This window comes from Pseudomonas sp. HMSC08G10 (genome assembly GCF_001808425.1).
In the GTDB taxonomy this organism is placed as follows: domain Bacteria; phylum Pseudomonadota; class Gammaproteobacteria; order Pseudomonadales; family Pseudomonadaceae; genus Aquipseudomonas; species Aquipseudomonas guariconensis.
On record NZ_KV793283.1, the window covers coordinates 1 to 55444 of the forward strand.

The window sequence follows — 55444 nt, forward strand, 5'->3', positions numbered from 1 at the left end:
AGCAGGGCCTGGACCTGCCGATGATCACGGGCTGATCGACGTTCCTTTGGTAATTGCCGAACAACGTTGATACTAAAAACAAGAAGGGGCCTGCGGGCCCCATGCGAATTGGAGTAGCGAAGTGACCGAACTGACTCTCAAGCCCGGCACCCTGACCCTGGCCCAACTACGGGCCATCCACGCAGCACCCGTGCGCTTGCAACTGGATGCCAGCGCCGACCAGGCCATCGACGCCAGCGTTGCCTGCGTCGAGCAGATCATTGCCGAAGACCGCACCGCCTACGGCATCAACACCGGTTTCGGCCTGCTGGCTTCGACCCGCATCGCCAGCCATGACCTGGAAAACCTGCAGCGCTCGCTGGTGCTGTCCCACGCCGCCGGTATCGGCGCGCCGTTGGACGACGACCTGGTGCGTCTGATCATGGTCCTGAAGATCAACAGCCTCAGTCGCGGCTTCTCCGGCATCCGTCGCAAGGTCATCAACGCGCTGATCGCCTTGGTCAACGCCGAAGTCTATCCACACATCCCGCTCAAGGGCTCGGTCGGCGCCTCTGGCGACCTGGCACCGCTGGCGCACATGTCGCTGGTCCTGCTGGGTGAGGGCAAGGCCCGTTACAAAGGTCAGTGGTTGCCTGCCACCGAGGCTCTGGCCGTCGCCGGCCTGGAGCCGCTGACCCTGGCTGCCAAAGAGGGCCTGGCCCTGCTCAACGGCACTCAGGCGTCCACCGCCTATGCCCTGCGCGGCCTGTTCCATGCCGAAGACCTGTACGCCGCTGCCATCGCCTGTGGCAGCCTGACCGTCGAAGCAGCCCTGGGCTCGCGTTCGCCGTTCGACGCACGTATTCACGAAGTCCGTGGCCAGCGCGGCCAGATCGACACCGCGGCCTGCTTCCGTGACCTGCTGGGCGACTCCAGCGAAGTGTCCCGCTCCCACGAAAACTGCGGCAAGGTCCAGGATCCGTACTCCCTGCGTTGCCAGCCGCAAGTCATGGGCGCCTGCCTGACCCAACTGCGCCAGGCCGCCGAAGTGCTGGCGATCGAGTCCAACGCTGTGTCGGACAACCCGCTGGTCTTCGCTGCCCAGGGTGACGTCATTTCCGGTGGCAACTTCCACGCAGAACCTGTGGCCATGGCCGCCGACAACATCGCCCTGGCCATTGCGGAGATCGGCTCGCTGAGTGAACGCCGCATCTCGCTGATGATGGACAAGCACATGTCCCAGCTGCCGCCGTTCCTGGTGGAAAACGGCGGCGTCAACTCCGGCTTCATGATCGCTCAGGTCACCGCGGCCGCCCTGGCCAGCGAGAACAAGGCCCTGTCGCACCCGCACAGCGTCGACAGCCTGCCGACCTCCGCCAACCAGGAAGACCATGTGTCCATGGCGCCGGCCGCCGGCAAGCGTCTGTGGGAAATGGCCGAAAACACCCGTGGCGTCCTCGCCATCGAGTGGCTGGGCGCCTGCCAGGGCCTGGACCTGCGTGAAGGCCTGAAGACCTCCGCCAAGCTGGAGCAGGCCCGTCTGGCCCTGCGCCGTGAAGTCCCGCACTACGACCGTGACCGCTTCTTCGCGCCGGACATCGAAGCCGCTGCCGAGCTGCTGGCCAAGGGTTGCCTGACCGGCCTGCTGCCAGCTGGCGTACTGCCCAGCCTGTAATACCCTCGGGGCCGCTCGCGGCCCATCGCAGGCTTCGCCAGCGCCCGCAGAATCGCAACTGCCTGGAGGCGCTGGCGAAGCCTGCGATGGGAGGCGAAGCGGCCCTTGTAGCCATCACCGGCAGAACAATAATAAGGGTGCGAAATGCAAGAAGGTCTCAAGCGCGGGCTAACGGCTCGGCACATTCGTTTCATGGCGCTCGGTTCCGCGATCGGTACCGGGCTGTTCTACGGTTCGGCATCGGCCATCCAGATGGCCGGCCCGGCAGTGCTGCTGGCCTACTTGATCGGTGGCGCGGCGGTCTTCATGGTCATGCGGGCCCTCGGCGAGATGGCCGTGCACAATCCGGTGGCCGGCTCCTTCGGTCACTACGCCAGTACCTACCTCGGCCCCATGGCGGGCTTCATCCTCGGCTGGACCTACGCCTTCGAGATGGTCATCGTCGCCATCGCCGATGTCACCGCGTTCGGGATCTACATGGGCTTCTGGTTCCCGGAAGTGGCCCGCTGGATCTGGGTGCTGGGCATCGTCTTCATCATCGGCGGCCTTAACCTGTGCAACGTCAAGGTTTTCGGTGAGATGGAGTTCTGGCTATCGCTGCTCAAGGTCGGCGCCATCGTGGCGATGATCCTGGCAGGTTTCGGCATCATGATCTTCGGCATGGGCCAGGCCAGCACTGGTGCCACTGTCGGTGTGAGCAACCTGTTCAGCCACGGCGGCTTCATGCCCAACGGCATCAGTGGTCTGATCGCCTGTTTCGCGGTGGTGATGTTCGCCTTTGGCGGCATCGAGATCATCGGTGTCACCGCCGGTGAGGCGAAAGATCCTCAACGCGTCATTCCCAAGGCGATCAACGCTGTACCGCTGCGTATCCTGCTCTTCTACGTGCTGACCCTGTTCGTACTGATGTGCCTATACCCGTGGCCGCAGATCGGTAGCCAAGGCAGCCCGTTCGTGCAGATCTTCAGCAACCTGGGCATCGGCTCGGCGGCCGCAGTGCTGAACATCGTGGTGATTTCGGCGGCCGTCTCGGCCATCAACAGCGACATCTTCGGCGCAGGCCGCATGATGTACGGCCTGGCCCAGCAAGGCCATGCACCTCGCAGCTTCGGCAAGCTGTCCAAGCACGGCGTGCCATGGATGACCGTGCTGGTGATGGGCGCTGCATTGCTGATCGGCGTGGTGCTCAACTACGTGATCCCAGAGAACGTGTTCCTGCTGATCGCCTCGATCGCCACCTTCGCCACCGTGTGGGTATGGCTGATGATCCTGATGAGTCAGGTGGCCATGCGCCGCAGCATGACACGCGAGCAGATCGCCGAGCTGAAATTCCCGGTACCGTTCTGGCCTTATGGGCCGGCAATGGCCATTGCCTTCATGTTGTTCATCTTTGGTGTGCTCGGCTACTTCCCGGACACTCAGGCCGCGTTGATCGTCGGCGTGATCTGGGTGGTGTTCCTGGTGGCCTCTTACCTGCTGTGGTGCAAGCCACGGGCAGGGCAGGGCCAACGGGTTCGCGAGCCGGCCGAGCTGCACCGCTAGTCACGGAGAACGCTTATGAGAACCCTCTGGCAGCACTGCCACGTGGCGACCATGGCCCAGGGCCTGTACTCGATCATCGAGGATGCCGCGATCGTCACCAACGCCGGGTTGATCGAATGGATCGGCCCGCGTGGCGAGGTGCCCGTGGTCGATGCCGAGCGCACGGTGGACCTGGGCGGCGCCTGGGTCACCCCGGGCCTGATCGACTGCCATACCCATGCGGTGTTCGGCGGCAATCGCAGCGGTGAGTTCGAGCAGCGCCTGCAGGGCGTCAGCTATGCCGAGATCGCGGCCAACGGTGGCGGTATCGCCAGCACCGTACGGGCGACCCGCGCGGCCAGCGAAGACGAGCTGCTGGCCAGTGCTCGTCAGCGGGTCAAGGCGCTGATGCGCGATGGCGTGACCACCTTGGAGATCAAGTCCGGCTACGGCCTGGACCTGGCCAACGAGCGCAAGATGCTCAGGGTCGCCCGGCGCCTGGGTGAGGAGCTGCCACTGACCGTGCGCAGCACCTGCCTTGCCGCCCACGCCCTGCCGCCGGAATACGCCGGCAGGGCGGATGACTACATTGCGCATATCTGCGACGAAATGCTCCCGGCCCTGGCTGAAGAGGGCCTGGTGGACGCCGTCGATGCCTTCTGCGAACACCTGGCGTTCTCGCCGGCCCAGGTCGAAAAAGTCTTCATCAAGGCGCGTGAACTGGGCCTGCCGGTCAAGCTGCATGCCGAGCAGTTGTCGTCGCTGCACGGCTCGAGCCTGGCGGCACGCTACCAGGCGCTGTCGGCCGACCACCTGGAGTTCATGACCGAGGAAGACGCCGTCGCCATGGCCGAGGCCGGCACCGTCGCCGTGCTGCTGCCGGGCGCGTTCTACTTCCTGCGTGAAACCCAGCTGCCGCCGATGGATGCCCTGCGCCGTCATGGCGTGAAGATCGCCCTGGCCAGCGACCTCAACCCGGGCACCTCGCCCGGGCTGTCGTTGCGCCTGATGCTGAACATGGGTTGCACCTGCTTCCGCATGACGCCTGAAGAGGCCCTGGCGGGCGTGACCGTGCATGCGGCTACGGCCTTGGGCCTGGGCGAAAGCCACGGTTCGCTGGAGGTGGGCAAGGTCGCGGACTTCATCGCCTGGCAGATCGAGCGCCCGGCGGATCTGAGCTACTGGCTCGGCGGCGACCTGCCCAAGCGGGTGGTGCGCCTGGGCCATGAGATATCCAACTGAGTGAGGGCACATGGACAAGGTATTGAGTTTTCACCAGGGCCAGCTGCCGCTGCTGATCAGCATGCCTCACGCAGGCCTTAGCCTGACCGACGCCGTGCGTGACGGCTTGGTCGAGCAGGCGCGCAGCCTGCCAGACACCGACTGGCACATCCCACGTCTGTACGATTTCGCCAGGGACCTGGGTGCCAGCGTGGTGGCCGCCCAGTATTCGCGGTTCGTCATCGACCTGAACCGCCCGGATGACGACAAACCGTTGTATGCCGGCGCCACCACAGGTCTGTACCCGGCGACGCTGTTCGAGGGTGAGCCGTTGTTCAAGGCGGGCCAGGAACCCTCAGCTGACGAGCGCAAAGGCTACCTGGAGCACATCTGGCGTCCCTACCACGATACGATCCGCCAGGAGCTCGCGCGCCTGCGTGAGATTCACGGCTATGCCCTGTTGTGGGATGCCCACTCGATCCGCTCGGTCATCCCACACCTGTTCGACGGCAAGCTGCCGGACTTCAACCTGGGGACCTTCAGCGGCGCCAGCTGTGACCCGGTCCTGGCCGAGCGTCTGCTGGGTGTCTGCGCGCAGGCCCAGGGCTATACCTCCGTGCTCAACGGGCGCTTCAAGGGTGGGCACATCACCCGTCATTACGGCGATCCGGCGAACCACATCCATGCGGTGCAACTGGAGCTGGCGCAGAGCACCTATATGGAAGAGGTCGAGCCGTTCAAGTACCGCGAGGACCTGGCCCAGCCGACCCAAGTGGTGCTCAAGCAGTTGCTCGAGGCCGTCCTGGCCTGGGGCAGGGAGCGCTACGGGCGGTAAGTCCGCTGTCCTGTTCGCCGGTCTACTCGCTCCCACAGGTTCATCGCCAGAGCTGTGGAAGCGGGGATTCCCGCGAACAGCCCCGCACACATCCACCTGTTTCACCGTGACACATGCTCAAAGCGCAATTCAGGTTTATGATGCCAGGCGGCAGATTAAATCCTCACACGGAGTGCGCAATGCAGACCCTGTACCCGCAGATCAAACCCTACGCCCGGCACGATCTGGCCGTGGAAGCACCGCATGTGCTGTATGTAGACGAAAGCGGATCGCCAGAAGGTCTGCCGGTGGTATTCATCCACGGTGGCCCCGGCGCGGGCTGCGATGCCCAGAGCCGTTGCTACTTCGACCCTACCCTCTACCGCATCATCACCTTCGACCAGCGCGGCTGTGGCCGATCGACTCCGCATGCGAGCCTGGAAAACAACACCACCTGGCACTTGGTCGAGGACCTGGAGCGCATCCGTGAGCACCTGGGCATCGACAAGTGGGTGCTGTTCGGCGGCTCCTGGGGCTCCACCCTGGCCCTGGCCTATGCCCAGACCCATCCCGAGCGGGTCCATGGCCTGATCCTGCGCGGCATCTTCCTGTGCCGCCCGCAGGAGATCCAATGGTTCTACCAGGAAGGCGCCAGCCGCCTGTTCCCCGATTATTGGCAGGACTACATCGCGCCGATTCCGCCGGAGGAGCGGGGCGACTTGGTCAAGGCCTTCCACAAGCGCCTGACCGGCAACGACCAGATTGCCCAGATGCACGCGGCCAAGGCCTGGTCGACCTGGGAAGGCCGGACCGCGACCCTGCGTCCCAACCCTCTGGTGGTCGATCGCTTCTCCGAGCCGCAGCGCGCGCTGTCTATCGCGCGCATCGAATGCCACTACTTCATGAACAACGCCTTCCTCGAGCCGGACCAGTTGATCCGCGACCTGCCGAAGATCGCCCACCTGCCGGCGGTGATCGTGCATGGCCGCTACGATGTGATCTGTCCGCTGGAAAACGCCTGGGCGCTGCACCAGGCCTGGCCCAACAGCGAGCTGAAGGTAATCCGCGACGCAGGCCACGCCGCCTCCGAGCCGGGTATCACCGACGCCTTGGTGCGCGCTGCCGACCAGATGGCCCGGCGCCTGCTCGACCTGCCTCTGGAAGAAGCATGAAAGGGCTGTTGCAGCGCGTACGCGGTGCGCGCGTCGAAGTAGAGGGCCAGATCGTCGGCTCGATCGACCAGGGCCTGCTGGTCCTGGTGGCTGTCGAGCCGGGAGATACCCGCGAGCATGCCGACAAGCTTCTGCACAAATTGCTCAACTACCGGGTATTCAGCGACCCCCAGGGCAAGATGAACCTGTCCCTTAAGGACATCGGCGGCGGCCTGCTGCTGGTGTCCCAGTTCACCCTGGCCGCCGACACTCGCAATGGCATGCGTCCCAGCTTCTCCACCGCCGCGCCGCCAGCGCTCGGCGCCGAGATATTCGACTATCTTCTTGAGCGGGCCCGCGCCGCCCATGGCGATGTCGCCAGCGGCCGATTCGGGGCGGACATGCAGGTGCATTTGGTCAATGATGGCCCCGTAACATTTATGTTACAAATATGAGGTTAAAAAACCCCTTGTTTGAAGGAAAACAAGTGGGTTTGTACGATAAATAGTTGTTTCAGCCTGATGCGTTGTAACGCGCCCTGCTGGATAATCGCGCGCTGCGTGAGCCTACGTTCGTAGGCTCGTTTCACTCTGACTCGAGCACTGTCTGGAACCGTTTGGGGAATCATTAGGCCCTTACGGGGTCCGAACAGTGCTCGCCAACCCGGCATTGGTCGCTGGCCGTTGGTTTCATGATCTGTTTTCGGCGAGGGTTGCTCGTGATTGTTAGTCCCTGTATTGCACAAAGAATCCCCGGAAATCGGCTTCGCAAGGCCCTGGCGGCAGGCGTCGCGCTGGTTGGCCTGATGAGCGCTGGCCAGCTTTGGGCATTCAATCTTGACGATGTTGCAGCCAAGGCAAAGGATCTCGCCGGTCAGAAGTACGAAGCACCGAAGAGCAACCTGCCAGCGGTCTTCCGTGACATGAAGTTCGGGGACTACCAGAAAATCCGTTTCATCCAGGAAAAGGCCGAGTGGGCCAAGGACAAGACGCCATTCAAGCTGTCCTTCTACCACCAGGGCATGCACTTCGACACGCCGGTGAAGATCAACCAGGTCACCGCCACCAAGGTCGAGGAAATCAAGTACGACCCGAGCCGCTTCGAGTTCGGTGACGTCCCACACGACCCCAAGACCGTCGAAAACCTCGGCTATGCCGGTTTCCGCGTGCTCTACCCGATCAACAAGGCTGACAAGCAGGACGAGATCATGACCCTGCTTGGCGCCAGCTATTTCCGCGTCGTCGGCAAGGGCCACGTGTATGGCCTGTCGGCCCGTGGCCTGGCCATCGACACCGCGCTGCCGTCGGGCGAGGAATTCCCGCGCTTCACCGAGTTCTGGGTCGAAAAGCCAAAGCCGACCGACAAGCACCTGGTGATCTACGCCCTGCTGGATTCGCCACGCTCCACCGGCGCCTACAAGCTGACCCTGCGTCCAGGCAGCGATACCCTGCTGGACGTCAAGTCCAAGGTCTTCCTGCGTGACCATGTCAGCCGCCTGGGTGTTGCTCCGCTGACCAGCATGTTCCTGTTCGGCGCCAACCAGCCGTCCAAGGTCCTCAATTACCGCCCGGCCCTGCACGACTCCGAGGGCCTGTCGATCCACGCGGGCAACGGCGAATGGCTGTGGCGCCCGCTTAACAACCCCAAGCATTTGGCCGTGAGCAGCTTCAGCGTTGAGAACCCCCGTGGTTTCGGCCTGCTGCAGCGCCAGCGTGAGTTCAGCGCCTACGAAGATCTCGACGACAACTACCAGAAGCGTCCAAGCGCCTGGGTCGAGCCGCGTGGCGATTGGGGCAAGGGCACCGTCGACCTGGTCGAGATCCCGACCGCCGACGAGACCAACGACAACATCGTGGCCTTCTGGAGCCCAGAGAAGCTGCCTGAGCCCGGCAAGCCGATGGAGTTCGAGTACCGCCTGCGCTGGACCATCAACGAGTCCCAACTGCACTCGCCAGAGCTGGGCTGGGTGAAGAAGACCATGCGCTCCACTGGTGATGTGAAGCAGTCCAACCTGATCCGCGAAGCCGATGGCAGCGTGGCCTTCCTGGTCGACTTCGAGGGCCCGGCCCTGGCCGCCCTGCCGGAAGACACCGCCCTGCGCAGCCAGGTCAGCGTCGGCGACAACGCCGAGGTGGTCGAGAACAACCTGCGCTATAACCCTGAAACCAAGGGCTGGCGCCTGACCCTGCGACTGAAGGTCAAGGATCCGAGCAAGTCCACCGAGATGCGCGCCGCACTGGTGCGTGACGTTCCGGTGGAACCGGCCAAACCGGCCAAGGAAGGCAAGCAGGACAAGGCCGCAGCCAAGCACGCCAAGGCCGAGAAAGCCGCCAAGGCTGAACAACCTGCCGCCGATGCGGCATCCACCAACGGGGCACCGGCCACCACCGAAAAAGTGATGACCGAGACCTGGAGCTATCAGTTGCCTGCCGATGAGTAACTCAAGCGCACGGCCAGAATCGCTTGGCGAGTACCTGGCCCACCTACCCCTGAGCGATGAGCAGCGCGCGGAACTCGCCAGCTGCCAATCGTTCAGCGAGCTGCACCAACGCCTGGCGGCCCGACCGGCCGCCAACCCCGCCGAGGCCGTGCAGGCCTCGGTGGGCCCACGCCTGACCGTGGGCAGCGCCGCCGAGCTCGAAGATGCCGAAATGCTCGGCGTCGACGGCAGCGGCCGGCTGTGCCTGAAGATCGCACCGCCGATCAAGCGTACCCGCGTAATCCCCGAGCCATGGCGCACCAACATCCTGGTGCGCATGTGGCGTCGGCTCACCGGGCGCACCAATGCACCGCAACCGCCCAAGCGCGAGTTGCCACCGGCCCGCTGGCGCCGGGTCGGCTCCCTACGCCGCTATATTCTCCTGGCCTTGATGATCGGGCAGACCCTCGTTGCCGGCTGGTACATGAAGGGCATCCTGCCGTACCAGGGCTGGTCGTTCGTTTCGCTCGACGAAATCATGGCCCAGTCGCTCTGGGAGTCGGTGGTGCAGGTCTGGCCCTATGCTTTGCAGACGAGCATCCTGATCCTCTTCGGCATCCTGTTCTGCTGGGTGTCGGCGGGCTTCTGGACCGCGCTGATGGGCTTTCTCGAATTGCTCACCGGTCGTGACAAGTACCGCATCTCCGGCAGCAGCGCCGGCAACGAGCCGATCGCGCCCCAGGCGCGTACCGCGCTGGTCATGCCGATCTGCAACGAAGACGTGCCACGGGTGTTCGCCGGCCTGCGTGCGACCTTCGAGTCGGTGGCCGCCACTGGCGACCTGGACCGGTTCGACTTCTTCGTGCTCAGCGACACCAACGACACTGACATCGCCGTGGCCGAGCAACAGGCCTGGCTGGACGTGTGCCGTGAGGCCAAGGGCTTCGGCCGTATCTTCTATCGCCGCCGCCGTCGTCGCGTGAAGCGCAAGAGCGGCAACCTGGACGACTTCTGCCGTCGTTGGGGGGGCGAGTACAAGTACATGGTCGTGCTCGACGCCGACAGCGTCATGAGCGGTGAGTGCCTGACCAGCCTGGTACGCCTGATGGAGGCCAACCCGGACGCCGGCATCATCCAGACCGCGCCCAAGGCCTCGGGCATGGATACCCTCTATGCGCGCCTGCAGCAGTTCGCCACCCGCGTCTATGGCCCGCTGTTCACCGCCGGTCTGCACTTCTGGCAACTGGGCGAATCGCACTACTGGGGCCATAACGCGATCATTCGCATGAAGCCCTTCATCGAGCATTGCGCCCTGGCGCCATTGCCGGGCAAGGGTGCGTTCGCCGGTGCGATCCTCTCCCACGACTTCGTCGAAGCCGCGCTGATGCGCCGTGCCGGCTGGGGTGTGTGGATCGCCTATGACCTGCCGGGCAGCTACGAAGAACTGCCGCCGAACCTGCTCGATGAACTCAAGCGCGACCGGCGCTGGTGCCACGGCAACTTGATGAACTTCCGACTGTTCCTGGTCAAGGGCATGCACCCGGTACACCGTGCGGTGTTCCTGACCGGTGTCATGTCGTACCTATCGGCGCCATTGTGGTTCTTCTTCCTGGTGCTCTCGACCGCGCTGCTGGCGACCAACACGCTGATGGAGCCGCAGTACTTCATCGAGCCGTTCCAGCTCTACCCGCTGTGGCCGCAATGGCATCCGGAGAAGGCCATCGCGCTGTTCTCCACCACCATCGTGCTGCTGTTCCTGCCCAAACTGCTCAGCGTCATCCTGATCTGGGCCAAGGGCGCTACGGAGTTCGGGGGGCGCATCAAGGTCACCGTGTCGATGCTGATCGAGATGCTGTTCTCCATGCTGCTGGCGCCGGTGCGGATGATCTTCCACACCCGCTTCGTCCTGGCCGCGTTCCTCGGCTGGGCGGCGACCTGGAATTCGCCGCAGCGTGACGACGACTCCACGCCGTGGAGCGAGGCAGTCCGTCGCCACGGTCCGCAGACGCTGCTGGGCATCGCCTGGGCGGCCTTGGTGGCTTGGCTGAACCCAAGCTTCCTGTGGTGGCTGGCGCCGATCGTGGGCTCGCTGGTGCTGTCGATTCCGGTCTCGGTGATTTCCAGCCGTACGCGCCTGGGCCTGGCGGCCAAGGACGAGAAGCTGTTCCTCATCCCCGAGGAATACGCGACGCCGCAGGAGCTGCTGGCGACCGACCAGTACACCCATGAGAACCGCTGGCATGCCCTGCACGACGGCTTCGTTCGTGCGGTGGTCGACCCACGGCAGAACGCCCTGGCGTGCGCCATGGCTACCGCACGCCATGGTCAGGCCGCGCCGATCGAGGCGTTGCGCATCGAGCGTGTGGCCAAGGCCCTGGAAGTCGGGCCCAAGGGCCTGGATGGCAACACCCGCCTGGCGCTACTGAGCGACCCGGTGGCGCTCTCGCGCCTGCATGAGCAGGTATGGGCATCGAACAACGAGGCCTGGATCGGGGTATGGCGCAGCTCCATCACCAACGATCCACACTCGCCGCTGCTGCCGTTGCACCCGGAAAACCAGGCCCAGCCTTCACTGGTCGGCGCCTGATTCCCCAAGGGCCGCTTTGCGGCCCTTTTCCCAGGCTTCGCCAGAGTCCTCCGGTGTCTTCACCGAACCTGTGGAGGCTGCTGAAGCCTGCGGCCAGGGCCTGTGTCTCTATTTTGGCCAACAATGTCCCCCCCGGCTCTAGGTCCTAGGCCGCGCATGCGTTAGCATCCCTCTCGATATTGCGTATCGGTCTATCGACCTTTCCAACAATAAAATTCGCAACACTTTGCTAGGGGACTTGGTAATGATGAAGAAATACCTGTCGCGACTGCTGGTCGGTGTCACCGCACTGGTCGCCGTCACCGCCGCCCAGGCGGGCGCCATCGAAGACGCCGTCAAACGCGGTACCTTGCGGGTCGGTATGGACCCGACCTACATGCCCTTCGAAATGACCAACAAGCGTGGCGAGATCATCGGTTTCGAGGTGGACATCCTCAAAGCCATGGCCAAGTCCATGGGCGTCAAGCTGGAAACCGTCTCCACCGCCTATGACGGCATCATCCCAGCCCTGCTGACCGATAAGTTCGACATGATCGGCAGCGGCATGACTCTGACCCAGGAGCGCAACCTGCGCCTGAACTTCAGCGAACCCTTCATCGTCGTCGGCCAGACCCTGCTGATCCGCAAGGAACTCGCGGGCGAGATCAAGTCCTACAAAGACCTGAACAACGAGAAGTACCGCATCACCTCCAAGCTCGGCACCACCGGCGAGATGGTTTCCAAGAAACTCATCAGCAAGGCCAAGTATCACGGTTACGACAACGAGCAAGAGGGCGTGATGGACGTGGTCAACGGCAAGGCCGATGCTTTCGTCTACGACGCCCCGTACAACGTGGTAGCGGTCGAGAAGGCCGGTGCCGGCAAGCTGCTGTTCCTCGAAGAGCCGTTCACCTACGAGCCGCTTGCCTTCGGTCTGAAGAAGGGCGACTACGACAGCATCAACTTCATCAACAACTTCCTGCACCAGATCAAGAACGACGGGACCTACGATCGTATTCACGACAAGTGGTTCAAGAACAAAGACTGGCTGAAGGACATGGAATAAGCAGTAGCTACAAGCCGCAAGCTGCACGCTGCAAGATGAAACAGAGCCTACGCTTGGCCTGTTCTTGCCGCGTGTTGCTTGCGGCTTGCCGCTTTCTGGAGTACCCCAATTGATCAAGCACAAGAAAGCCCAGTGGCCCTGGCACGGGTTGACCGCGCTGGTCCTGGTGGGGCTGGCGTTCAGCCTCTACCTGGCCACCTCGATGATTTCCTACGAGTGGCGCTGGAACCGCGTTCCCCAATATTTCGCCTACCAGGCCGAAGAAGCGCAGCGCGCCGCTGAAAACGGCTCTGTCGAAGACATCACCCTCTCGGGCGACACCGCCCGCGTGACGCTCAAGGATGAAAGCGGCGGTCAGCAGGTCGTCACCGTCGCCAAGGACAGCCTGCTGCTGAGCCGTGGCGATGACGTCGCCGAGGGCGACCAGATCGGCGTGACCCGCCAGTGGGCCATTGGCCCCTTGACCTGGGGCCTGTGGACCACCCTATGGATCTCGGTAGTGTCCGGCGCCTTGGGCTTGGTGATCGGCCTGTTCGCCGGTTTGTGCCGGCTGTCGAACAACCCGACCCTGCGCGATCTTTCCACCGTCTATGTCGAGCTGGTACGCGGCACACCGCTGCTGGTGCAGATCTTCATTTTCTACTTCTTTATCGGCACCGTGCTCAACCTGTCCCGGGAATTCGCGGGGGTGGCGGCGTTGGCGTTGTTCACTGGCGCCTACGTAGCCGAGATCGTGCGCGCCGGTGTGCAGTCGATCGCCAAGGGGCAGAACGAAGCGGCACGCTCGCTGGGCCTGAACGCCAGCCAGTCGATGCGTCACGTGATCCTGCCCCAGGCGTTCAAGCGCGTGCTGCCACCGCTGGCCGGCCAGTTCATCAGCCTGGTCAAGGACACCTCGCTGGTCTCGGTGATCGCCATCACCGAACTGACCAAGAGCGGCCGCGAGGCTATCACCACCTCGTTCTCGACCTTCGAGATCTGGTTCTGCGTGGCAGGCCTGTACCTGCTGATCAACCTGCCGCTGTCGCACATGGCCAGCCGGCTCGAGCGGAGGCTTGCGCAAAGTGATTGAAGTCCGTGATCTGGTAAAAGTCTTCGACACCCGTGGCCAGGTGGTGCGCGCGGTGGACAACGTCTCCACTCGCGTGGCCAAGGGCGAAGTGGTGGTGGTGCTTGGGCCGTCAGGCTCGGGCAAGTCGACCTTCCTGCGTTGCCTGAACGGCCTGGAGCATTTCGACGATGGCCATGTGTCCATCGACGGCCTGCAGCTGGATGATCCGAAGACCGACATCAACGCCTACCGCCGCGAAGTCGGCATGGTGTTCCAGCATTTCAACCTGTTCCCGCACATGACGGTGCTCGAGAACCTGTGCCTGGCCCAGAAGGTGGTGCGCAAACGTGGCAAAGCCGAGCGCGAAGCCAAGGCGCGCGCGCTGCTGGAGAAGGTCGGCATTGCCCAGAAAGCCAACGAATACCCTTCGCGCCTTTCCGGTGGCCAGCAGCAGCGCGTGGCCATCGCCCGAGCCCTGGCGATGGAGCCGAAGGTGATGCTGTTCGATGAACCCACCTCGGCGCTGGACCCGGAAATGGTCGGCGAGGTACTGGATGTCATGAAGACCCTGGCCCAGGAAGGCATGACCATGGTCTGCGTGACCCACGAAATGGGCTTTGCCCGTGAAGTGGCCGACCGCGTGCTGTTCTTCGACCACGGCAAGCTCCTCGAAGACTCCCCGCCCCAGCAGTTCTTCGCGGCTCCCAAAGACCTGCGCGCCCAGGCCTTCCTGCGTCAGGTGCTGTAGAGCGGGGAGCAAGCTTCACGCGGCATGAAAAAAGCCGAACCGAGATGGTGAACTCATCTCCGTTCGGCTTTTTCTTGTGCTTGCAGCTTGCAGCTGTTTTACAGCCGGAAGCGTGCTACCAGCCCCTGAAGGTGTGTCCCCAGGCGCGCCAGTTCGACGCTGGAGCTCGCGGTTTCCTCACTGGCTGCCGATGTCTGGTCGGAAATGTCACGTACGTTCATCACGCTGCGGTTGATCTCCTCAGCCGTGGCGCTCTGTTGCTCGGCTGCCGTGGCGATCTGCTGGTTCATCGCCTGGATCGACGAGACGGTGCGGGTGATGGTTTCCAGAGAACCTCCGGCGCGACGGGTCAATTCGACGCTGCTGTCGGTCAGGGCGCGGCTGCCATCCATCACCCCCGCCACGCGCTGGGTGCCGCTTTGCAGGCTGGCGATCAGTTCTTCGATTTCCTCGGTCGATTGCTGGGTGCGCTGGGCGAGGCTGCGCACCTCGTCTGCGACCACGGCGAAACCACGACCGGCTTCACCTGCACGAGCGGCCTCGATGGCCGCGTTGAGCGCCAACAGGTTGGTCTGCTGGGCCACCGACTTGATGACGTCCAGCACGCTGCCGATCTTGTCGCTCTCGGCCTTGAGCTGGTTCATGGCCTCGCTGGAATTGACCACTTCGCTGGCCAGGCGCTCGATCTGGGCGATGGCTTCACCGACCACGCGATCGCCTTCACGGGCCTGCTGATCGGCCATCAGCGCTGCCTCGGAGGCCTGCTCGGCGCTGCGGGCGACCTCATGCACGGTGGCGGTCATTTGGTTCATGGCCGTGGCGACCTGATCGGTCTCGACCTTTTGATTGTTGACCCCGGCGCTGGTCTGTTCGGTGACCGCCGACAGCTCCTCGGCCGCGCTGGCGATCTGGGTGACGCCGTCACCGATGCCGCTGATCAGCGTACGCAGGCCTTGGTTCATGCGTTTCATGCTCGCTTGCAGCTGGCCCAGCTCGTCGCGGCGCTCGATCGATTGGTCGTCCTGACTGAGGTCGCCATTGGCCACGCGCTCGGCGGCCGCGAGGATCTGGCGCAGCGGCACGATGATCTGCCGGGTGATGGTCCAGGCGGCCAGCAGACCCAGCAACAGGGCGAGGGCGGTGGCGGCGGCCAGCATACGCTTGGCTTGGCGGGTACCTTCGTCGCGTACCTTGGTTTGCGAGACTGTCATGGCCGCGCTGGACTCGAGCAGCACGTTGCCTTGTGTGGCCATGTGCTGCAGCGCCTGTTCGATTGCGGTTTGCGCGCTGTCGGGTTGTGTCGCGCGGCGCTGGTCGGCCTGCTGGAGCTGCTCGTAGCCTTGGCGGTACTGGCGCACAGCTTCCAGCTGCTGCTCTAGGCGCTGGTGATCGACAGGTTGTTCGATTTGCCCGAGCATCGCCTGCACTTGCTGCTCGAGCTTGTCCAGGGTCTTGTCCAGCTCGGTGAGCGAGGCTTGGTCGTGACGGGTCGTATAGTTCAGGCGGGCGATACGCAGCTCCTGGGTGGTCTGGTAGATCAGCGAAATGTTGCCCAGCTTGTCGCCGCGGTTGGTGACGTTGTCGATACCTGTCCAACCTGTGGCAGTGATCGCCAGGGTCAGCAGCAACACCAGGCCGAAGCCAAAGCCCAACTTGCGATTGACGCTCATGTTCCCCAGAAAATGGGCAAACCCTCGATACATGCTTCACTCCCCCGTCGGCTTGGTCGCATTTTTGTCATGCTTCCAAGGCCATCGGCTTGCCGGGGGGAAACTTGATGGGAGGTGTTTGACCCGCTCGTCAGAAAATTCGCGACAGCAATGCCGTCACGGCGGTTTCCACACGTAGGATACGATCGCCCAGCTGCACCGGCGCCAAGCCTGCTTTGCCCAGCAGATCGACCTCATAGGGGATCCACCCGCCTTCCGGGCCGATGGCCAGGGTCACAGGCGACTCCACGGCACGTGGACAGGCTGGGTAGGGCCCTGGATGAGCGACCAAGCCAAGCGTACCGGCCGCGATGGCGGGTAGACGGTCTTCGACGAACGGCTTGAAGCGCTTCTCGACGATCACCTCGGGCAGCACGGTGTCACGGGCCTGCTCCAGGCCCAGGATGAGGTTCTCGCGGATCGTCTCGGGGTTCAGGAAGGGCGTTTGCCAGAAGCTCTTCTCGACCTTGTAGCTGTTGACCAGGATCAGCCGTGGCACCCCCAGGGTGGCGACGGTCTGGAACAGGCGACGAAGCATTTTCGGGCGTGGCACGGCCAGCACCAGGGTCAGCGGCAGCTTGGCCGGGGGCGGCTGGTCGAAAGCCACCTGCAGCTCGGCTTCATGCCCTGCCAGGCGCAGCACCGTGGCCTTGCCCATCAAGCCATTGACCTGACCGACGCGCAGGGTATCGCCCACTTCGACGCCGTGGATCTCCTGCATGTGGGTAAAGCGCCGGTCAGCCAGCACCACGCGATCGGCCGCGATGAAGTCGGCCTCTTCAAGTAACAGCAGGTTCACGGTTGGGTCGCTGGCGGCTGGTCGTTGTGGTCATCCGAGGCCGCTTCTTCGGCCTGGTTGCGCTTGCGGATCAGGCTGCCGCACAGCACGCCGACCTCGAACAGCATCCACATGGGTACGGCGAGCAGGGTCTGGGAGAAGATGTCCGGTGGGGTCAGGATCATGCCGACCACGAAGCAGCCGATGATGACGTAGGGGCGGATCTTCTTCAGGTACTGCACATCGACTACGCCGATCCACACCAGCAGCACCACTGCCACCGGAATCTCGAAGGCGACGCCGAAGGCGAAGAACAGGGTCATGACGAAGTCCAGGTAACTGGAAATGTCCGTCATCATCGACACGCCCTCGGGCGTGGCGCTTGCGAAGAAGCCGAAGATCAGCGGGAACACCAGGAAATAGGCGAACGCCATGCCGGCATAGAACAGGATGATGCTCGAGACCAGCAGGGGAATGGCGATGCGCTTTTCATGGCGGTACAGCCCCGGTGCAATGAAGCCCCATATTTGCTGGAGGATGAACGGGATGGCCAGGAACAGCGAGACAATCATCGTCAGCTTGAACGGCGTCAGGAACGGCGAGGCCACGTCGGTGGCGATCATCGTCGCGTTGGCCGGCAAGTGTGAGCGCAGGGGCGCCGAGACCAGGGTGTAGATCTGCTGGGCGAAGGAGAACAGCCCGGCGAAGATCAGGAAGATGGCGGCTACGCAGCGCAGCAGGCGGGTACGCAGTTCGGTCAGGTGCGAGACCAGCGGCATCGGCTGGTCGTGTTCCGGTCTATCGCTCATGGGGCTCGTGGCGGCTGCTGCGGCTCAGTGGGGGCGGCTGGGGATACCGGGGCGCTGCTGCCGGGAGCGGCAGGGGTGGTCGGTGGCGCCGGTGTTTCACTGCTGCCGATGGATGGCGTGGCTGACCTGCTCGGATCGAGGATGCGCTTGGCTTGCTCCTCCATCTGCAGGATGTGCTCGTTGTGCAGTTGACGGCGGATTTCGTCGGCACCGATCTCGCGCTCGACTTCCGTCTTGATAGCGTTGAAGCTGCGCTTGAGTCGACCGATCCACAGGCCTGCGGTACGCGCGGCACCGGGCAGGCGCTCGGGACCGAGCACCAGCAGGGCGACCAGACCGACGAGCAGCAGCTCGCTGAAGCTGATGCCGAACATGGGTCAGTCTTTCCGCTGCGGCTCTTGGACCGGCTGGGCCTGGCCTTCGATGGTCTGGCCCTGGGGCTGCTGGGCGGTGTTCTGCACGGGGGCTGCGGGTTGGACCGGCGGCGGGGTCTGCTCGGCCGGTTTGTTTTCTTCCTCGTTCATCGCCTTGCGGAAGCCCTTGATCGATTCGCCCAGATCGCTGCCCAGGTTCTTCAGCTTCTTGGTGCCGAAGACCAGGATCACGACGACCAGCAGGACGACCCAGTGTTTCCAGTCAAAAATACCCATTTCGTACTCCTGAAATTTACAGGTACAGCGAATTTTTCTGACAGCGCGGTCCCTGTAGGAGCGGGTTCACCCGCGAACACCGGCCAAGCCAGTGCCATCTACCGCGTTGCATTCTTCGCGGGGAAACCCGCTCCACAGGGACGCGTTGCGCCCCGGGAATACATCAGTTGGAAGGCTGGCGTGCGGCCTTCTCGTCATGCCCGGAGAGCCCGAAGCGGCGCTCCAGTTCATCGAGCACGGCCTGTGGGTGTTGGCCCAGCGCGCTGAGCATCACCAGGCTATGAAACCACAGGTCGGCGGTTTCGTAGATGACATCGCCGTAATCCTTGCTGATGGCGGCATCCTTGGCAGCGATGATGGTTTCGACGGACTCTTCGCCCAGTTTCTCGAGGATCTTGTTCAGACCCTTGTGGTACAGGCTGGCCACATAGGAGCTGTCGGGCGCCGCTTGCTTGCGTTGCTCGAGTACTTCGGCAAGGCGGTTGAGGGTGTCGCTCATGTCAGTGTCCTGCGCTGTAGATGGCATCCGGATCCTTGAGGACCGGGTCGACGGTTTTCCACTGGCCGTCTTCGAAGACGCGATAGAAGCAGCTTTCGCGACCGGTGTGGCAGGCGATATGGCCCAGTTGCTCGACCATCAGGATGATCACGTCGGCGTCGCAGTCCAGGCGCATTTCGTGCAGCTTCTGCACATGGCCGGACTCCTCGCCCTTGCGCCACAGTTTGCCACGTGAGCGCGACCAGTAGATGGCACGTTGTTCGGCGGCGGTCAGGGCCAGGGATTCGCGGTTCATCCAGGCCATCATCAATACGCGTCCGGTCTTGTGGTCCTGGGCGATCGCCGGCACCAGGCCATCGCTGTTCCACTTGATCTCGTCCAGCCAGTCTTTCATCGTCGACTCCAAATCCGGACCCGCGCCTGTGTCGGGCCCCTTGCGCTAGTGTGCCAGCCAGCCGCGCGGCTGGCTATTGGCGTACGATCAGGAAGAGCCCGGCCGCCAGCATCAGCCAGGCGGGCCAGGCCGTCGGGGCGCTGAGGCTGGCCGCCCCGGCCGCCAGGGTGACACCGCCGCCGAGCAGGCCGGCACCGAGCAGACGCAGGGCCCAGCGGTCGCCCTGGCGGCGGCGCTCCGGCAGTTGCGGATCGTTCAGGTGCGGTTGCGACAGACGCTCGAGCAGGTCGCGGGTCATGTCGGCCAGGTGCGGCAGTTGCTCTACCTGGCTTTGCAGGTTGCCGAACACCGCCTTGGGGCTCATGCGATCACGCATCCAGCGCTCCAGGTACGGTTTGGCGGTGCTCCACAGGTCCAGGTCGGGATAAAGCTGGCGGCCCAGGCCTTCGATGTTGAGCAAGGTCTTCTGCAGCAGGACCAGCTGCGGCTGGACTTCCATGTTGAAGCGTCGGGCCGTCTGGAACAGGCGCATCAGTACCTGACCGAAGGAGATGTCCTTGAGCGGTTTCTCGAAGATTGGCTCGCACACGGTACGGATAGCCGCCTCGAACTCGTTGACCTTGGTCTGCGCCGGTACCCACCCCGAATCGATGTGCAGCTGGGCGACGCGGCGGTAGTCGCGCTTGAAGAAGGCGATAAGGTTACGCGCCAGGTAATCCTGGTCCTCCGAGGTGAGGCTGCCGACGATACCGCAGTCGATGGCGATGTACTGCGGGCTCCAGGGCTTGACCGTGCTGACGAAGATGTTGCCCGGGTGCATGTCGGCGTGGAAGAAACTGTCGCGGAACACCTGGGTGAAGAAGATCTCCACACCACGCTCGGCGAGCAGTTTCATGTCAGTGCGCTGGTCGGCCAGGGTCGCCAGGTCGGTGACCGGCACGCCGTAGATACGCTCCATCACCAGCACCTTGGGGCGGCACCAGTCCCAGTACACCTGGGGCACGTACATCAGTTCCGAGCCTTCGAAGTTGCGGCGCAGCTGGCTGGCGTTGGCTGCCTCGCGCAGCAGGTCGAGCTCATCGAAGATGGTCTTTTCGTAGTCGCTGACCACTTCCACCGGGTGCAGGCGTCGGGCGTCGGCCGAGACCCGCTCGGCGCCCTTGGCGATCAGGAACAGCCAGGCCAGGTCCTGGGCGATCACCGGCTTGAGGCCAGGGCGCACCACCTTGACCACGACCTCTTCACCGCTCTTGAGGCGTGCGGCATGCACCTGGGCCACCGACGCCGAGGCCAGGGGCTCGACGTCGAAGCGGCTGAACACCTCGCCGACCTTGGCGCCCAGCTGCTCCTCGATCAGCGCCACGGCCTGCTTGGGGTCGAATGGCGGCACGCGGTCCTGCAGCAGCATCAGCTCATCGGCGATGTCGGTGGGCAGCAGGTCGCGGCGGGTGGACAGCAGTTGGCCGAACTTGATGAAGATCGGCCCCAGGTCCTGCAGGGCCATGCGCAGGCGTGCACCGCGGCTGAGCTCGGACGGTTTGCGCGGGAACCAGCGCCAGGGCAGCAAGGCGCGCAGGCTCATCAGCCACCAGGGCAGTGGAAGGTCGAACAGCAGGTCATCGAGGCGGTAGCGGATCACGACGCGCTGGATGCGCAACAGACGGCGGACGGCGAGCAGCTTCATGCGTTATCGCTGGTATCAAGGGATCGGGCGAGGCGGCGCAGGCGCGCCTCGAGGCGTTCAACGTCGACCTTCAGGGCATCGAGCTCACTGAAGGCCGCTTCGGCTTCGCGCCGGCCGACCAGGGTGCGGGACTCTTCGGCCAGGTACTCGGAGAGGTTCTGGCTGAAGCGTGAAAGGCCCTGGCGGGTCCAGCGGGCGCGCAGGCGGATATGCCCGGCGACCAGTGCAGTGGCGACCGGCCCCAGCCAGCGTGACAGCTCGTACTCCCAGTCCAGTTCCAGGTCCTGGAGCACACCGACCAGGTCCAGCAGCACGGCGCTGTCGCCATGCAGTTCGACCTGAGGGCTGTGCAGTACGGCGGTCTTGTCCTTGGCGAAGGCCAGTTGGGCGAGGCTGCCGGCCGGCGCGCGCAGGCTGCAATCGACCTCGCCTTCCCAGTGGGCAGCGAGCATCAGGCCTTGTTCATCGGGCAGGATGTACAGCTGCAAGGCCGGCTGGCGGCAGTCGATCTCGATCACCTTGCCTTCGAGCGCAGCCAGGCGCGGCAAGGCCGTGCTGTCCATGCGCAGGACCCGGTTGAGCCCATGCTCGACGCTGGCGAGCAGGCCGGCCAGGAGCATCAGGGTTTGATTCCCCGGTGCACGGCGACGATGCCGCTGGTCATGTTGTGGTAGGTGACGCGGTCGAAGCCGGCCTCGACCATCATGGCCTTGAGGGTTTCCTGGTCGGGGTGCATGCGGATCGATTCGGCCAGGTAGCGGTAGCTTTCCGAGTCGTTGGTGATCAGCTTGCCGGCCAGTGGCATGAAGGCGAACGAGTAGGCGTCGTAGGCCTTGGACATGAGCTTGTTGGTGGGTTTGGAGAACTCCAGCACCAGCAGACGACCGCCGGGCTTGAGGACGCGCAGCATCGAGCGGATGGCTTCGTCCTTGTGGGTGACGTTGCGCAGGCCGAAGGCGATGGTCACGCAGTCGAAGTGGTTGTCCGGGAAAGGCAGCTTCTCGGCGTCGGCCTGGACGAACTCAATGTTGCCGGCCACGCCACGGTCGAGCAGGCGGTCACGGCCGACCTTGAGCATCGACTCGTTGATGTCGGCGAGCACCACTTGGCCGGTGGGGCCTACCAGGCGCGAAAACTTGGCGGCCAGATCGCCCGTGCCACCGGCGATATCCAGCACCCGGTTGCCGCTGCGCACGCCCGACAGCTCGATGGTGAAGCGCTTCCACAGGCGGTGCATGCCCCCGGAAAGCACATCGTTCATCAGGTCGTACTTGGCGGCTACCGAGTGGAAAACCTCGGCGACTTTCTTCGCTTTCTGGCTCTCGGGTACGTTTTGGTAGCCGAAATGGGTGGTGGGTTCGGCGTGGTCGCCTTTGCGCTGGTCGTTCATATCGCTTCACCGAAAAAAATTACGGCCATTCTAGGGGCAACGGGCGGATTTGTCTTGGCGGGGTGCTCCGTGGGATGGGCGCGGGCATAATGGCGTCATTGTGTTGATATCCAGGATTGCCCGCATGACCCAGATCAGCGTTGAACGCAAACACTCCCTCGGCCGCGAGGCCGCCCGCGCCAAGGCCGAGATGCTGGTGGACCGGCTGACCCGCGAGTACGACCTCAAGGCAAGCTGGCAGGGCGACCGCGTCGACGTGTCGCGCAGCGGTGCCAATGGCAGCGTGCACATCGGCGAGGACACCATCCGCGTGGAGCTCAAGCTTGGGATGATGCTGTCGATGATGAGCGGCACCATCAAGGGCGAGATCGAGCGAGCGCTGGACAAGGCCCTGGCCTGACGGCCCTCCGAGTACCAAGCTGCAAGAAAAAGCAGAATCGCGTACGGCGGGATTTTGTTTTGCTTGCAGCTTGCAGTTGCGCTCTTAGGGTGAGGATTCTAATTTTCCGCCCTACCTTATGCTCAAGCCCGCGTTCCATGGGCAGTTCCTCCATTCCCTCAAGCGAGTGAGGTGCAGAGCATGGCCAAAGTGAACCTGAAGAAAAAAGACGACGCCCCCGGCAGCACCTTGGGCGAGGTGCGCGGCTACGCGCGCAAGATCTGGCTGGCGGGCCTGGGTGCCTATGCCCGTGTCGGCCAGGAAGGCTCGGACTACTTCAAGGAGTTGGTCAAGGCCGGCGAAGGCGTCGAGAAGCGTGGCAAGAAACGCGTCGACCAACAGCTCGACGCCGCCAACAACCAGATCGACGAAGCGACCGTGCAGGTAAGCCGTGTACGGGGCAAGGTCGAGATTCAACTCGACAAGATCGAGAAAGCTTTCGATGCACGGGTCGCCCGCGCCTTGAATCGCCTCGGCATACCGTCTAAACATGACGTTGAAGCGTTGTCCATCAAACTCGAACAGCTGACCGAGTTGCTCGAGCGTGTCGCGCGCAAACCATAAGGAGAGCAGGATGGCTGGCAAGAAGAACACCGAGAAAGAAGGCAGCTCCTGGGTCGGCGGGATCGAGAAGTACTCCCGCAAGATCTGGCTGGCTGGCCTGGGTATCTATTCCAAGATCGACCAGGACGGCCCGAAGCTGTTCGAGTCGCTGGTCAAGGATGGTGAAAAGGCCGAAAAACAAGCCAAGAAGAATGTCGATGACGTGAAGCAAAGCGCCAAGTCGTCCACATCTTCTCGTGTCTCCGATGTGAAAGAGCGCGCGTTGGGCAAGTGGAGCGAGCTGGAAGAAGCCTTCGACAAGCGCCTCAATAGCGCCATCTCGCGCCTGGGCGTACCAAGCCGCAACGAGATCAAGGCTCTGCACCAGCAGGTCGATAGCCTCACCAAGCAGATCGAGAAACTCACCGGTGCTTCGGTGACGCCAGTGTCCAAGGCTGCTGCCAGCAAGACCGCCGCCAAGCCTCTGGCAAAAGCGGCTGCCAAGCCTGCGGCGAAGACGGCTGCGGCGAAACCAGCCGCCAAGCCGGCTGCGAAGCCTGTAGCGAAGGCGGCTGCCAAGCCTGCGACGAAGAGCGCTGCGGCAAAACCGGCTGCCAAGGCGACTGCCGCCAAACCTGCGGCCAAACCCGCTGCGGCGAAGAAGCCCGCGGCGAAAAAAGCCCCCGTCAAGCCCGCGGCCGCCAAGCCAGCCGTTCCCGCCGCCAGCGCCGCCCCCGCTGCAACCGCCGCTCCGGCACCCGCCGCTGCGCCGGCCAGCAGCGCGCCATCGGCACCGGTGAACGCCGCTACCCAGGCCTAATACCGCGTCGCCCCTTTCGCGGGTAAACCCGCTCCCACAGGTTCAGCGTCGAACCTTGTGGGAGCGGGTTTACCCGCGAATGCGTCAGGCCAGGCAACGCATCGCGTGCGCCTTACCCCTCCAGGTATCTCCCCGCCAGCTGTTCGGCAGCCCCGCGTGCAGGGCCTACCAGATGTGGCGCCACCAGCATCATCACTTGATACACCACGATGCCCACGTCCCCTTCACGCCCAAGCACCCGCTGGTAATCGAGCGAAAACATCAGGGTCAGGGTGATCTGCTCCACCAGTTGCCCCAGCGCTTGCGTGTCGCTGCTCACAAGGCCTTGGCTCTTGAGGCTGGCAAGCAGGGCCGCGAGGGTGCGCTTGAGCGCATTGATCAGGCTGCGCATGCCGCGGGCCAGCTTCGGCAGGCGTCCGGTCAGGTTCGACAGGTCCTGGAACAGAAAACGGTACTGGGCCATGTGCTCGACGATCAGGTGCAGGAACAACCAATAATCCTCGGCGTCCAGGCGCACGCCCAGGGGTGGGTCCAGCAGCGGCATGAGCGCTTCCTCGAAGCGCTCGAACAGCCCCAGCACTAACGGCTCTTTGCCATGAAAGTGGTAATACAGGTTGCCCGGGCTGATGCCCAATTCGTTGGCGATCTCCAAGGTCGAGACGTTGGGTTCGCCCTGGCGATTGAACAAGTGCAAGGCGCATTCGAGGATACGGTCGCGGGTCTTCATCGTCTCAGCGTGCCCTGACATAGCTGCCCGGTGCCGGGCCCAGCGGTGGATAGCTGGCGTTGCCCAGCTCGGTCGCGGGGGCTTTCAGGCGCCCGGAGCGCTGGCCGATCCACTCCAGCCATTGGGGCCACCAGCTGCCTTCGTGGCGTGTGGCGTCGTGCACCCAGGCACGTGGGTCGCTCGACAGCGTGGGGTTCTCCAGGAAATGCGCCTTGGGGTTGCCAGGCGGGTTGATGATGCTCTGGATATGGCCGCTGTTGGCCAGCACGAAACGGCGTTTGCCACCGAGCAGCAAGGCCGAGCGGTACACCGCGTCCCACGGGGTGATGTGATCGTTGTTGCCGGCAACGGTGAAGCTGTCCAGGGTGACCTGGCCCAGGTCGATCGGTGTCCCGCACACCTGCATGCCGTTCGGGTAGGTCAGAGGGTTGAGCTTGAAGAAGTCCAGCAGCTCGCCATGAAACGCCGCGGGCAAACGCGTGTTGTCGGCGTTCCAGTAAAGGATGTCGAAAGCCGGTGGTGTCCTGCCCAGCAGGTAATTGTTGATCCAGTAGTTCCAGATCAGGTCGTTGGGCCGCATCCAGGCGAAGATTCGCGCCACCTCGCCGCCATCGAGCACACCGCGCTGGTACGAGCGGCGCTTGGACGCCTCGATGGTCTGCTCGTCGGCGAACAGGCTCGCCGGGCTGTCGAATTGGCTGTCCAGCAGACTGACCAGGTAGGTGGCGCTGCGTACCCGGCGCAATTGGCCCTTTGCCTGCAAGTGGCCCTGCAGGGCGGCCATGGTCAGGCCACCGGCGCAGGCGCCCATCAGGTTGGGGTCGCGGCTGCCGCTGATGCTGCGACAGGCGACGAGGGCTTCTTCCAGCGCCTCCACGTAGCTGGATAACCCCCATTCGCGATGGCGTGGGTCGGGGTTGCGCCAACTGACCATGAACACCTGCAGGCCGTTCTTGAGCATGTACTGCACGAAGCTGTTGGTCGGCCCAAGGTCGAAGATGTAGTACTTGTTGATCTGCGGCGGAATGACCATCAGCGGTCGGGCGTACTGTTTTTCGCTCATCGGCTTGTACTGGATCAGCTCCAGCAGTTCATTGCGAAACACCACGGCGCCGGGGGTGGCGGCGAGATTCACGCCCACCTCGAAAGCGCGCTCGTCCACCTGGCGCGGCAGGCCGTCGTTATGACGCAGGTCGTCGAGCAGGTGGGCCACGCCGCGGACCAGGCTCAGACCGCCGGTATTGAAGATTTCCTTGACCGCCAGAGGGTTGAGCAGCGAGTTGCTCGGTGCCAAAGCATCGTTGAGCAGGTTGAACAGAAAGTGCACCCGGGCGCGCTCATCGTCGTCCAGCGTACTTTCCTCAATCCATTGGCGAGTCTGTTTCTGCCAGGTCAGGTAGGCCTGCAGCCCGCGACGGTAGAAAGGGTTCTGGCTCCAGGTCGGGTCGCTGAAGCGGTTGTCGCGCGGGTGGGGCTGGTGCGGGCTGTCGCCGAGCATCACCCGGGTCAGTTGCCCGCCGAGGGCAAGCAGATGATGGGCGGTGTGCAAGGGGTTGCGCAGGCCAAGACGGCCGACATTGCGCAGTGTCGAGAACAGATCACGCCCGCGCAGGCCGGTGATCGCGTTTTGTACATTGATGCTCGTGGCGGGGACCGGTGTCGTCCCTTTTACCGGTTTATCTGTCATCCCACACTCCGTCGTAAGGCCTCATCCACGTTCGTCTCGCGTAACCATCACCACCGGTGGGGCTGGGTTCAGCCGCCAGGGCCAGGGGCCGGGCGCGGATGCATGACCGCGCGCTGACGCTCCTGCTGAAGGAATTTCATGATGATCGGCGCCACGGCTTCGGCCCGGGTAATCAGGAACAAATGCCCGTCGTCGATGATGTGCAACTGTGCGTTGGGAATACGCCAGGCCAGCAGACGCATGTTGATCAGCGGAATCAAAGGGTCATCGTCGCCGGCCAGTACCAGTGTCGGCTGCTGGAGCTTGTGCAGCCAGTGGATACTGGTCCAGCCAAGGCCGGCGAACAGTTGCCAGTAGTAACCGGTCTTGCCGCCAGAGCGCACCTTGGCCGCGTGGTGCAGGGCCAGGTCGGGGTCGCGGCGAAAACCACCGCCATAGATCAGCGGCGCGATGCGGATCACATGGGACGGCTGCACATAGCGCCGGGGGCTGGCCATCATCATCAGCACCTTGGGCTTGCCCGGCACCATGAAGGCCCCGGCGGCGGTCGCGGCGAGGATCAGCTTCTTGCAGCGCTCGGGGTAATCGTGCGCGAACTGCTGGGCCAGGGCACCGCCCCAGGACACGCCGATGACATTGACCTGGCCATAGTCGAGGTAGTCGAGCATGCGCGCAGTCAGCTTGGCCAGGCCTGGGAAGCGGTAGGGCCGGCTGGGCGTGGACGAGCCGCCGACACCCGGCACATCGAAGGCGATGACCTCGATGTCCGGGTCCAGCGCCTCGATGAACGGAAACACCAGCTCCAGGTTGGCGCCAATGCCATTGAAGATCAGCAAAGGCGTCAGGTGCGGCTTGCCGGGGCGGACCGCGGTGCGGATGGACTGGTTGTCCAGCTCGACTGTCCTGAATATGTAGGGTTGCGGCATGCACGGAACTCTAGGTCAAAAAGACGCCATGACGCGACCGAGCGGCCATGGCGACAGGTCTCATCGTTCGTGGACGTACGTCCCCGGTGCGGCTTCGCCTGCGGTGTAGGCGCGGTTGCCCAGGCGGGTCGGCGCCTTTTTCAGCTCACCTGCGCGCTCACCCAGCCAGGCTTGCCAGTGTAGCCACCAGGAGTCGGCGTGCTTGATCGCGTTTTCCTGCCAGGCCACGGGATCGTCCGGGCGGTCTTCACCGGTCATGAAGCGCGCCTTGGGATTGCCGGGCGGGTTGAGGATGCTCTGGATATGCCCGCTGTTGGACAGCACGAACTCGATCTTGCCGCCGAACAGGTGCGCCGAGCGGTAGCAGGACTGCCACGGGGTGATGTGGTCGGCAGTGCCGGCGACGCTGTAGATGTCGCAGTGGACCTTCTTCAGGTCGATGGCGGTACCGCACACTTCCAGGGCGTCGGCGCGGGTCAGCGGGTTGTTCTTGAACATCTCGATCAGGTCGCCGTGGAAGGCGGCGGGCAGGCGCGTGGTGTCGTTGTTCCAGAACAGGATGTCGAAAATCGGCGGCTCGTTGCCGAGCAAGTAGTTGTTGACCCAGTAGTTCCAGATCAGGTCGTTCGGGCGCATCCAGGCGAACACCTTGGCCATGTCGCTGCCTTCGAGCACGCCGGCCTGGTAGGAGTGGCGCTTGGCGGCTTCGAGGGTCTGTTCGTCGACGAACAGCGCGACCTGGGTGTCCATGGTGGTGTCCAGCACACTGACCAGCAAGGTCAGGGCGTTGACCTTGTTTTCGCCCAGCGCCGCGTAGTGGCCGACCAGCGCGGTGCAGGTAATGCCGCCGGAGCAGGCGCCGAGCATGTTCAGGTCCTTGCTGCCGGTGATGGACAGCACCGCGTCCACGGCTTCCTTGAGTGCATCGATGTAGGTCGACAGGCCCCATTCGCGCTGGGCCTTGGTGGGGTTGCGCCAACTGATGATGAAGGTCTGCTGGTTCGCGCGCAGGCAAAAGCGCGCCAGGCTTTTTTCCGGGCTCAGGTCGAAGACATAGAACTTGTTGATCTGTGGCGGCACGATCAGCAGCGGACGGGCGTGCACCTGTTCGGTGATGGGGCTGTACTGGATCAGCTCCAGCACGTCGTTGCGATACACAACGGCCCCTTCGCTGGTGCCCAGGTTCTTGCCCACTTCGAAGGCGTCCATGTTCACCTGGCTGGGCATCCCGCCGTTGTTGACCAGGTCCTTCGCCAGGTTGGACAGGCCATCGAGCAGGCTCTTGCCGCCGGTCTCGAAGAAGCGCTTGACTGCTGCCGGGTTGGCCAGGGTATTGGTCGGGGCCATGGCCTCGGTCATCAGGTTGATTACGAACTGCCCGCGGCTGACATCCTGAGGGGAGAGGTCGCTGTTGCCGATCCAGTCCTGCAGCTCCTTGCGCCAGGCCAGGTAGGTCTGCAGATAGCGGCGATACAGTGGGTTCTGGCTCCAGGCTGGGTCATTGAAGCGGCGGTCATCGCCACTGGGCTGCAGGCTGGACTTGCCCAGCAGCACGTTCTTGAGTTCCAGGCCAAAGTGCGCCACGTGCTTGGCGCTGTGCAGCGGCTGGCGAACGGCCTGGCGCAAGACGGTGCGCGCCGATGTCAGCAGATCCTTGCGACGAATGCCGATGACCGGGTTCAGGCCCAGGGTGTTCTCCGAGGCCTGCCGCTGCAACTCATCGTTGTTCTTGTTACTCATCTACGACGCTCCGTTGTCCTGAGACGAGTACCGGTTGGCTGTGGCGGGTACACAGACGATTGCCCGGTACTGCTGCTCGGGTGACCAGTGATAAGAAACAGCGGTGCTGCGACCGGATGCGTCAGGCGATGAGCTGCGGGGTTTTCTGCGTGTGAAGACAGCCTGCTTTCGCTCGCGACCTCTACATACCGGCCCGACCCTGCCCGCGCGTTCGACGATGCAGGGAACTTGCCAGCTCCATTGGTTACCCGACTTTCATGTAATGCGCAAGACAGCTCGTACACGAGCTGTCTGTAGGGCATTCAAACAGATGAGATTAGAAAACGCGCTCTAAAGCGTGGAAGTCTTGCACTAGAGCATGAGTTTGACGACGGATTCGGCCGGGTCGCGGGATTTGCCGGCTTTGTGCAACTCATCGAGGTACTCGGCCCACAGCTGCTCCTGGCGTAGGCACAACTGCTCGAGGTACTCCCAGGTGAACAGGCCGCTGTCGTGGCCGTCATCGAAGATCAGTTTCAGGGCGTATTGCCCGGCAGGTTCCAGGCCCGTAAGGCCGACGTTGATCTTGCCGAACTGCAGGATTGGATTGCCGTGGCCCTGGACCTCGGCGGAGGGGGAGTGCACCCGCAGGAATTCGGCGGGCAGGTGATAGACCTCGCCGGGGGCGTAAGTGAGGCTGAGGGTCTTGGAGGCTTTGTGCAGGTTGATGGCGGTGGGCAGGCGGGCCATGGGGGAATCTCTCGGGAGCTGATAAGGCAAGCTTCCAGCTTCTTGTGGAGGGATTCAAGGGCCCATTCGCGGGTGAACCCGCTCCCACAAGGTCACTGCAATCCTTGTGGAGCGGGTTACCCGTGAAGAAGGCGACGCTGGGCTTACAGGATGTAGCGCGACAGGTCTTCGTTCTGCGCCAGCTCACCGAGGTGGCTGTTCACGTAGGACGCGTCGATGCGGATCGGCGCTTCGTCATGGGCGCTGGCCAGGTCGCCCGCGCTGAACGACACCTCTTCGAGTAGGCGCTCGAGCAGGGTGTGCAGGCGGCGTGCGCCGATGTTCTCGGTCTTCTCGTTGACCTGGTAGGCGATCTCGGCCAGGCGCTTGATGCCGTCGGCGGCGAACTCGATGTTCAGGCCTTCGGTCTTGAGCAGCTCACGGTATTGCTCGGTGAGCGAGGCGTGCGGCTCCTGCAGGATGCGCTCGAAGTCTTCCGGGGTCAGCGCCTTGAGCTCAACGCGGATCGGCAGACGGCCTTGCAGTTCAGGCACCAGGTCGCTCGGCTTGCTCAGGTGGAACGCACCGGAGGCGATGAACAGGATGTGGTCGGTCTTGACCATGCCCAGCTTGGTGTTGACGGTGCAGCCTTCGATCAGCGGCAGCAGGTCACGCTGGACACCTTCGCGGGAGACATCGGCGCCGCCGACGTTGCCACGCTTGGCCACTTTGTCGATCTCATCGATGAACACAATGCCGTGCTGCTCGACCGCTTCCAGGGCCTTGGCCTTGAGCTCTTCCTCGTTGACCAGGCGGCTGGCCTCCTCGTCACGCACCATCTTGAGCGCTTCCTTGACCTTGAGCTTGCGCGCCTTGCGCTTGCCCTTGCCCATGTTGGCGAACAGGCTTTGCAGCTGGTTGGTCATTTCTTCCATGCCGGGTGGCGCGGCAATCTCGACACCCATGGACTCGGCCACTTCGATCTCGATTTCCTTGTCGTCCAGCTGGCCTTCGCGCAGGCGCTTGCGGAACAGCTGGCGGGTGTTGGAGTCGCTGCTCGACTGCGAGGCTTCCTCGGCGAAGCTGCTGACCCGGGCCTGGGGCAGCAGGGCGTCGAGGATGCGGTCCTCGGCAGCGTCCTCGGCGCGGTGGCGCACGCGGATGATCTCCTGCTCGCGGAGCATCTTCAGCGCGGCATCGGCCAGGTCGCGGATGATCGATTCGACGTCACGGCCGACATAGCCCACTTCGGTGAACTTGGTGGCTTCGACCTTGAGGAATGGCGCGTTGGCCAGCTTGGCCAGGCGACGGGCGATCTCGGTCTTGCCCACGCCGGTTGGGCCGATCATCAGGATGTTCTTGGGGGTGACTTCTGCGCGCAGCTCGGCCGGCAGTTGCATGCGGCGCCAGCGGTTGCGCAGGGCAATGGCCACGGCGCGCTTGGCGTCGTCTTGGCCGATGATGTGGCGGTTGAGTTCGTGAACGATCTCGCGGGGGGTCATGGACATGATGAAAATGGTCCTTGATCAGAGTGGGTCAGCGTGGAAAAGCCCTGTCACCGGGACCGGGCGCCAAAACAGCTGATCACTCGGCCAGGTCCTGCTCCTCGATGGTCAGGTTGTGGTTGGTGAACACGCAGATGTCACCGGCGATGTTCAAGGCGGTCTCGGCGATCTCGCGAGCCGAGAGGTCGGTCTTGTTCAGCAGGGCGCGAGCAGCGGCCTGGGCGTAGGCACCGCCGGAACCCATGGCGATCAAGCCGTCTTCGGGCTCGACCACGTCACCGTTGCCGGTGATGATCAGGGAGGCATCCTTGTTGGCCACGGCGAGCATGGCTTCCAGGCGGCTCAGGGAACGGTCGGTGCGCCACTCCTTGGCCAGTTCGACGGCGGCACGGATCAGGTGGCCTTGGTGTTTTTCCAGCTGGCCTTCAAAACGCTCGAACAAGGTGAAGGCATCGGCGGTGGCACCGGCGAAGCCGGCGATGACCTGGCCGTGGTACAGGCGACGGACTTTCTTCGCGTTGCCTTTCATCACGGTATTGCCGAGGGAAACCTGGCCGTCGCCGCCCATGACGACTTTGCCGTGGCGGCGGACTGAAACGATGGTAGTCAAGGGAGAGTCTCCACGCAGCGGGGCGAAAATGCCTGTTGCAGACTCATATGGGGGTGGGGGGAAGGATTTCAACCGGGGGGGATGAATGGTCGTGCCGGGCAGGGCCATCGGTGTTGCCCCATTCGCGGGTAAGCCCGCTCCCACAGGCGCTAGGATCCCTGTGGGGGCGGGCTTACCCGCGAAATGGGTTCGCTCAGGCCTCGTGGCAGATGTGCCCGTCGACCAAGGTATAACGCACCGCGCCCGGCAGGCAGTGGCCGATGAACGGGCAGTTCTCGCCGCGCGAGAACCATTGCTCGCCCGCGACCGTGGAAGCGTTCGGGTCGAACAGCACCAGGTCCGCCGCTGCGCCGACCTTGAGCTCGCCGGCCGGCAGACGCATGGCCGCCGCCGGGCCGCTGCTCAGGCGGGCCAGCAAGGTCGGCAGGTCGAGCAGGCCGTCTTCGACCAGGGTCATGGCCAATGGCAGCAGCAGTTCGACGCTACTGATGCCAGGCTCCGTCGCACCGAACGGTGCCAGCTTGGCGTCACGCTCGTGGGGTTGGTGGTGGCTGGAGATCGCCTGGATCACACCCGATTTGACCGCATCGCGCAGCCCATCGCGGTCGGCGGCGGTGCGCAGCGGCGGTTGCACGTGATAGAGGCTCGAGAAGTCGCGCAGGGCCTCATCGGTGAGGATCAGCTGGTACAGCGCCACATCGGCGGTGACCGGCAGGCCAAGCTGCTGGGCCTGGGCGATCAGTCGTGCACCGCGGGCGCTGGTGATCTGGCTGAAGTGCGCGCGCACGCCGGTCTGTTCGACCAGCAGCAGGTTTCGCGCCAGCGCCACGGTTTCGGCAGTCTCGGGGATGCCCGGCAGGCCAAGGAAGCTTGCCATCGGGCCTTCGTGGGCCAGGCCGCCCTGGGCCAGGTCGCGGTCCTGGGAGTGGAAAACCACGGTCAGGTCGAAGGTGGCGGCATATTCCAGCGCGCGGGCCAGGGTGCGGTTGTTGGGGATTTCCTTCAGGCCGTTGCCGAAGGCCACGCAGCCGGTGTCGCGCAAGGCGACCAGCTCGGCCAGTTGCTCGCCTTCCAGGCCCTTGGTCAAGGCGCCGATCGGGTAGACCTTGCTGTTGGCCGCTTCACGGGCGCGGTCGAGGATCAGTTCGGCCACTGCCGAGGTGTCCAGCACCGGTTTGGTCTGCGGCGGGCAGCACAGGCTGGTGACACCACCGGCGACCGCAGCGCGGGTCTCGCTGGCGATGTTGCCCTTGCGGCTGTATCCCGGCTCGCGCAGGGAGACGCCGAGGTCGACCAGGCCCGGGGCTGCCACCAGGCCGTCGGCCTGGATCGTGCGGTTGGCAGTGAAGCCGGCGGGCGCTGCACCGATGGCCGCGATGCGACCGCCATCGAGGTGCAGGTCAGTGATGGTGTCCAGGCCGCTGGCAGGATCGATGACCCGGGCGCCGATAATGCTGATGGTCACTGGGCGTTCTCCTGGTCGAATTGACGTTGCGCGGTCTGGCCGCTCATGGCCATGGACAGCACGGCCATGCGCACGGCGATGCCGTAGGTCACCTGGTTGAGGATCACCGAGTGCTGACCGTCGGCTACCGCCGACTCGATCTCCACCCCACGGTTGATCGGACCGGGGTGCATGACGATGGCATCGGGCTTGGCGCCGGCCAGGCGTGCGGTGGTCAGGCCGAACAGGCGGTAGAACTCGCCCTCGCTGGGCAGCAGGCCGCCGGCCATGCGTTCGCGCTGCAGGCGCAGCATGATCACCACGTCGACGTCTTTCAGGCCCTGGGCCAGGTCGGTGTAGACCTTCACCCCGTACTGCTCGATGCCCACCGGGATCAGGGTCTTGGGACCGACCACGCGTATGTCGGGGCAACCGAGGGCCTTGAGCGCCAGCATGTCGGAGCGGGCCACGCGCGAGTGCAGGATGTCGCCGACGATGGCCACCGAGAGGTTCTCGAAGCTGCCTTTGTGGCGACGGATGGTCAGCATGTCGAGCATGCCCTGGGTCGGGTGCGCATGGCGGCCGTCACCGCCGTTGATCACGGCGACTTCCGGGCAGACATGCTCGGCGATGAAGTGGGCGGCGCCCGAGTCGGAGTGGCGCACGACGAACATGTCGGCGGCCATGGCTTCGAGGTTACGCAGTGTGTCGAACAAGGTCTCGCCCTTGCTGGTCGAGGAGGTCGACACGTTCAGGCTGATCACGTCCGCCGACAGGCGCTGGGCGGCCAGCTCGAAGGTGGTGCGGGTGCGGGTGGAGTTTTCGAAGAACACGTTGCAGACGGTCTTGCCGCGTAGCAACGGGACTTTCTTTACGGCCCGGGCGCCGACTTCCAGGAAGGAGTCGGCGGTGTCGAGGATCTCGGTCAGCAGTTCGCGGGGCAAACCGTCGAGCGAGAGAAAGTGGCGCAGCTGGCCCTGGTCATTGAGCTGCAGCGGGCGCTTGGCGTCGAATGGCGTCATCGCGAGGGACTCTTAAAGGGCGGAAGCGGTGGCGAGGTCCTGGCGCTCGAGGACGAGCGGTGCGGGTCCGGTCAATTTTACCCGTTCAGTGGGCGCCAGTTGCAAGGTGGCGCCCAGCACGTTCGGGCGGATCGGCAATTCGCCGGCGTCCAGGTCCAGCAGGCAAACCAGGGTGACGCTGGCCGGGCGGCCATAATCGAACAGTTCATTGAGCGCGGCGCGGATGGTGCGACCGCTCATCAGCACGTCGTCCACCAGCACCAGGTGCTGGCCTTCGATTTCGAAGGGCAGTTCGGACGGACGCACTTGCGGGTGCAGGCCGTTCTGGCTGAAGTCGTCGCGGTAGAAGGACACGTCCAGGGTGCCCAGCGGGCTGCTGTCGCCCAACTCCTGCTGCAGGGCCTGGGCTACCCATACGCCGCCGGTGCGGATGCCGATGAAGCGCGGCTCGGTGATAGTACGACGGGCCAGGTGGGCGCGAAGGTCGACGGCCATCTGCCGGATCAGGTCGGCGGGATTGGGTAGGCTCATTGCGTGCTCCTCGGAAGGGGGGCGCCGGGCAGGGCCGGCGGCAAAGCGGATTTAAGTGTTGGCCTCCAGCCAGCCCTGCAGGAGCAGGGCGGCGGCAATGGCATCGACCGGGTTGTCGCGGTAGCTGCCATGGCGCATGCCTCGGGCCATCTGCTCGCCCTTGGCTTCGAAGGTGGTCAGACGCTCGTCATGAGTGTGCACAGGCAGGTTGTAGCGGCCATGCAGGCGGCGGGCGAACTTCTCGGCCCGGGCGCTCATTTCGCTGGGCGTGCCGTCCATGTTCAGCGGCAGGCCGACGACGATGGCGTCGGGCTTCCATTCGGTGATGAGCTTTTCCACCTGGGCCCAGTCCGGGACGCCGTTCTGGGCTTTGAGGGTGCACAACTCTCGGGCCTGGCCGGTGACCACCTGGCCGACGGCCACGCCGATCTGTTTGCTGCCATAGTCGAAGCCCAGCAGCAGGCGCAGCTCGGCCATCAGGCGTGACCCGCTTGGCTGGTCAGCAGGCTGAGGTTGATCCCCAGGCTGGCGGCGGCTGCCTCGAGGCGCTGTTCGCTGGCCAGTCCGAAGATGATCTCGGGGTCGAAGGGGCAGTTGAGCCAGGCGTTGTCGGCAAGCTCGGCTTCCAGTTGGCCGGCTTCCCAACCGGCATAACCCAAGGTGATCAGGCTCTGCTTGGGCCCTACGCCTTCGGCGATGGCGAACAGCACGTCCTGGGAGGTCGAGAGCGACAGCCCCTGCAGCTCCACCGTGGCCTGATAGCTGCAGTCGCTGCTGTGCAACACAAAGCCGCGGTCGGTCTGCACCGGGCCACCCTGGTAGATCGGCACCTGCAGGGTGCTGGCCGGTGGCTCCTCATCCGGGCGTAGCTGCTCCAGGATGTCGGCCAGGTTCAGCTCCTGCGGGCGGTTGATTACCAGGCCCATGGCGCCGTTGGCGTTGTGCTCGACGATGTAGGTGAGGGTCTGGGCAAAGTTCGGATCGACCATGTGCGGCATGGCGATCAGGAACTGATGCTTGAGGTAGCTCGGGCTGAGGGTTTTCATGAGTGATAGTGTGGCGTCAGCTGGGCTCGGCTTCAAGCTGCAAGCTTCAAGCGGCAAGAAAAAGCACGGCTGTGCATGCCCGCGCTTTTTTCTTGCCGTTTGAGGCGTGTGACGTGCGGCTAGTTACTGGACAACCGGTCCCCGCGGGCGAAGCGCCAGGTACGGATGATCTCCAGGCGGTCGAACTCCGCCAGGTCGCCTGTGAACGGTGCAAACGGCGCGGCCAGACGGACGATGCGCTGGGCCGCCTGGTCGAGCACCGGCTGGCCAGAGGATTCGAGCACCAACACTTCATACAGCGAGCCGTCGCGGTTGATCGAGACCATCATCCGCAAGTTGCCGTAGATCTGCTGGCGTCGCGCTTCTTCGGGATAATTGAGGTTGCCCACGCGCTCCACCTTCTTGCGCCACTCTTCCTTGTACCAGGCGCCTTTGTCGCGCATGGTCGAGGCCGCGTTGAGGCGATGGATGCGCGGGCGCTTGGCATACAGTTGCTGTTCGTTGGATAGCTCCGCCTCGAGGCTGGCGATCTGGCTGGAGAGCTGCGAACTGTCGAAGTCCGGCACCGCTGCCTGGGGCTTGGGCTGCGCCTTGCTTTCCTTGGGCTTGGGCTCGACCTTCTGCACCTTGGGCGCCTTGGTGGTCACCGCGGACTTCTGCGGTGGGGGCGGGGTTTCCTGGCGAGCGGCTGGCGGTGGGGTGATCTTGTTGATCTTGCTGTCCTGGAAGGGCGCGACTTCGGTGGTCTTGGGTACGGCTTTCTTTTCCAGGGTGCCGCTGCCTTGCTGGTTGTCCTGGGCCTGGAAGTCGGCCTTCTCGGGCGGCTTCTCGCTCTTGAAGGTGGCCAGGGTGATGTCCATCGTGTGGCGGATTTCGCTGGGCTTGCTGATGGTGAAACCCACGCCGAGGATCAGCGCCAGGTGCACCAGGGCAGCCAGGAACAGGGTGAAGCCAAGCCGGTCCACCGGGCGGACGCGGGGTGGGAGCAGGTCGGCGGGGATGTCGGCAGGCAGCGTCATCAGGTATCCAAGGGCAGCTTCGAATCACAAGCTGCAAGCTTCAAGTAAAAGCGGCCCGGTGCAGGCCAGCCCGTACGTGCAGCTTGCAGCTTGAAGCTGCGCATCATACCCCACTGCGTGGCATTGCCACGTGTCCTCGGTCAGCGCGCCTTGAGCTTGCGATCAATGGCGTCCATCAGCTGGGCGCCGATGTGGGTGTCGTAGGCGGCATCGATCTCGCGAATGCAGGTCGGGCTGGTGACGTTGATCTCGGTCAGGTAGTCGCCGATCACGTCCAGGCCGACGAACAGCAGGCCCTTCTCGCGCAGGGTCGGGCCAACCTGGGCGGCGATCCAGCGATCGCGCTCGGTCAGCGGGCGGGCTTCGCCACGACCGCCAGCGGCCAGGTTGCCACGGGTCTCGCCGCTGGCCGGGATGCGCGCCAGGCAGTAGGGCACCGGTTCGCCGTCGATCATCAGGATGCGCTTGTCGCCGTCCTTGATCTGCGGCAGGTATTCCTGGGCCATGATCTGCTGGGTGCCATGCTGGGTGAGGGTCTCGAGGATCACCGACAGGTTGGGGTCGTCCTTGCGGTGGCGGAACACAGAGGCACCGCCCATGCCGTCCAGCGGCTTGAGGATCACGTCGCCACGGCTGTCGGCGAACTCACGCAGGATGTCCACGCGGCGGCTGACCAGCGTGGGCGCCATGCACTGCGGGAACTGGGTGGCGAACAGCTTCTCGTTGCAATCGCGCAGGCTCTGCGGGCGGTTGACCACCAGCACGCCTTCGCGCTCGGCCTGCTCCAGCAGGTAGGTGCTGTAGACGAACTCCATGTCGAAGGGCGGATCCTTGCGCATCAGGACCACATCCAGCTCGCTCAGGGCGCTGTCCTGCTCCTCGCCCAGTTCGAACCAGCGGGCCGGATCGGCGAACACCTTCAAGGGGCGCATCTGGGCCCGGGCCTGGCCGGCGCCCAGGTAGAGGTCGCGCTGCTCCATGTAGAACAGGCTCCAGCCACGTTCCTGGGCCGCCAGCAGCATGGCCAGCGAGCTGTCCTTTTTGTAGGAGATGGACGCGATAGGGTCCATGACAATCCCGAGGCGAACGCTCATGGGGTGGTTCCTCTTGGCGGCGCGGGGCCGCGGTGATTCGAAAGAAAAGTGGCTCAGGGTGGCGCCGGGAGCGCCGATGGTCAAGGGGTTCGGCGGATGGAATGGCTATCCGGAGTGTGCTAAAAGTGCAGCTGCAAGCCTTGAACTACAAGCCTTGAGAAAAGCCGGCCATGCGTCGGCGCGCTTTTTCTCGAAGCTTGATGCTTGCAACTTGCAGCTAATTCCCACTGGTAGGCAACTATGGAACAACCCCTGAAGGTGATGGTGATCGACGATTCGCGCACGATCCGCCGCACCGCACAGATGTTGCTCGGCGAGGCCGGCTGCGAGGTGATCACCGCCAGTGATGGTTTCGATGCCCTGGCCAAGATCGTCGACCACAAGCCCCAGGTCATCTTCGTCGATGTACTGATGCCTCGCCTGGATGGCTACCAGACCTGTGCGGTGATCAAGCAGAACAGCACCTTCAAGGATACCCCGGTCATCCTGCTGTCCTCGCGCGACGGCCTGTTCGACAAGGCCCGCGGTCGGGTGGTCGGCTCAGACCAGTTCCTGACCAAGCCATTCAGCAAGGAAGAACTGCTCGATGCGATCAGGGCTCATGTGCCCGGTTTCGTCGTGCAAGAACAACACGCACCCTGACACCGCCGCGCCTGGCGGCGTCTTCTTTTCCTTTAAATGGGGAAACAGCATGGCCCGAGTTTTGATCGTCGACGATTCGCCGACAGAGATGTACAGACTGACCGCCTGGCTGGAAAAGCATGGCCACCAGGTGCTCAAGGCCGACAACGGCGCCGATGGCGTGGCCCTGGCCCGTCAGGAGAAACCCGACGCGGTGCTGATGGACATCGTCATGCCGGGCATGAATGGTTTTCAGGCTACCCGTCAGCTGAGCAAGGACCCTGAGACCCGCGCCATTCCGGTGATCGTGGTCACCACCAAGGACCAGGAAACCGACCGGGTCTGGGCCACACGCCAGGGCGCGCGCGACTTCCTGACCAAGCCTGTGGAAGAGGCGGCCCTGATCAGCAAACTCAAAGAAGTGCTCGGGGCTTGACCACCCGCCCCCATGGCGCGTCGCTGACCGCCTTCGAGCTGTTGCTGGACATCGACCGGCGTTGTCGCCTGTTGGTAGCGGACCAGCCCTTGCAAGACACCCGCTTGCAGCAATGGAGCGGCATTGGGTTTCGCATTGCCGGGCAGTGGTTCGTGGCCCCCATGGGCGAAGTCGCCGAGGTCCTGCATGAGCCGCGCACTAGCCGGGTCCCCGGCGTGCAGCCCTGGGTCTGCGGTGTGGCCAATCTGCGTGGCCGGCTGCTGCCGGTTATGGACTTGAGCGCCTTCTTCGGCCTAGGCCCTGCGGCGGCGGGCAAGCAGCGGCGTGTGTTGGTGCTGGACCACGAAGAACTGTTCGCCGGCCTGTTGGTGGACGAAGTCCTGGGCCTTCAACACTTTGCCCTGAGCAGTCTGGAGCTGTCGCCACCGCAGCCCTTGCTGCGTGCCGCGGCGCCCTTCGTCCAGGGGCATTTTCCCCGTGAACGCAATTGGGCGATCTTCAGCCCGTTCGCCCTGGCCCAGGCGCCAGGCTTTCTCGACGTGGCGTTGTAGAGGATGCTTCGACCGTGAACAAACCCGCCACCCCCGTCGCTCCGGTTGCCGAAAGCCAGCGCAGCCGCAGTATTGCGCAGATCACCGCACTGTTTTTGGTGCTCATCCTGGCGATCATCCTGCTGTTCGCCAACTTCGCGTACCTCAATACCCAGTCCAACTACGACAAACAGTACATCGGCCACGCCGGCGAGTTGCGCGTGCTGTCCCAGCGCATCGCCAAGAACGCCACCGAAGCGGCGGCCGGCAAGGCCCTGGCGTTCAAGCTGCTGTCCGATGCGCGCAATGACTTCGAGCGGCGCTGGCGCTATCTGCGCGAGGGCGACAAGGCCACCGGGCTGCCGCCGGCGCCGCTGACCGTGCGTGACGAGATGGACGCGGTCCGTCAGGACTGGGACAACCTGCGCAAGAATACCGACACCATCCTGGCCAGCGAGCAGACCGTGCTGTCGCTGCACCAAGTGGCGGCGACGCTGGCCGAGACCGTGCCTCAGTTGCAGGTCGAATACGAAAAAGTGGTGGAAATCCTCCTGCAGAGCGGGGCACCGGCGAGTCAGGTGGCGGTGGCACAACGTCAGTTGCTGTTGGCCGAGCGCATTCTGGGTTCGGTCAATACCGTGCTGGCCGGCGATGACTCCTCGGTACAGGCAGCCGACGCCTTTGGCCGCGACGCCAGCCGTTTCGGCCAGGTGCTCGAAGGCATGCTCGGTGGTAACCCGGCGATTCACGTGACCAAGGTCGAGGATGCCGATGCCCGCGCCCGCTTGGCCGAGATCGCCGAGTTGTTCCAGTTCGTCTCAGGCTCGGTGGACGAAATCCTTGAAACGTCGCCTGAACTGCTGCGCGTGCGCGAGGCGGCCGGCAATATCTTCAGTCTGTCGCAAACCTTGCTCGATGAAGCCTCGCACCTGGCCAACAGCTTCGAGAACCTGGCCAGCGGGCGCACCCTGGCTACTGTCGGTGGCTATCTGCTGGGGTTGGTGGCGCTGGCTTCGATCATCCTCATCGGCCTGGTGATGGTGCGCGCCACCCACCGCCAGTTGCGCGAGACTGCCGAGAAGAACGAGCGCAACCAGCAAGCGATCATGCGCCTGCTGGACGAGATCGAGGAACTGGCCGATGGCGACCTCACCGTCACGGTGTCGGTCACTGAGGACTTCACCGGCGCCATTGCCGATTCGATCAACTATTCGGTCGACCAGTTGCGCGACCTGGTGGCCACCATCAACCACAGTGCCGAGCAGGTCGCCGCCGCCGTGCAGGACACACAGAACACCGCGCGCCAGCTGGCCAAGGCCTCCGAACACCAGGCCGAGCAGATCAGCGAGGCGTCCCTGGCGGTGGGCGACATGGTCGAGTCGATCGACCGGGTGTCCTCCCATGCCTACGAATCGGCCAAGGTGGCCGAGCGTTCGGTGGCCATTGCCAACAAAGGCAACGAGGTGGTGCACAACACCATCCACGGCATGGACAACATCCGCGAGCAGATCCAGGACACCGCCAAGCGGATCAAGCGCTTGGGTGAGTCTTCCCAGGAGATCGGCGATATCGTCAGCCTGATCGACGACATTGCCGACCAGACCAACATCCTTGCGCTCAATGCCGCGATCCAGGCCTCCCTCGCTGGCGAGGCCGGGCGTGGTTTTGCGGTGGTCGCCGACGAAGTGCAGCGCCTGGCCGAGCGCTCCTCGTCGGCTACTCGGCAAATCGAGGCGCTGGTGCGGACCATCCAGGTCGACACCAACGAGGCGGTGATCTCCATGGAGCAGACCACCGCCGAGGTGGTGCGCGGTGCGCGCCTGGCCCAGGACGCCGGGGTGGCGCTGGCCGAGATCGAAGGCGTATCGCAGACCCTCGCCGAGCTGATCCACAGCATCTCCGACGCAGCCCAGTTACAGACCTCCTCGGCCGGGCAGATCTCCCACACCATGGCAGTGATCCAGCAGATCACCGCCCAGACCTCGGCCGGTTCCAGCGCCACCGCCGACAGCATCCGCCACTTGGCGCGCATGGCCAGCGAGATGCGTCGCTCGGTGTCCGGCTTTACCTTGCCGGCACCCGCCGAGCGGCGTTGAGGAGCGACTGATGGCTGCTTCAGCAGTGAGCCCCGAGCGCCACGACACCGTCGCCTTGGCGTGGGTCAAGGCGCCGATCCTCGATTGCCTGGGCCAGGCCCGCCAGGCCCTGGAGCGATTCGCCAGCGAACCGGGTGACCCGGCGATGCTGGCTTTCTTTGTCGACAACCTGCATCAGGTCCAGGGTTGCCTGCGCATGCTCGAACTGCGCGGCGCGGCGCACCTGGCCGAGGAATTGGAGCAGTTGGGCCGGGCCATGGCCGATGGTCAGGTTAGCCCCCGGGGCGACTGCCTGGGGGCGCTGTTCCGCGGGCTTGAGCAATTGCCGCCGTATCTGGAGCGGCTGCGCGGCTCACGACACGACCTGCCGTTGGTGGTGGTGCCGCTGCTCAACCAACTGCGCGGCTGCCGTGGCGTCGAGCCGTTGCCCCAGGGCAGCCTGGTCGGCGGCGTGGCGCAGCGTCTGGCTGGGGCGGCGGACCTTGCGGACCTGGACCTGTCCCTGGGCAACTGGCGCGAACACTTGCAGGCCGGCCACGGACGCGACGCCCTGCGCTCGGTGGTGACGGCACTGTGCGATGACCTGATGCGCATCAAGGACCGCCTCGATCAGTACATGCGAGGCGATCGTGAGCAGCGCGAGCAACTGGAGGCCCTGCTGGCGCCGTTGCGCCAGGTCGCCGATACCTTGGCGGTGCTCGCCTTCCAGCAGCCGCGCCGGGTGATCATCGACCAAGTGCTGGTGCTGCAGGCCCTGGCCCAGGGCGAGCAGGCGGTGGACGACGCCGTGCTGATGGATGTGGCCGGCGCCCTGCTGTATGTGGAGGCCACCCTCAATGGGATGGTCGGCCCGCTGGAGGAGACCGGCCAAGGCGGCCTGCCGGGCGCGGACCTGACAGAGATCCGCCAGTTGGTGCTCAATGAGTCCCTGGCGGTGCTGCAACAGGCCAAGGACTTGATCGGCGATTGCCTGGAGTCGGGCTGGCCGGCAGAGCGCTTGCAGCCGCTGCCGGGGCTTTTGCACCAGATCCGTGGCGCGCTGACGATGCTCATGTGGCCGGAGGCCGCCGAGGTGTTCGGTGGCTGCGCAGGTTATGTGCAGGGTTGGCTGTCGCATCTGGAGCAGCCGCCACCTGCAGACGAGCTGGCGCATCTGGCCGAAGCCTTGAGCGCTGGCGAGTGCTATGTGCAATGGCGGGTGGCCGATCCGCTGGTCGATGCCCAACCATTCATCGACAGGGCGCGGGCCAACCTGGCGGCGCTGGGTGTGTCGTGCGGGCAGGCCGAGGCTCGCGTCGAGTTCGAAGCGGTCGATGAAGAATTGCGGGATGTCTTCCTCGAAGAGGCCGGCGAGCTGCTTCCGGAAATCGAACGCCACTGGCTGCGCTGGCGCGCCGATAATGCCTTGCGCGAGGCCCTGGTCGAGGTGCGCCGAGCCCTGCACACCCTCAAAGGCAGTGGTCGCATGGTCCATGCCGAAGCGCTGGCCGAGCTTGCCTGGGGTGCCGAGCACTTGCTCAACCGTGTACTGGAAGGGCGGATCACCCTTGGCGCCGAAGGGGTGCTGGCCCTGCAACAGGTGTTCGTCCGGCTCCCGGACTTGCTTGCCGACTTCGCTGTGGGCCATCTGCCGTCGCGGGTCGAGGTCGAGCCGTTAGCCGGCCACTTGCATCACCTGGCGATCAATGATGTGCCGGCGCCCGCGCAGGTCGACGGGCTCGACCCACAATTGTTGGCGATCTTCGGCAACGAGGCCCAAGGCCATCTCGCCAGCCTGGAGGCGTTCCTGATCGATGCCGATGGCCATGGCACGCCCGTCAACGACAGCCTGCAGCGTGCACTGCATACCTTGAAAGGCAGCGCGGCGATGGCGGGCGTCATGCCGATCGCCGAGCTGGCCACCGCCTTCGACCGTCTGGTGCGCGAGTACAAAGGCCACGAACTGCCCTTGCAGGTGGCGGAGCTGGAGTGGCTGGAGGCGGCCCGCGCCTTGTTCCACCTCGGCCTTGCGCAACTGGGTAGCACGCCGTTGGCCCCTATCCCGGGGGCGGCGCAGTTGATCGAGGAGGTCGGGCAGTCGGTGGATGTGCGCCTGGCCTTCCTGCAGCAGGACCCACAGCACAACCATCGAACCAAGCGCGATCCGCAGCGAATCGCCGCGTTCCTGACCCAGGGCATGGATATCCTGCTCGAGGCCGAGGCGCTGCTGTCGCGTTGGCAGGCGCAACCCGGCGACCGCTCGGTCTTGGAAACGCTGCTGGACGAGTTGACCACCCTCGGCCAGTCGGCGTACCTGGCCGAGTTGTGGCAGGTGGATGAAGTCTGCGAGGCGTTGCTTGACCTGTATGGTGCGGTAGAAGAAGGCAGTCTGGCCGCCAGCCCGCGATTCTTTGACCTGGCCCAGCAGGCCCATGAGGCGCTGCTCGACATGTTCGACGAAATAGCTGCCGGCCAGGCGCTCAGCGCCCGCGTCGATTGCATCGCGGCCATGCGCGGCCTGTTGGACGACGCCCTGGACCCCGGGATCATAGGCGTGGTGGGCCAGGATGCGGTGGCACCGCTGGCGGTCTACCCGACAGCGAACGATCCTGCGCTGGTGCAACTGTTCCTCGACGAGGCGGGCGATATCCTCGATGGCGCCGATCAGGCATTGGCGCAATGGGCTCAGGACCCGGACAACCACTCGGCACTTTCGACCCTGCAGCACGACCTCCAGACCCTCAAAGGCGGTGCGCAGATGGCTGGCGTGGGTGCGGTGGAGATGTTGGCCCACGCGCTGGTCGCGCTTTACGAGGGCCTTGTGGACCGCCGCCTGGGGGCTACTGCCGAGCTGCTCGATCTGTTGCGGCGCGGCCACCAGACCCTCGGGCAGATGCTGCACGCGCTGCGCGAAGGGCAGGCGCCGGCTTCGGCAACGGCGCTCCTAGGCGAGCTGCGCGAGTACCGCCATGCCCCACCTGCGCCTGCTGCCGTCGAGGCAGCGGCGGACGAAGCCCAACGCTCGAGCGATAATGAACTGCTCGAAGTCTTTCTCGAAGAAAGTTCGGATATCGTCGAAAGCGCCGCTGCGGCCCTGGCGCGCTGGCAGGCCGATCCACGTAACAGCGTCGAGGTGGAGAACCTGCTGCGTGATCTGCATACCCTCAAGGGGGGCGCGCGGATGGTCGAGATCGCCGCTATCGGCGATCTGGCCCATGAGCTGGAATTCTTGTACGAACTGCTCGCCGCCGGCCGCTTGCCGCCGAGCCCGGCGCTGTTCTCCCTGCTGCAAAACTGCCATGACCGTCTGGCACACATGCTCGACGCCGTGCGCCTCGGCCAGCCCCTGCACGCAGCCACGGCGCTGATCGACTATATCCGCAACTTCAGCAGCGCCGCGTTGACCGACAGCGCGGCCGGCCAGGCCCCGGTCGAAGCGCCGTCGCCGGAGGCGCCGGCCGCCGCGCCGGAGCGCGCGCCAGGCGACATGGTCAAGGTGGACGCCGAGCTGCTGGACGATTTGGGCAACCTGGCCAGTGAGCACTCTGTTATTCGCGGGCGCATCGAGCAGCAGGTCAACGATGCCCAATTCGCCCTCAACGAGATGGAAACAACGCTCGAGCGCATGCGCGACCAGCTGCTGCGCCTGGATATCGAGACCCAGGGACGGATGTCCAGCCGCTACCAGGCCGAGGGCGATGCGTACGAGGATTTCGACCCGCTGGAGATGGACCGTCATTCCCAGTTGCAGCAGTTGTCCCAGGCGTTGTTCGAGTCGGCTTCGGACCTGCTCGACCTCAAGGAAACCCTCGCCCAGCGTGCCCAGGAAGCCTACAGCCTGCTTCAGCAGCAGGCGCGGGTGAACAGTCAATTGCAAGAAGGTCTCACGGCCACCTTGATGGTGCCCTTCGAACGCTTGGTACCGCGTCTGCAGCGGGTGGTCCGCCAGGTGGCCAGCGAGCTGGGCAAGCAGGTCGAACTGGTGGTGGGCAACGCCGAAGGCGAGCTGGATCGCAGCGTGCTCGAGCGCATGGTGGCGCCTCTGGAGCACATGTTGCGCAACGCCGTGGACCACGGCCTGGAGTCGCGCGAAGCGCGTCTGGCGGCGGGCAAGCCGGAGCAGGGCACCATCCATCTGAACTTGCTGCATGAAGGCGCCGATATCGTCATCGAGATGAGCGACGACGGGGCCGGAGTGCCCCTGGAGGCGGTGCGCAACAAGGCCATCAAGCGTGGCCTGCTGGACCCGCAAGCGTACTTGAGCGATCACGAGATCCTGCAATTCATCCTGCGTCCGGGCTTCTCTACCGCTGAGAAGATCACCCAGATCTCTGGCCGGGGCCTGGGGATGGACGTGGTGCATGAGGAGGTCAAGCAGTTGGGTGGCTCGATGAGCATCGAGTCGAGCCCGGGCAAGGGCGCGCGATTCTTGATCCGCTTGCCGTTCACCGTGTCGGTGAACCGAGCACTGATGGTGCACCTGGGCGAGGAGCAGTACGCAATCCCGCTCAATACCATCGAAGGCATCGTGCGCGTGCCGCCCGCTGAGCTTGAGGCTTGTTACCAGCTGAGCGCACCGCGCTATGCCTATGCCGGTCACGAGTACGACCTGCGCTATCTCGGGGAGGTGCTCCAAGGCGGTGTGCCTCGGCCAAGTCTGCTGGGGCAGAGCGTGCCGTTGCCGGTGTTGCTGGTGCATTCCCAGGAGCAGTCGTTCGCCATCCAGGTGGACAGCCTGTCGCCAAGCCGAGAGATTGTGGTCAAGAGCCTGGGGCCGCAGTTCGCGGCGGTGCCTGGGCTGTCCGGCGCGACCTTGCTGGGGGATGGCCGGGTAGTGCTGATTCTCGATTTGCTCGGCCAGTTGCGCGGGCAGCAGCGGCGTCTGGCGCGCCTGCCGGGTGGCTACGGGGGGCCGCGTCCGGTGTTTGGCCCGGCACCGCGTCAGCGTCTGCTGGTGATGGTGGTGGACGACTCGGTCACCGTGCGCAAAGTCACCAGTCGTCTACTGGAGCGCCACGGTATGAGTGTGCTGACGGCCAAGGACGGTGTGGATGCCATGGCCTTGCTGGAGGAGCACCGCCCCGATGTGCTGCTGCTGGACATCGAGATGCCGCGCATGGACGGCTTCGAGGTGGCCACGCGCATCCGCCGCGATGCCCGTCTGAAGGATCTGCCCATCATCATGATCACCTCGCGTACCGGCCAGAAACACCGCGACAGGGCCATGGCCATCGGCGTCAACGACTACTTGGGCAAGCCTTATCAGGAGTCGGTCCTGTTGCAGAGCATCGCCCATTGGAGCCAACCCCATGCTTGAATACATCGCCGGCCAGCGCAGCAGCCTGACCGGTCTGCTACTGCCTTTGAGCGACCGCACCCTGGTGCTGCCCAATGTGGCGGTGGCCGAGCTGATCGGCCAGCGCACCTTCGCCTGCCAGGCGGGCGACCCGGCCTGGCACCTGGGCTGGATCGACTGGCGTCAGCAGCGCTTGCCGCTGATCGGCCTGGAGGCCGCCTGTGGCGGCGAGACCGTTTGTGGCGAGCGGGCACGGGTGGTGGTGCTCAACGCGCTGGGCGATACCGGCCTGCGCTACCTGGCGTTGCTACTGCAGGACATCCCACGCTCCTGCAAGCTGGACAGCCAGCTCAACTATGTGGATGTCCCCTTGGCGAGCCTGGAGCTGGCGGCGGTGCAGGTCGGCGAGCAGGTGGCGCGGGTACCTGACCTGGCGGCGCTGGAGCGCATGGTGCGTGACGCGGATCTTCACTAGCTTCAAGTTGTAAGCTTCAAGCGGCAAGCTAGCTGTGTCGGGGGCGTCCCCGTGCTTTGCTTGAGGCTTACAGCTTGAAACTTGAAGCTGTCAGGGAGGTCAGTGTTTGCATGTATTACGGTGAACGCTTCAACGCCTGGACGCACCTGGTCGGTGCCGTGCTGGCCTGTATCGGTGCCATCTGGCTGATCGTCGTGGCCGGATTGCAGGGCGATCCGTGGAAGATCGTCAGCTTTTCCATCTACGGCAGCACTCTACTGCTGCTCTACAGCATCTCAACGCTCTACCACAGCACCCGTGGGCGGGCGAAGGTGATCATGCGCAAGCTCGATCACCTGTCGATCTACCTGCTCATCGCCGGCAGCTACACGCCGTTCTGTCTGGTCAGCCTGCGCGGCCCCTGGGGCTGGAGCCTGTTCGGCGTGGTCTGGGGCCTGGCCTTGATCGGCATGCTCCAGGAGATCAAGCCGCGCTCCGAGGCGCGGGTGCTGTCGATCATCATCTATGCGGTGATGGGCTGGATCGTCCTGGTGGCGGTCAAGCCGTTGCTGCAGAGCCTGGGCGGCGCCGGCTTCGCCTGGCTGGCGGCCGGCGGTGCGTTCTACACCATCGGCATCCTGTTCTTCGCCTTCGACAGCCGCTTTCGCCATTGGCATGGCATCTGGCACCTGTTCGTCATCGCCGGCAGTCTCATGCACTTCGTCGCGGTGTTCTTCTACGTGCGTTAGAAGTCGCCCCACAGCTGCTGGGCCACCGACAGCGCCACGACCGGCGCGGTCTCGGTGCGCAGTACCCGTGGGCCAAGGCGTGCGGCGTGGAAGCCGGCGGTCTTGGCCTGGTCGACTTCGGCGTCGCTCAAGCCGCCTTCGGGGCCGATCAGGAATGCCAGGCGGGCGGGGCGTGCGTGGCTGGTCAGCGGTTCAGCGACCGGGTGCAGCACCAGCTTGAGGTCGGCCTCGGTATCCTTGAGCCACTCGGCCAGGGTCACCGGCGGGTGGATCACCGGCAGCGTCGAGCGGCCGCACTGTTCGCACGCGCTGATCGCCACTTGCCGCCAATGGGCCAGGCGCTTGTCGGCGCGTTCGTCCTTCAGGCGCACTTCGCAGCGTTCGCTGACGATTGGGGTGATCGCGTTGGCGCCAAGCTCGGTGGCCTTCTGGATCGCCCAGTCCATCCGCTCGCCGCGGGACAGGCCCTGGCCCAGGTGGACATGCAACGGGGACTCGGCCTGGCCGGGCAAGGCCTGGTCCAGGGTGACGCGCACGGATTTCTTGCCGACCTCGAGCAACTGGCCACGAAACTCCTGGCCACTGCCGTCGAACAGTTGCACAGCGTCTCCGGGCGCCATGCGCAGCACGCGGCCAATGTAGTGGGCCTGGGCTTCGGGCAACTCGTGCTCGCCGAGGCTCAGGGGGGCGTCGATGAAGAAGCGGGACAGTCTCATGGCTTTGCTCAGGAAATGAAATGGACATCGTCCCCGTGGAAGCGGCGTTGGGCCGCTGCGATTTACTGGCGAATGCGAGGGGAAATCCTCGATCCGCATTCGCAGATGAACCCGCTTCCACAGGGGGCGAGGCGAGCCTCAGGGTTAGCCCGGATCGCGGAAGTCGGGGTGGAAGTTGGCCGGCACCGCCACGCTGACGCTGTCGCGGGTGGCGATGTCGATGCCTTCGCTGGCCACTTCGGCCAGGAAATCGATCTGCTCCGGGGTGATCACGTAGGGCGGCAGGAAATACACCACGCTGCCCAGTGGTCGCAGCAGCGCGCCGCGGGTCAGGGCGTGTTCGAAGACCTTCAGGCCGCGCCGCTCCTGCCAGGGGTAGGCAGTCTTGCTGGTTTTGTCCTGGACCATCTCGATGGCCAGGGCCATACCGGTCTGGCGGATCTCGGCGACATGGGCATGGTCGGCCAGGTGTGCAGTGGCGCTGGCCATGCGTGCCGACAGGGCCTTGTTGGCCTCGATCACGTTGTCTTGCTCGAAGATGTCCAGCGTCGCCAGGGCCGCGGCGCAGGCCAGCGGGTTGCCCGTGTAGCTGTGCGAATGGAGGAACGCCCGCAGGGTCGGGTAATCATCGTAGAACGCCTGGTAGACATCATCGGTGGTCAGGCAAGCGGCCAGCGGCAGGTATCCGCCGGTCAGAGCCTTGGACAGGCACAGGAAGTCGGGGCGGATCCCGGCCTGTTCGCAGGCGAACATCGTCCCTGTGCGGCCGAAGCCTACGGCGATTTCGTCGTGGATCAGGTGCACACCATAGCGGTCGCAGGCCTCGCGCAGCAGCTTGAGGTATACCGGGTGGTACATGCGCATCCCGCCAGCGCCCTGAATCAGCGGCTCGACGATCACGGCGGCGAGGCTGGCGTGGTGCTCGGCCAGGGTCTGTTCCATGAGCGCGAACATGTTGCGTGAGTGCTCTTCCCAGCCCATGCCTTCGGGGCGCAGGTAGCAGTCCGGGCTCGGCACCTTGATGGTGTCGAGCAGCAACGCCTTGTAGGTCTCGGTGAACAGCGGCACGTCGCCCACCGACATGGCGGCGATGGTTTCTCCGTGATAGCTGTTGGTCAGGGTGACGAAGCGCTTCTTGTTCACCTGGCCCTTGTTCTGCCAGTAGTGGAAGCTCATTTTCAGCGCCACTTCGATGCACGACGAGCCGTTGTCGGCGTAGAACACCCGGTCCAGCCCCGCCGGTGTCATGGCCACCAGGCGTTCGGACAGCTCGATGACCGGCTGGTGGCTGAAGCCGGCCAGGATCACGTGCTCGAGCTGATCGACCTGGTCCTTGATGCGCTGGTTGATGCGCGGATTGGCGTGGCCGAACACATTGACCCACCAGGAACTGACGGCGTCCAGGTAGCGCTTGCCTTCGAAGTCCTCCAGCCACACGCCTTCACCACGGCGGATCGGGATCAGCGGCAGCTGCTCGTGGTCTTTCATCTGGGTGCAGGGGTGCCACAGGACCTTGAGGTCACGTTGCATCCACTGTTGGTTGAGGCCCATGGGCAGATCTCCTGGCGGGGCGTGCTGAGGCCGACAAGCCTAAGCAATGGGGCCGCGCAGGACAACCGACGCGCAGCGCGTGATTGCGTCGAAAATTAAATTTCCTGTGCTGGCAAGCACTTGATGTCACTACGCTGGCAGGGTCTGGAGACCTGACGTATTCTTAACGCATCTCGTCCCAGGGGCACTCTCCCCTCTTTTCTGTCACTTCTGATCCGGAGTTCGCCAACATGGCTGCTGCTTGGGTGCGCCTGTGCGCGTTGGTATTGATTGGTGTCTCCAGCGGTGCCGCGCTGGCCAAGGACACGAGCCCCACGGCGATCGTCGTGGGCGGGGGCCTGGCAGGCCTGACCGCGGCCTATGAGCTGCAGAACAAAGGCTGGCAGGTCACGCTGCTGGAGGCCAAGTCCGGCATGGGCGGCCGTTCGGGCCTGGCCACCAGCGAGTGGATCGGCAACGGCAAGAGCCAGCCGGTGCTCAACCAGTACCTGGACCGTTTCAAGCTTGAAACACTGCCCGCGCCTGAATTCGTACGCACCCCCGGCTACCTGATCGACGGCGAGTATTTCAGCGCCAGCGATCTGGCCACCAAGCAACCGGCCACCGCCGATGCGCTCAAGCGTTACGAGAAGACCCTCGATGATCTGGCCCGTTCGATCGAGGACCCGCTGAACCCGGCCGCCACCAGCACCTTGTTTGCCCTCGACCAGATGAACGTCTCTACCTGGCTGGACAAACTGCAGCTGCCTGCCACGGCACGGCAATTGATCAACCAGCAGATCCGCACCCGTTACGACGAGCCGTCGCGTCTGTCGCTGCTCTATTTCGCCCAGCAGAACCGGGTCTACCGCGGTATCAGTGATCGTGACCTGCGCGCTGCCCGCCTGCCAGGCGGCAGCCCGGTGCTGGCGCAGGCCTTCGTCAAGCAACTCAAGACCATCAAGACCAGCTCGCCGGTCACCTCGATCGTCCAGGACAGCAAAGGTGTGACGGTCAAGGTCGGCAGCGTCGGCTACCAAGCCGATTACCTGGTCATGGCCGTGCCGCTGCGCGCACTGGCGAAGATCCAGATGACCCCGGGACTGGACAGCCAGCACCTGGCGGCCTTGAAGGGCACCAACTACGGTTGGCGCGACCAGATGATGCTCAAGTTCAAGAAGCCGGTCTGGGAAAGCCGTGCGCGCATGTCCGGCGAGATCTTCAGTAATGCCGGTCTCGGCATGCTGTGGATCGAGCCTGCGCTCAAGGGGGGCGCCAACGTGGTGATCAACCTCTCGGGTGACAATGCCCGCCTGCTGCAGGCCTTTGGCGACAAGCAGATGGTCGATCAGGTGCTGATTCGACTGCACGCGTTCTATCCGCAGGCCCGGGGTGCGTTCACCGGCTACGAAGTGCGCCGCTACAGCACCGACGCCGGTACTGGCGGCGCCTACCTGGCCTATGGCCCAGGCCAGATCAGCAAGTATTGGCGCCTGTGGGAGCGTCCGGTGCAACGCATGACCTTCGCCGGCGAGCACACCGATGCACTCTATCCCGGCACCCTGGAAGGCGCGCTGCGCAGTGGCCAGCGTGCCGCCAGCCAGGTGCAGGACCTGGCGGCCGGCAAGTCGTTCGATCCGGCCAAGGCTGCACCGGTTGCCGCCGCAGCCGCAGCGGGCGCGGTCGCCGCGAAGGACAAGGGTGGATTCTTCTCCAATCTGTTCGGGGGCTCCTCCGACAAGGCACCTGCCAAAGCGACTGCCAAGGCGGACGCGGTGAAGGCTGAAGAAGCCAAGCAGGACAAGCCAGGCTTCTTCTCGCGCCTGTTCGGTGGCGGCGACAAGGCCCAGACCAAGGCTGCGCCGATCGCCAAGGCTGACGAGGTCGCACCGGTGGTGGCGCCAGAGCCTACGCCTGCGCCTGCCCCAGCGCCCGTGGCCAAGGAGGAGCCCGTCAAGCCCGCAGCGAGCAAGGCTGCACCGGCCAAGCCCGCCCAGACCCACAAGCCGTCCGCCAAACAGGCCCACAAGCCTGCGCCAGTGAAGAAGACCACGGCCAAATCCGAGCCTGTGAAAAAGCCGCTGGCCAATACCCAGGCCAAGGCGGGCTGAGTACTCGGGCTCCTCGCGGGGCCCGCTTCCAGAGCTATCAGTGCCTTTTTTACGGGTAAACCCGCTCCCACTCGGATTGCGTAGTTTTTGAGAACATTGCAAACCCTTTGGGGGCGGGTTTATGCCGCACTACGACAACCTGCCGCTGAACATCTATCGTTAATGTTTCCTTAATAGGAAACTTCCAAAATACCTATCGTATTTGTCGATAATCCCGAGCGAATTTTTCCGCTTTCTTTCGATACGTTACGCGTTAGTCTGTGCACAGCTTTCACGGAGAATCACGCCAACATGCAACTGCGCAACTCTGCTTCTCGCTACGGCCTGGTCAGTATCGTCATGCATTGGGGCGTGGCCCTGGCGGTCTTCGGGCTGTTCGGCCTCGGTCTGTGGATGGTCGGCCTGGACTACTACAGCCCCTGGCGCAAGTCCGCGCCCGACCTGCACAAGAGCATCGGCCTGGTGCTGTTGGCGGTGATGGTGCTGCGTGTACTTTGGCGTTTCGTCAGCCCTCCACCACCGGCACCTGCCACCCATGGCGCATTCACCCGCCTGGCCGCGAAGCTTGGCCATGCGGTGCTGTACCTTGGGTTGTTCGCCGTGATGATTGCCGGGTACCTGATTTCCACCGCTGATGGGGTGGGCATTCCGGTATTCGACTGGTTCGAGGTTCCGGCGCTGGTCAGTGACCTGCCCGATCAGGCGGATACCGCCGGAGCCATTCACCTCTACCTGGCCTGGGGGCTGGTGATTTTTGCCATCCTGCACGCCTTGGCAGCTCTGAAACACCATTTCATCGACCGTGACGCGACCCTGAGCCGTATGCTGGGCCGCAAAGCTTGACTCTCTACCTCAATTGCATAGGAAGGAAGTAAGGATGTTCAAAAAGACTTTTGCCGCACTGGCGCTCGGTACCGCACTGCTCTCCGCCGGCCAGGCCATGGCTGCCGAGTACAAGATCGACAAGGAAGGCCAGCACGCGTTCGTCGACTGGAAGATCAGCCACCTGGGTTACAGCTTCATCCACGGTACCTTCAAGGACTTCGACGGCAACTTCACTTGGGACAGCGCCAAGCCTGAGGCCAGCAAGATCGCCGTCAATCTGAAGACCGCGAGCCTGTGGTCGAACCACGCCGAGCGTGACAAGCACATCGCCAGCGCAGACTTCCTGGACGTGAAGAAGTACCCGGAAGCCAAGTTCGTCTCCACCAGCGTCAAGTCGACTGGCGAAAAGACCGCTGACGTGACCGGCGATCTGACCATGCACGGCGTGACCAAACCTGTCACCTTCAAGGCAACCTTCAATGGCGAAGGCAAGGATCCATGGGGCGGCGAGCGTGCCGGCTTCAACGCCACCACCACGCTGAACCTGAACGACTTCGGCATCAAAGGCCCAGGCCCGTCCTCCCAGACCTTGGATCTGGACATCAGCGTCGAAGGCGTGAAGCAGAAGTAATTCGCTTTGCCCTGACGAAAAACGCCGCCCATTGGGCGGCGTTTTCGTTTGCGCGAGTGCTGGGCTCAGCCCTTGCGGGTCAGCAAAGCAGGACGCTCACCGCGTGGTCGGCTCGGCAAGTCATCGAGTTGCTCCGGTGTCGGATAGCGATCGAGCTTGGACTCCTTGCGGATGATCACCGGCTGATGGGTTTCACGCGGGCTGCGAACGGCTGGCTCTTGACGGGAGAAGTCGTCACGGCTCGAGGAGCGGTTGCGGCCGCCGCCATTATTGTCGCGGCGTGCACCGCCGTTGTTGTTGCGGGTGCGTTTCTCGCCGGAACCTTGACCCTGGCTCTGACCTTGGCCTTTGCGCTGGCCGCCGCCATTGTTGCGTGGCTGGCCGCTACCGTTGCGTTGGCCCTGTCCTTGGCCTTGACCCTGGCCACCGCCTGGACGACGGTTACGGCCTTGGTTCTTGGCGTTCTGGTAGGGGCTGACGTAGTCGGCGCGGTTGCCGAAGTTGTCGATGTCGTCGTCCAGGAATTCTTCTGGATCACGGTCCACCGGAACCGACGGCATGCCGCTCTGGCCTTGGGCCGCTTGCTGCTGGCGGGGTTTCTTGTTGCGCGGCTTGCGCTGTTGCTGGGATTTCTCGCCGGACTTTTCCTGTTCGGCTGGCTTCTCGGCGGTGTGCTGCTTGGCCTTGCCTTTATCCTTGCCTTTGTCCTTACGACCGCCGCTGCCGTCCTTGCTGCCTTCGGCGCGCTGCTGATTGCGGCCACCACGACCGTTGTTCTGCGGACGTTCGCGCACTTCCGGCTTCTCGGCTTCCACCTGGCTTGGGTCGAAGCCCATCAGGTCGCCATCCGGGATCTTCTGCTTGGTGACCCGCTCGATGCTCTTGAGCAGTTTTTCTTCATCCGGCGCGACCATGGAGATGGCTTCGCCCGAACGGCCCGCGCGACCGGTACGGCCGATGCGGTGGACGTAGTCTTCCTCGACATTAGGCAGCTCGAAGTTGACCACGTGAGGCAGTTGGTCGATATCCAGGCCGCGGGCGGCGATATCGGTGGCGACCAGCACGCGTACGGTGTTGGCCTTGAAGTCGGCCAGGGCCTTGGTGCGGGCGTTCTGGCTCTTGTTGCCGTGAATCGCGGCAGCGCTCAGGCCGTGCTTTTCCAGGTACTCGGCCAGGCGGTTGGCACCATGCTTGGTACGGGTGAATACCAGCACCTGCTCCCAGGCGCCGAGGGTGATCAGGTGGGCCAGCAGGGCACGCTTGTGGCTAGCCGGCAGGCGATAGACACGTTGCTCGATACGCTCGACCGTGGTGTTCGGTGGCGTGACCTCGATGCGCTCGGGGTTGTGCAGCAGCTTGTCGGCAAGGTCAGTGATGTCTTTGGAGAAGGTCGCCGAGAACAGCAGGTTCTGGCGTTTGGCCGGCAGGCGGGAAAGGACCTTCTTGACGTCGTGGATGAAGCCCATGTCGAGCATGCGGTCGGCT

The 55444-nt window shown here is 64.2% G+C and carries 51 protein-coding genes; 24 read left to right on the forward strand and 27 right to left on the reverse strand.

All coding sequences use genetic code 11. The annotated features are described in order from the left end of the window. Positions 1 to 121 precede the first annotated feature (121 nt). From hutH to HMPREF3173_RS00375, 11 genes are all read left to right on the forward strand, one after another. Positions 122 to 1654 carry a histidine ammonia-lyase gene (hutH, locus tag HMPREF3173_RS00325; protein WP_070571060.1) on the forward strand — a complete coding sequence of 511 codons (1533 nt, stop codon included), beginning with the start codon at positions 122 to 124 and terminating at the stop codon, positions 1652 to 1654. 144 nt (positions 1655 to 1798) lie between these two features. Further along, positions 1799 to 3196 carry an amino acid permease gene (locus HMPREF3173_RS00330; RefSeq protein ID WP_043207117.1) on the forward strand — a complete coding sequence of 466 codons (1398 nt, stop codon included), beginning with the start codon at positions 1799 to 1801 and terminating at the stop codon, positions 3194 to 3196. A 15-nt stretch (positions 3197 to 3211) separates the two neighbouring features. Then, entirely contained in the window at positions 3212 to 4417 is a 1206-nt protein-coding gene (gene hutI, locus HMPREF3173_RS00335) for an imidazolonepropionase (RefSeq protein ID WP_070571061.1), read from the forward strand. 10 nt (positions 4418 to 4427) lie between these two features. Then, positions 4428 to 5231 (forward strand): N-formylglutamate deformylase, encoded by an 804-nt coding sequence (gene hutG / locus HMPREF3173_RS00340; protein ID WP_070571062.1) that lies wholly within the window; start codon positions 4428 to 4430, stop codon positions 5229 to 5231. Between the two features lie 179 nt (positions 5232 to 5410). Next, positions 5411 to 6382, forward strand: a complete 972-nt coding sequence (pip, locus tag HMPREF3173_RS00345; RefSeq protein WP_070571063.1) for a prolyl aminopeptidase — start codon at positions 5411 to 5413, stop codon at positions 6380 to 6382. Further along, positions 6379 to 6816, forward strand: coding sequence for a D-aminoacyl-tRNA deacylase (gene dtd, locus HMPREF3173_RS00350; protein WP_070571064.1), 438 nt, complete (start codon positions 6379 to 6381; stop codon positions 6814 to 6816). Before pip ends, dtd begins: the two co-directional genes overlap by 4 nt. A gap of 263 nt (positions 6817 to 7079) precedes the next feature. Continuing rightward, on the forward strand, positions 7080 to 8801 hold the full coding sequence (locus tag HMPREF3173_RS00355; RefSeq protein ID WP_070571150.1) for a glucan biosynthesis protein G: 1722 nt from the start codon (positions 7080 to 7082) through the stop codon (positions 8799 to 8801). Then, a complete protein-coding gene (mdoH, locus tag HMPREF3173_RS00360) occupies positions 8794 to 11367 on the forward strand; it encodes a glucans biosynthesis glucosyltransferase MdoH (RefSeq protein ID WP_070571065.1) in 2574 nt (857 codons plus the stop codon). Before HMPREF3173_RS00355 ends, mdoH begins: the two co-directional genes overlap by 8 nt. Positions 11368 to 11614: 247 nt before the next feature. Further along, entirely contained in the window at positions 11615 to 12412 is a 798-nt protein-coding gene (locus HMPREF3173_RS00365) for a transporter substrate-binding domain-containing protein (RefSeq protein ID WP_043207344.1), read from the forward strand. Between the two features lie 109 nt (positions 12413 to 12521). Next, entirely contained in the window at positions 12522 to 13484 is a 963-nt protein-coding gene (locus HMPREF3173_RS00370) for an amino acid ABC transporter permease (RefSeq protein ID WP_070571066.1), read from the forward strand. Beyond that, entirely contained in the window at positions 13477 to 14211 is a 735-nt protein-coding gene (locus tag HMPREF3173_RS00375; protein WP_043207132.1) for an amino acid ABC transporter ATP-binding protein, read from the forward strand. The genes HMPREF3173_RS00370 and HMPREF3173_RS00375 overlap by 8 nt, the downstream gene beginning before the upstream one ends. A gap of 98 nt (positions 14212 to 14309) precedes the next feature. Here the strand turns inward: HMPREF3173_RS00375 and HMPREF3173_RS00380 are convergent, their stop codons facing one another. From HMPREF3173_RS00380 to ubiE, 10 genes are all read right to left on the reverse strand, one after another. Continuing rightward, positions 14310 to 15914, reverse strand: coding sequence for a methyl-accepting chemotaxis protein (locus HMPREF3173_RS00380; protein WP_070571067.1), 1605 nt, complete (start codon positions 15912 to 15914; stop codon positions 14310 to 14312). A gap of 97 nt (positions 15915 to 16011) precedes the next feature. Next, positions 16012 to 16719 carry a 16S rRNA (uracil(1498)-N(3))-methyltransferase gene (locus HMPREF3173_RS00385; protein WP_043207137.1) on the reverse strand — a complete coding sequence of 236 codons (708 nt, stop codon included), beginning with the start codon at positions 16717 to 16719 and terminating at the stop codon, positions 16012 to 16014. Then, positions 16716 to 17507 (reverse strand): twin-arginine translocase subunit TatC, encoded by a 792-nt coding sequence (gene tatC / locus HMPREF3173_RS00390; protein ID WP_070571068.1) that lies wholly within the window; start codon positions 17505 to 17507, stop codon positions 16716 to 16718. The genes HMPREF3173_RS00385 and tatC overlap by 4 nt, the downstream gene beginning before the upstream one ends. Beyond that, positions 17504 to 17881, reverse strand: a complete 378-nt coding sequence (tatB, locus tag HMPREF3173_RS00395; RefSeq protein ID WP_070571069.1) for a Sec-independent protein translocase protein TatB — start codon at positions 17879 to 17881, stop codon at positions 17504 to 17506. Before tatB ends, tatC begins: the two co-directional genes overlap by 4 nt. A 3-nt stretch (positions 17882 to 17884) precedes the next feature. Then, on the reverse strand, positions 17885 to 18157 hold the full coding sequence (locus tag HMPREF3173_RS00400) for a twin-arginine translocase TatA/TatE family subunit (protein ID WP_070571070.1): 273 nt from the start codon (positions 18155 to 18157) through the stop codon (positions 17885 to 17887). Between the two features lie 163 nt (positions 18158 to 18320). Further along, complete coding sequence (locus HMPREF3173_RS00405) at positions 18321 to 18656, reverse strand: phosphoribosyl-ATP diphosphatase (RefSeq protein WP_043207145.1); 336 nt, start codon at positions 18654 to 18656, stop codon at positions 18321 to 18323. 1 nt (position 18657) lies between these two features. After that, positions 18658 to 19050: a phosphoribosyl-AMP cyclohydrolase gene (hisI, locus tag HMPREF3173_RS00410; protein ID WP_027592414.1), complete on the reverse strand. Its 393-nt coding sequence runs from the start codon at positions 19048 to 19050 to the stop codon at positions 18658 to 18660. A gap of 73 nt (positions 19051 to 19123) precedes the next feature. Then, complete coding sequence (ubiB, locus tag HMPREF3173_RS00415; RefSeq protein ID WP_070571071.1) at positions 19124 to 20734, reverse strand: ubiquinone biosynthesis regulatory protein kinase UbiB; 1611 nt, start codon at positions 20732 to 20734, stop codon at positions 19124 to 19126. Beyond that, a complete protein-coding gene (locus HMPREF3173_RS00420) occupies positions 20731 to 21354 on the reverse strand; it encodes a ubiquinone biosynthesis accessory factor UbiJ (RefSeq protein WP_070571072.1) in 624 nt (207 codons plus the stop codon). Before HMPREF3173_RS00420 ends, ubiB begins: the two co-directional genes overlap by 4 nt. Then, complete coding sequence (ubiE, locus tag HMPREF3173_RS00425; protein WP_043207154.1) at positions 21354 to 22124, reverse strand: bifunctional demethylmenaquinone methyltransferase/2-methoxy-6-polyprenyl-1,4-benzoquinol methylase UbiE; 771 nt, start codon at positions 22122 to 22124, stop codon at positions 21354 to 21356. The genes HMPREF3173_RS00420 and ubiE overlap by 1 nt, the downstream gene beginning before the upstream one ends. Before the next feature lie 124 nt (positions 22125 to 22248). On the opposite strand from ubiE, the gene HMPREF3173_RS00430 reads away from it, so the two are divergent. The 3 genes from HMPREF3173_RS00430 (at position 22249) to HMPREF3173_RS00440 (ending at position 23926) form a co-directional block, all read left to right on the forward strand. Beyond that, entirely contained in the window at positions 22249 to 22524 is a 276-nt protein-coding gene (locus HMPREF3173_RS00430; protein WP_070571073.1) for a polyhydroxyalkanoic acid system family protein, read from the forward strand. A gap of 180 nt (positions 22525 to 22704) precedes the next feature. Further along, positions 22705 to 23127 carry a phasin family protein gene (locus tag HMPREF3173_RS00435; RefSeq protein ID WP_043207160.1) on the forward strand — a complete coding sequence of 141 codons (423 nt, stop codon included), beginning with the start codon at positions 22705 to 22707 and terminating at the stop codon, positions 23125 to 23127. Positions 23128 to 23137: 10 nt separating this feature from the next. Then, positions 23138 to 23926, forward strand: a complete 789-nt coding sequence (locus tag HMPREF3173_RS00440) for a phasin family protein (RefSeq protein ID WP_070571074.1) — start codon at positions 23138 to 23140, stop codon at positions 23924 to 23926. A gap of 112 nt (positions 23927 to 24038) precedes the next feature. Here the strand turns inward: HMPREF3173_RS00440 and HMPREF3173_RS00445 are convergent, their stop codons facing one another. From HMPREF3173_RS00445 to gshB, 14 genes are all read right to left on the reverse strand, one after another. Next, positions 24039 to 24653, reverse strand: a complete 615-nt coding sequence (locus HMPREF3173_RS00445; protein ID WP_043207165.1) for a TetR/AcrR family transcriptional regulator — start codon at positions 24651 to 24653, stop codon at positions 24039 to 24041. 4 nt (positions 24654 to 24657) lie between these two features. Next, complete coding sequence (gene phaC / locus HMPREF3173_RS00450) at positions 24658 to 26340, reverse strand: class II poly(R)-hydroxyalkanoic acid synthase (protein ID WP_070571075.1); 1683 nt, start codon at positions 26338 to 26340, stop codon at positions 24658 to 24660. A gap of 68 nt (positions 26341 to 26408) precedes the next feature. Further along, positions 26409 to 27266: a poly(3-hydroxyalkanoate) depolymerase gene (gene phaZ / locus HMPREF3173_RS00455; protein ID WP_043207169.1), complete on the reverse strand. Its 858-nt coding sequence runs from the start codon at positions 27264 to 27266 to the stop codon at positions 26409 to 26411. A 60-nt stretch (positions 27267 to 27326) separates the two neighbouring features. Then, complete coding sequence (gene phaC, locus HMPREF3173_RS00460; protein ID WP_070571076.1) at positions 27327 to 29006, reverse strand: class II poly(R)-hydroxyalkanoic acid synthase; 1680 nt, start codon at positions 29004 to 29006, stop codon at positions 27327 to 27329. A gap of 351 nt (positions 29007 to 29357) precedes the next feature. Next, a complete protein-coding gene (locus tag HMPREF3173_RS00465) occupies positions 29358 to 29735 on the reverse strand; it encodes a gamma-butyrobetaine hydroxylase family protein (protein WP_070571077.1) in 378 nt (125 codons plus the stop codon). Positions 29736 to 29878: 143 nt separating this feature from the next. Beyond that, positions 29879 to 31222 (reverse strand): ATP-dependent protease ATPase subunit HslU, encoded by a 1344-nt coding sequence (gene hslU, locus HMPREF3173_RS00470; protein ID WP_043207178.1) that lies wholly within the window; start codon positions 31220 to 31222, stop codon positions 29879 to 29881. Between the two features lie 76 nt (positions 31223 to 31298). Further along, positions 31299 to 31829, reverse strand: a complete 531-nt coding sequence (gene hslV, locus HMPREF3173_RS00475) for an ATP-dependent protease subunit HslV (RefSeq protein WP_043207181.1) — start codon at positions 31827 to 31829, stop codon at positions 31299 to 31301. A gap of 193 nt (positions 31830 to 32022) precedes the next feature. Beyond that, positions 32023 to 33294 carry a dihydroorotase gene (locus HMPREF3173_RS00480; protein ID WP_070571078.1) on the reverse strand — a complete coding sequence of 424 codons (1272 nt, stop codon included), beginning with the start codon at positions 33292 to 33294 and terminating at the stop codon, positions 32023 to 32025. Continuing rightward, entirely contained in the window at positions 33291 to 34295 is a 1005-nt protein-coding gene (locus tag HMPREF3173_RS00485; protein ID WP_043207186.1) for an aspartate carbamoyltransferase catalytic subunit, read from the reverse strand. Before HMPREF3173_RS00485 ends, HMPREF3173_RS00480 begins: the two co-directional genes overlap by 4 nt. A gap of 12 nt (positions 34296 to 34307) precedes the next feature. Next, positions 34308 to 34826, reverse strand: a complete 519-nt coding sequence (gene pyrR, locus HMPREF3173_RS00490) for a bifunctional pyr operon transcriptional regulator/uracil phosphoribosyltransferase PyrR (protein WP_043207188.1) — start codon at positions 34824 to 34826, stop codon at positions 34308 to 34310. 51 nt (positions 34827 to 34877) lie between these two features. Then, a complete protein-coding gene (gene ruvX, locus HMPREF3173_RS00495) occupies positions 34878 to 35303 on the reverse strand; it encodes a Holliday junction resolvase RuvX (protein ID WP_043207190.1) in 426 nt (141 codons plus the stop codon). Continuing rightward, positions 35303 to 35872 carry a YqgE/AlgH family protein gene (locus HMPREF3173_RS00500; RefSeq protein ID WP_070571079.1) on the reverse strand — a complete coding sequence of 190 codons (570 nt, stop codon included), beginning with the start codon at positions 35870 to 35872 and terminating at the stop codon, positions 35303 to 35305. The genes ruvX and HMPREF3173_RS00500 overlap by 1 nt, the downstream gene beginning before the upstream one ends. Positions 35873 to 35991: 119 nt before the next feature. Then, positions 35992 to 36891 (reverse strand): energy transducer TonB, encoded by a 900-nt coding sequence (locus HMPREF3173_RS00505; protein WP_070571080.1) that lies wholly within the window; start codon positions 36889 to 36891, stop codon positions 35992 to 35994. Between the two features lie 140 nt (positions 36892 to 37031). Then, the gene (gene gshB / locus HMPREF3173_RS00510) at positions 37032 to 37985 is read right to left on the reverse strand and encodes a glutathione synthase (RefSeq protein WP_043207196.1); all 954 of its coding nucleotides are present in this window, start codon (positions 37983 to 37985) and stop codon (positions 37032 to 37034) included. 240 nt (positions 37986 to 38225) lie between these two features. Between gshB and HMPREF3173_RS00515 the strand changes: the two genes are divergently transcribed. The 7 genes from HMPREF3173_RS00515 to HMPREF3173_RS00545 all read left to right on the forward strand — a co-directional run bounded on the left by HMPREF3173_RS00515 (position 38226) and on the right by HMPREF3173_RS00545 (position 48146). Next, positions 38226 to 38627, forward strand: a complete 402-nt coding sequence (locus HMPREF3173_RS00515; protein ID WP_043207200.1) for a response regulator — start codon at positions 38226 to 38228, stop codon at positions 38625 to 38627. Positions 38628 to 38676: 49 nt separating this feature from the next. Further along, complete coding sequence (gene pilH / locus HMPREF3173_RS00520) at positions 38677 to 39042, forward strand: twitching motility response regulator PilH (RefSeq protein ID WP_043207202.1); 366 nt, start codon at positions 38677 to 38679, stop codon at positions 39040 to 39042. Continuing rightward, positions 39039 to 39593: a chemotaxis protein CheW gene (locus HMPREF3173_RS00525; protein ID WP_043207204.1), complete on the forward strand. Its 555-nt coding sequence runs from the start codon at positions 39039 to 39041 to the stop codon at positions 39591 to 39593. The genes pilH and HMPREF3173_RS00525 overlap by 4 nt, the downstream gene beginning before the upstream one ends. A 71-nt stretch (positions 39594 to 39664) precedes the next feature. After that, complete coding sequence (locus HMPREF3173_RS00530) at positions 39665 to 41668, forward strand: methyl-accepting chemotaxis protein (protein ID WP_256543695.1); 2004 nt, start codon at positions 39665 to 39667, stop codon at positions 41666 to 41668. Positions 41669 to 41678: 10 nt separating this feature from the next. Beyond that, a complete protein-coding gene (locus HMPREF3173_RS00535) occupies positions 41679 to 46964 on the forward strand; it encodes an Hpt domain-containing protein (RefSeq protein ID WP_070571082.1) in 5286 nt (1761 codons plus the stop codon). Next, a complete protein-coding gene (locus HMPREF3173_RS00540) occupies positions 46957 to 47418 on the forward strand; it encodes a chemotaxis protein CheW (protein ID WP_043207211.1) in 462 nt (153 codons plus the stop codon). Before HMPREF3173_RS00535 ends, HMPREF3173_RS00540 begins: the two co-directional genes overlap by 8 nt. A gap of 110 nt (positions 47419 to 47528) precedes the next feature. Next, positions 47529 to 48146 carry a PAQR family membrane homeostasis protein TrhA gene (locus HMPREF3173_RS00545; protein WP_043207212.1) on the forward strand — a complete coding sequence of 206 codons (618 nt, stop codon included), beginning with the start codon at positions 47529 to 47531 and terminating at the stop codon, positions 48144 to 48146. Here the strand turns inward: HMPREF3173_RS00545 and HMPREF3173_RS00550 are convergent. Together HMPREF3173_RS00550 and HMPREF3173_RS00555 are read right to left on the reverse strand one after the other, a co-directional pair. Continuing rightward, the gene (locus tag HMPREF3173_RS00550; RefSeq protein ID WP_070571083.1) at positions 48143 to 48862 is read right to left on the reverse strand and encodes a 16S rRNA (uracil(1498)-N(3))-methyltransferase; all 720 of its coding nucleotides are present in this window, start codon (positions 48860 to 48862) and stop codon (positions 48143 to 48145) included. The two genes, HMPREF3173_RS00545 and HMPREF3173_RS00550, sit on opposite strands and share 4 nt — an antisense overlap. Before the next feature lie 144 nt (positions 48863 to 49006). After that, the gene (locus tag HMPREF3173_RS00555) at positions 49007 to 50413 is read right to left on the reverse strand and encodes an adenosylmethionine--8-amino-7-oxononanoate transaminase (RefSeq protein ID WP_070571084.1); all 1407 of its coding nucleotides are present in this window, start codon (positions 50411 to 50413) and stop codon (positions 49007 to 49009) included. A 230-nt stretch (positions 50414 to 50643) separates the two neighbouring features. Here HMPREF3173_RS00555 and HMPREF3173_RS00560 point away from each other — a divergent pair, with 230 nt between their 5' ends. The 3 genes from HMPREF3173_RS00560 (at position 50644) to HMPREF3173_RS00570 (ending at position 53959) form a co-directional block, all read left to right on the forward strand. Next, positions 50644 to 52503: a flavin monoamine oxidase family protein gene (locus HMPREF3173_RS00560; protein WP_070571085.1), complete on the forward strand. Its 1860-nt coding sequence runs from the start codon at positions 50644 to 50646 to the stop codon at positions 52501 to 52503. A 291-nt stretch (positions 52504 to 52794) separates the two neighbouring features. Further along, positions 52795 to 53346, forward strand: coding sequence for a cytochrome b (locus HMPREF3173_RS00565; protein WP_070571086.1), 552 nt, complete (start codon positions 52795 to 52797; stop codon positions 53344 to 53346). A gap of 34 nt (positions 53347 to 53380) precedes the next feature. After that, a complete protein-coding gene (locus tag HMPREF3173_RS00570; protein ID WP_043207221.1) occupies positions 53381 to 53959 on the forward strand; it encodes a YceI family protein in 579 nt (192 codons plus the stop codon). Between the two features lie 65 nt (positions 53960 to 54024). Here the strand turns inward: HMPREF3173_RS00570 and HMPREF3173_RS24665 are convergent. Continuing rightward, a partial coding sequence (locus tag HMPREF3173_RS24665) for a DEAD/DEAH box helicase (RefSeq protein WP_256543669.1) occupies positions 54025 to 55444 on the reverse strand: 1420 nt, incomplete at its 5' end.

Excerpts from the sequence above, each read along its gene's own strand:
- HMPREF3173_RS00330 (WP_043207117.1), top strand. The coding sequence starts at position 1,799 with ATGCAAGAAGGTCTCAAGCGCGGGCTAACGGCTCGGCACATTCGTTTC.
- hutI (WP_070571061.1), top strand. The coding sequence starts at position 3,212 with ATGAGAACCCTCTGGCAGCACTGCCACGTGGCGACCATGGCCCAGGGC.
- hutG (WP_070571062.1), top strand. The coding sequence starts at position 4,428 with ATGGACAAGGTATTGAGTTTTCACCAGGGCCAGCTGCCGCTGCTGATC.
- pip (WP_070571063.1), top strand. The coding sequence starts at position 5,411 with ATGCAGACCCTGTACCCGCAGATCAAACCCTACGCCCGGCACGATCTG.
- dtd (WP_070571064.1), top strand. The coding sequence starts at position 6,379 with ATGAAAGGGCTGTTGCAGCGCGTACGCGGTGCGCGCGTCGAAGTAGAG.
- mdoH (WP_070571065.1), top strand. The coding sequence starts at position 8,794 with ATGAGTAACTCAAGCGCACGGCCAGAATCGCTTGGCGAGTACCTGGCC.
- HMPREF3173_RS00365 (WP_043207344.1), top strand. The coding sequence starts at position 11,615 with ATGAAGAAATACCTGTCGCGACTGCTGGTCGGTGTCACCGCACTGGTC.
- HMPREF3173_RS00380 (WP_070571067.1), bottom strand. The coding sequence starts at position 15,914 with ATGTATCGAGGGTTTGCCCATTTTCTGGGGAACATGAGCGTCAATCGC.
- tatC (WP_070571068.1), bottom strand. The coding sequence starts at position 17,507 with ATGAGCGATAGACCGGAACACGACCAGCCGATGCCGCTGGTCTCGCAC.
- tatB (WP_070571069.1), bottom strand. The coding sequence starts at position 17,881 with ATGTTCGGCATCAGCTTCAGCGAGCTGCTGCTCGTCGGTCTGGTCGCC.
- HMPREF3173_RS00400 (WP_070571070.1), bottom strand. The coding sequence starts at position 18,157 with ATGGGTATTTTTGACTGGAAACACTGGGTCGTCCTGCTGGTCGTCGTG.
- HMPREF3173_RS00405 (WP_043207145.1), bottom strand. The coding sequence starts at position 18,656 with ATGAGCGACACCCTCAACCGCCTTGCCGAAGTACTCGAGCAACGCAAG.
- hisI (WP_027592414.1), bottom strand. The coding sequence starts at position 19,050 with ATGAAAGACTGGCTGGACGAGATCAAGTGGAACAGCGATGGCCTGGTG.
- ubiB (WP_070571071.1), bottom strand. The coding sequence starts at position 20,734 with ATGAAGCTGCTCGCCGTCCGCCGTCTGTTGCGCATCCAGCGCGTCGTG.
- HMPREF3173_RS00420 (WP_070571072.1), bottom strand. The coding sequence starts at position 21,354 with ATGCTCCTGGCCGGCCTGCTCGCCAGCGTCGAGCATGGGCTCAACCGG.
- ubiE (WP_043207154.1), bottom strand. The coding sequence starts at position 22,124 with ATGAACGACCAGCGCAAAGGCGACCACGCCGAACCCACCACCCATTTC.
- HMPREF3173_RS00430 (WP_070571073.1), top strand. The coding sequence starts at position 22,249 with ATGACCCAGATCAGCGTTGAACGCAAACACTCCCTCGGCCGCGAGGCC.
- HMPREF3173_RS00435 (WP_043207160.1), top strand. The coding sequence starts at position 22,705 with ATGGCCAAAGTGAACCTGAAGAAAAAAGACGACGCCCCCGGCAGCACC.
- HMPREF3173_RS00440 (WP_070571074.1), top strand. The coding sequence starts at position 23,138 with ATGGCTGGCAAGAAGAACACCGAGAAAGAAGGCAGCTCCTGGGTCGGC.
- HMPREF3173_RS00445 (WP_043207165.1), bottom strand. The coding sequence starts at position 24,653 with ATGAAGACCCGCGACCGTATCCTCGAATGCGCCTTGCACTTGTTCAAT.
- phaC (WP_070571075.1), bottom strand. The coding sequence starts at position 26,340 with ATGACAGATAAACCGGTAAAAGGGACGACACCGGTCCCCGCCACGAGC.
- phaZ (WP_043207169.1), bottom strand. The coding sequence starts at position 27,266 with ATGCCGCAACCCTACATATTCAGGACAGTCGAGCTGGACAACCAGTCC.
- phaC (WP_070571076.1), bottom strand. The coding sequence starts at position 29,006 with ATGAGTAACAAGAACAACGATGAGTTGCAGCGGCAGGCCTCGGAGAAC.
- HMPREF3173_RS00465 (WP_070571077.1), bottom strand. The coding sequence starts at position 29,735 with ATGGCCCGCCTGCCCACCGCCATCAACCTGCACAAAGCCTCCAAGACC.
- hslU (WP_043207178.1), bottom strand. The coding sequence starts at position 31,222 with ATGTCCATGACCCCCCGCGAGATCGTTCACGAACTCAACCGCCACATC.
- HMPREF3173_RS00485 (WP_043207186.1), bottom strand. The coding sequence starts at position 34,295 with ATGACGCCATTCGACGCCAAGCGCCCGCTGCAGCTCAATGACCAGGGC.
- pyrR (WP_043207188.1), bottom strand. The coding sequence starts at position 34,826 with ATGAGCCTACCCAATCCCGCCGACCTGATCCGGCAGATGGCCGTCGAC.
- ruvX (WP_043207190.1), bottom strand. The coding sequence starts at position 35,303 with ATGGCCGAGCTGCGCCTGCTGCTGGGCTTCGACTATGGCAGCAAACAG.
- HMPREF3173_RS00500 (WP_070571079.1), bottom strand. The coding sequence starts at position 35,872 with ATGAAAACCCTCAGCCCGAGCTACCTCAAGCATCAGTTCCTGATCGCC.
- HMPREF3173_RS00505 (WP_070571080.1), bottom strand. The coding sequence starts at position 36,891 with ATGACGCTGCCTGCCGACATCCCCGCCGACCTGCTCCCACCCCGCGTC.
- gshB (WP_043207196.1), bottom strand. The coding sequence starts at position 37,985 with ATGAGCGTTCGCCTCGGGATTGTCATGGACCCTATCGCGTCCATCTCC.
- HMPREF3173_RS00515 (WP_043207200.1), top strand. The coding sequence starts at position 38,226 with ATGGAACAACCCCTGAAGGTGATGGTGATCGACGATTCGCGCACGATC.
- pilH (WP_043207202.1), top strand. The coding sequence starts at position 38,677 with ATGGCCCGAGTTTTGATCGTCGACGATTCGCCGACAGAGATGTACAGA.
- HMPREF3173_RS00535 (WP_070571082.1), top strand. The coding sequence starts at position 41,679 with ATGGCTGCTTCAGCAGTGAGCCCCGAGCGCCACGACACCGTCGCCTTG.
- HMPREF3173_RS00540 (WP_043207211.1), top strand. The coding sequence starts at position 46,957 with ATGCTTGAATACATCGCCGGCCAGCGCAGCAGCCTGACCGGTCTGCTA.
- HMPREF3173_RS00545 (WP_043207212.1), top strand. The coding sequence starts at position 47,529 with ATGTATTACGGTGAACGCTTCAACGCCTGGACGCACCTGGTCGGTGCC.
- HMPREF3173_RS00550 (WP_070571083.1), bottom strand. The coding sequence starts at position 48,862 with ATGAGACTGTCCCGCTTCTTCATCGACGCCCCCCTGAGCCTCGGCGAG.
- HMPREF3173_RS00555 (WP_070571084.1), bottom strand. The coding sequence starts at position 50,413 with ATGGGCCTCAACCAACAGTGGATGCAACGTGACCTCAAGGTCCTGTGG.
- HMPREF3173_RS00560 (WP_070571085.1), top strand. The coding sequence starts at position 50,644 with ATGGCTGCTGCTTGGGTGCGCCTGTGCGCGTTGGTATTGATTGGTGTC.
- HMPREF3173_RS00565 (WP_070571086.1), top strand. The coding sequence starts at position 52,795 with ATGCAACTGCGCAACTCTGCTTCTCGCTACGGCCTGGTCAGTATCGTC.
- HMPREF3173_RS00570 (WP_043207221.1), top strand. The coding sequence starts at position 53,381 with ATGTTCAAAAAGACTTTTGCCGCACTGGCGCTCGGTACCGCACTGCTC.